The sequence below is a fragment of the Streptomyces sennicomposti genome, assembly GCF_019890635.1.
GTDB classification, from domain to species: domain Bacteria; phylum Actinomycetota; class Actinomycetes; order Streptomycetales; family Streptomycetaceae; genus Streptomyces; species Streptomyces sennicomposti.
The window spans coordinates 1-57,671 of record NZ_JAIOAB010000026.1 but is presented as its reverse complement, the minus strand read 5'-3'; the positions used below and the strand labels follow the sequence as shown (position 1 = coordinate 57,671).

Below are 57,671 nucleotides of genomic sequence, written 5' to 3'. Positions count from 1 at the left end.
GGCGGTCGGCAGGACCCCGGCCGGTTCGGCCGCCGCCCCGGCCGCCGGCTCGCCCGCCTCCGCCGCGGTGACGGGGCAGCGCGCCGCCGACCCGGTGAGCGACGCGCTGGCCGCCCTGGACAAGGCCATCGACGACCTCGTGCAGGCGGTCACCAACGGCGTCGGCGACGTCCAGGCGGTCGTCACCGACCTGCTGACCCAGGTGGCGGGCCTCGTCACCGGCCTGCTGACCGCCGTCGACGCCCCGGCCGACTCCGCCTCGGCGGCCCCGGCCGATTCCTCGGCGACGCCGTCGCCCACCGCCACCTCGTCCGCCTCGGCCTCCTCGTCGGAGCCCGTGACCTCGGCCGTGACGCTGCCCGCGATCTCGCTGCCGTCGTCGCTCCTGTCGCCGGCCTCGTGAGCGGCATACACGGACGCATAGCGCCGTACGGCGCGGTTCCCTCCGGCCGTGGCGCCGGCCTCCGGGTCGGCGCCACGGCCTTCGCCGTACGCGGCGGTCCCTCGCGGGTCTCCTCAGGGATGCCCCCAGGGGTGTCACCGGGGGGAGGTCTCTTCAGCGTCCCCGGCAACCGGTCATCCATAGATCTCATATGAGGACTCGCAATCTTCGGCGCCTCCGGTTTCCGGCCCGGCCCGGGCTCGTTAGGCAGGGCGAAAGACTCCCCCTCCGGCGACCTGCGTTGCCGAAGAAAGGAACACGATGAAGTCCCTGAAGGCTGCCGCCATCGTTGCCGGGTCCCTGATCGCCGCCAGTGTCGGCGGGCCCGCGTTCGCCGCCGACGTGGCGTCCGCGGGCTTCAGCGGCCACCTGAACTCCAAGCTTCCCGTCGAGGTGGCCCCGCTGGACCACCAGTCGGACGTGATCCACACCGGGACCAGCGGCTCGCTCGTCGAGACGGCCCGCGAGGCCGCCAACTCGCTGAACGACGCCCGCCCGCTGCACCACACCACCAAGGACGCGACGACCGCCCTCCAGGACGCCAAGCCGATGCACGGCGACCTGGCGCTGTAGCGAAACCGGCGGCACGCCGAACGTCGCACGTCGTCGGAAGGGACGGCCCCCGGCATGGCCCGGGAGCCGTCCCTTCCGTATGAGCACCGCACGATGAGCACCGCACCGGACGAGGAGTCAGGCATGGCTGCCGGAAACGGCGGAACACGGATCGGCACCCGGCGGGAGACGGCCCGCACCCTGCTCGTCTGCGCACTCGCCGCCCTGGTCCCGGCGGCGGCGCTCGCCGGCTCCGCCGTGGCCGGACCCGGCCCCGACGGAGGGCTGCACGACATGGCCCCGGGCCCGCCGGGCGACACGGTGAACCCGGGGAACCCGAAAGATCCGGTGAGCCGGGTGGAGCCGCCCCGGGCGAACCTGGAGGACGAGCACGGCGTACGCGCGTGAGGACGCCGCCGTGCGGACCGCCCCCGCACACACCAGAGTCCGTGTAGCGCCCGACAACGGCCGCACAGGGAGAACGCCCGGCCGGGGATATCCCCGGCCGGGCGTTCGGACCTGCCGACCGACCGTCCGTCACCGCACGTCGGTCGTCACAGCCGTACGGCTCGCGGCTAGTTGTTCGTGCAGACGTTGCCGATGGCCGGGTTGAGGGCGCCGACCACGTTGACGGTGTTGCCGCACACGTTGACGGGCACGTGAACCGGGACCTGGACCACGTTGCCGGACGCGACGCCGGGCGAGTGCGCCGCAGCGCCCTCCGCGCCCGAGTTCGCCGCGGCGAGACCGGCCCCGCCGAGCACCACGGCGCCCGTGCCGAGGGCGATGGTGGCGGCCTTCGCGATGCGAGACATCACTTTCTCCTTGTTGATTCGGGGAGTGCGGCAGCAGGACGCGCGACCGCACTGCCCCTTCAACGCCGCAACCGCGAACCGGTCACGGCAAACCTCCCCAGATCACCCCTTTTGAAGGGGAAGGGTTACTTCGCCGGGTGGATGACGGTTCCTGTCCGGGGCGTCGAAGGCTGTCGGAGGCGCCGCCGAAGACCGGCGGAGACCGGCGAAGACCGCCGAAGGCCCCCGTGGACGTCCGACACGCCGGCGCACTCCGCGTGCGACAGCGTCATGAAGCGGATTTTTCGGGAAAGTTGCGCGTATGGGCGTTTCGACTGTCAAAACCTACGAAAACTGCTCTACGCTGACGACCGTCAGTGATCAGCCCATCACGGGCTGTAGTGACATGAAAAAGGAGAGGTAATGCGCAAGTTCCAGAAGGCCGCTGTCGTCGTGGCCATGCTCGGCAGCGTCGGCTTCATCGGTGCCGGTGCGGCCCAGGCCCACGGCGGCGACGACGGTCTGAAGGTGGACAGCAAGCAGAGCCAGACCTGCACCGGCCAGGTTGACACCCAGCAGGGCCTCGTCAACATCCAGGACCTGGGCATCGCCGCCAACGTCCTCGGCGTCGGCAACCCGGTCGGCAAGGCCACCTCGGTCACCTGCCCCTCCACCCTCAGCTTCGGCTGACGATCACTCACCACGTGATCTAGGCAGCAGGCCTCGGGGCTCGGACCCCTGGTCCGGGCCCCGAGCCGGGCCGGCATGTCGGCCGGTCCTGTCGTTCGGAGCGACTCAGCCGCCCCCGGCGGCTGGTCGACCGTATAAGGAAACAAGGTAGATGCTCATTACGAAGAAGCTCGCGGCGACCGCGGCGGCCGGAATCCTGGGCGGCTTCGCCCTGTTCGGGTTCGGCGCCGGCCAGGCCTTCGCCCACGAAGACGTCTCCAACGACGGCGGCGTCTCCGGCAGGTGCGTCGACGACGGCAACAACGCCATTCGCTGTGTGCAGTCGCAGCACTGCTCGGGTGGCGGCCACGTCGACTGCAGCAGCACCATCATCATCAAGCGCAAGAGCTCCTGACGTCCGGCCGGGGCGGCCGAGGCGCCCTTGTTCACGTCGGCATCCGTCGCTCAGGCCTGTCCGCGCAGCGAGAACGGCCGGGACCCCCAGGGTCCCGGCCGTCGCTGTGTGCGCGGACGCGCAGGGCCCTTCCGGAGGTCCGCGTCCAGGCAGTCGGCGGGAGTCACTCCACGTCGACGCCGTATCCGCGGACGAGGGCCTCCAGGCCGTGGTCGTAGCCCTGGCCGACGGCACGGAAGCGCCAGCGCGGGCCCCGGCGGTAGATCTCGGCGAGGAGCAGGGTGCGTTCGCTGGTGGCGGCATCCAGCGTGGCCTGCGCCGCGGCCGGAGCGTCCACGCCCGGCGCGAGGCTGAGGTGGACGGCCCCGACGTCCCCGAAGGTGGCGGCGCCGTCGACGGCGGCGGCGATCGCGATCCTGCGGGCGGCCGGAGGCAGCGCCGCGAGATCGACGGCGACGGACTGCTCGGTCGGGCCGTCGCACAGGAGGCGGGTGGCCCCGTCGGGGCTCTCCGGCGCGCCGTAGAAGACGAAGTCCCCGTCGCAGGAGACCTGTTCGTCCTCGTCCAGGACGAAGGCGACGACGTCGATCTCGCAGTTCGTCTGCTGCGCCCATGAGGCGCTCACGTGCCAGCGGCCCGCGGTGGGAAGGTCGATGACTCCGCCGCGCGGCAGGATGTCGGCCGTCGAGCCGTCCCGCGCGGGGGCGTCGGCCGGCTCGGCGGAGGGGTCGCCGAGCCAGCCGGGTGCGTGGACCGGCAGTTCCAGCGAGGTGACGCGGTTCATGCGGCGGTCGAGTTCCCCTCCCGGGAGGAGGACGACGTCGGTGACGCTCGCCGAGAGGTTGATCGCGGCGGCGCCACCCAGCTCGACGACCCTGCTCCGGGCGGCGGACGCCTCCTCGTGGGTGCCGCCCAGGACCAGGACCCGCCGACGGCCGAACGGCCTGGCGGGCCGCCTGGACGCCGGTCGCTCGGGGTCCGGTTGCCTGGGCTCCGGTCCCTCGGGGGCCGGTCGCTCGGGGTCCGGTCGTCTGGGCGTTGACTGCCCGGGTTCGGGCCGCTCGGGGTCCGGTCGTCTGGGCGCCGACTGCTCGGGTTCCGGTCGTCTGGGCTCCGGCACGGTCGCGACGGCCGCGGTCGCGGCGGGGGAGGGCGTCGGCGCGTCCGGGGCCGTCGCCTCCGGGATCTTCTTCGACGGCTGCTGCTCGTGCGGTGTACCGGGACGCACCTCGCTCAGCAGTCCGAGGAAGGTGCGCTCGTCGAGGATCGGGACGCCTTCGGCGATCGCGCGCCGTGCCTTCGCCGAGCCCGAGGCCGCGTCGTTGGTGACGAGGGCGCTGGTGTGCCGGCTGACCGACGACATGATGTTGAGACCGGCGGCGACGGCCCGGGCCACCAGCTCGGCCCGGGAGGTCGCGGTCTCGCCCGTGACGGCGATCTTCATGCCCTGGACGAGCGGACCGCCGGGCGCCGGACGGCCCGGGTTCCGGTAGGCGCACGGGGACTTCGGCGGCTTCGGCGCGAACCGCGGGTCCTGCCGGGGCGGACAGGGCACCAGCGGCAGCGGGACGTCCAGCCGTGCGGCTTCGGAGAGGGAGGACCGGAAGATCCCGGCGAGGACGCGCGTGTCGTCCAGCGCGTCATGGGCACGGGTCTGCGGCACGCCGTAGTGAGCGGCCAGCGACGCCAGGCTGAGATCGGCGGCGGGCGGCTCCACGCGCCGGTTCAGGGCCAGGGTGCACAGGCGCTGGTTCACGGGGAGGTAGAGCCGGGCACGGGCGAACTCATGGGCCAGGAAGTCGTAGTCGAACTGCGCGTTGTGCGCCACCATGACGCGGTCCTGGAGGAGTGCGCCGATCCGCCCGGCGACCTGTTCGAAGGCCGGGGCGCCCCTCAGCCGCTCGGCGGTCAGGCCGTGGATGTGCACGGGGCCGGGATCGCAGCCCGGGTTCACCAGAGTGGAGTACTCGCCGGTCTGGGTCCCGTCCGGCCCGAAGGTCAGCACCGCGATGGACAGGATCCGGTCACGCCGGGCGATCAGGCCGGACGTCTCGACGTCGACCAGAGCCCAGTCGTACGCGTAGTCGGGCAGATGTGACACGTCGAGCGCGGCGGCGAGAGGCATGACAGCAAGGATGATCCGGACACGATCACTCCTACAACCCGAATGCGGGTTTTCCGCCGCTGTCCTGCCGGAAGGCCGCCCTGCCTTCGGACAGCCCCCTGAACAGCGAAAAGACCCTCCCGGAGGAGCGCTTGGCGCCGTGCACACCAGCAGCCGGACACGAAGCGGCCTCACCGGCGTTCCCACAGGTGAGGCCATGTTTGCGCCCCCGGCAGGACTCGAACCTGCGGCCAAGCGCTTAGAAGGCGCCTGCTCTATCCACTGAGCTACGGGGGCCTGGTGTGATCGTCGCGGTCGTGGTGCCCGGTGTGGCTGATCCGTGACGTCGCCGGGGACAAGGATAGGGCTCCCGGGTCCATGTCCCTGCTGCTTCGCCTCCGTGGCTCGGTGTGGAGGTTCGGTGAAGCGCTCCCGATAATCGCAGGCAGGTACGAATCGTGCATCGCTTTTCACGCCTCGCGCACCGGGTGTTGTGCACTCGTTATGCCTGGCCTGTGCCCGCGTCCCAGTGATCCCTTCCGCCCCATCTGTTCTGTCGGCGCGCGAGCATGCTCATATGCTTCAGAATTCCCTCAAAATTGGGCATTCTTCACATGTGGTGACCTTGGACGTACGGCCTCAGCTGCTCGACGCACTCTCCGCCCTGCGCGACCGTGTCGCCGCCGCGCGCTTCCCGCTCCCGGTCCCGGGGGCGCCACGCGCGCGTGCCAACCGCGACGAACTGCTCGCCCAGCTCGACGACTACCTGGTGCCGCGGCTGCGCGACCCGGAGGCGCCGCTGCTGGCCGTCATCGGGGGTTCCACCGGCGCAGGGAAGTCCACCCTCGTCAACTCCCTCGTCGGACGGCGCGTCAGCGAGGCCGGCGTGTTGCGCCCGACCACCCGCAACCCGGTCCTGGTGTGCCACCCGGAGGACCAGCACTGGTTCAGCGGCATGCGGGTGCTGCCCGGCCTCACCCGCGTCTGGGAGCCCCAGCAGGACCCCGCCGACGACCTGCCCGCGCCCGACGACGCCCCGCGCGTGCTGCGCATCGAGACCGTCGACACGCTGCCCCCCGGCCTCGCCCTGCTGGACGCCCCCGACGTCGACTCGCTGGTCGCCGACAACCGCGTCCTGGCCGCCGAGCTGCTGTGCGCCGCCGACATCTGGGTGATGGTCACCACCGCCGCCCGGTACGCCGACGCCGTCCCCTGGCATCTGCTGCGCACCGCCAAGGACTACGACGCCACGCTCGTGACGGTGCTGGACCGGGTGCCGCACCAGGTCGTCTCCGAGGTCTCCCGGCAGTACGGGGCGCTGCTCGCCAAGGCCGGGCTCGGCGACGTCCCGCGCTTCACGGTGCCCGAACTGCCCGAGTCCGCCTGGGGCGGCGGACTGCTGCCCGCCACCGCCGTGGCCCCGCTGCGGGCCTGGCTCGCCCACCAGGCGCAGGATCCCGCCGCCCGGCAGCACACCACGGCCCGCACCGCTCACGGCCTGCTGGACTCGCTCAAGGCGCGCATGCCCGAACTGGCCAGCGCCGCCGCCGCGCAGTACTCGGCCGCGCTGCGGCTCACCTCGGCCGTCGACAGCGCCTACGACGGCGAGTACGCGCGCGTGCGGGGCCGCCTCCAGGCGGGCGCCGTGCTCGCCGGGGACGCCCTGAAACGCTGGCGGGCCTTCCCCCTGGACTGCACCGCCGGGGAACTGCTCGACGCGCTCGTGGAGAGCCTCGGCGCGCTGCTGCTGTGCGCCGTCACCGCAGCCGACGAGCGCGTCGACGACGCCTGGCGGCGCGAGCCGGCAGCCGCCGCCCCGGGACTGGCCGACCGCGCCCCCTCGGTGGAGAGTTCCGAGCACCGCATCGGGCTCGCCGTCCGGCGCTGGCGGCGCGAGCTGGAGGAGTACGCCGAGGACGAGGTCCGCGAACTGGACCGCAGCGTCGCGCCGGACCCCGAGGTCGTCGCCGCGCTGGCCGCCACCGGGCTGCTGGGCGGCCGCCGGGGACGGTCCGCCGGCGAGGGGCTCGCCGAGCGGATCGGCGCCCACGGCGCGCTGCGGCTGCGCGACCGCGCCGGGCGGCTGCTCGCCGACTACCTGGACCGGGTGATGCACGTGGAGCGGGAGCGCCGGCTGGCCCCGCTCGACGCCCTGGAAGTCCAGCCGGAGCCCCAGGCCGAACTGATCGCCGCGCTGTCCGTACTGCTGAAGGAGAGGTGACCGGTGACCGCCGTCACTGATCAGGACCAAACGGAACACACCGCCGGGACGGGACCCTCCGCCCGCGCGGAGGGCGCGGGGGCCGTGGAGGAGCAAGGCCGGGAAGGGCAGAGCCGGGAAGGGCAGAGCCGGGAAGGGCAGAGCCGGGAACGGCAGGACCGGGAGAGGCAGGACCGGGAGAGGCAGGACCGGGAGAGGCAGGACCGGGAGAGGCAGGTGCGGCCGGGGAGCGGTGACGAGGCCGGGCGCGTCTCGCCGTCGGCGGCGGACGGCGTCTCCTCCGGGCGCGAACCGGTCCCGTCGCGTACGAGGCCGGTTCCGGCCGGTGCGGAGACGGGGCGGGGCGGCGCGGAGTCGCAGCGGGGCGGCGTGGAGTCGGAGCGTGCGCCGTCCGGTGCGGGACGGGTGCGGCCCGGCTCGGAGTTCACCCGTACGGGGTCCGGGTACGCCCGGGTCGCGCGGGCGGGGGCCGAGCGCGTCGCGACGGGCTCCGAGCGGGGAACGGCCGGGTCCGATCAGGCTTCGGCGGGCTCCGCGCGGGGTCCGGCGGGCTCCGCGCGGGGGCAGGGCGGTACGGAGCGTGTCCGGGGGGCCGGGGGAGACGCCCAGGGTGGTACGGCCCGCGGCCAGGGCGGCGCGCGGCGGGGGAGCGCGGAACAGGGCGGCCGGACGGTGGAGTTCCTGCCCTCCGCCGGGGCCGGGGGGTACGGGGCAGTTGCGAGGTCGGCCGGCTCGGGCGGCTCGGGTGGATCGGCGAGTACGGGCGGGTCCGCCGGCTCGGGGTCCAGCGGCTCGGGAGGCGTCGGCGGAGCGGACGGCGCTCGGGGTGCCCGGGGCGTCCGGGGTACCGGCGTGTCCGGGAGCCCCGGCGTGTCGCGGAGTCCGGGCGTCGGGGCGGGGAGTCCGGGCGGCCCGGGGATCGGCGGGGCGGGCCGTGCCCGTGGGGCCGCCGTGGCCGCGCAGGACGCCGCCGGGGCCGGCGACCGGAGGGACGGGACCGGTTCCGGCCGCGTCTCCGCCCGCTACGAGGACCGCCACGCGCGCGTACGGGACGACGAGCAGCACGCCCGCGTACGGGACGACGACCAGCACGCGCGCGTACGCGACGACGGCCCCCGCGCACGCGTACGCGACGGCTCCGGACCCGCACCCGCGCGGGACGGCGACCAGCACGCCCGCGCCTACGACGCCTACGACGACGGACGCCACCCCGCCCGCGCACGCGACGACGAGCAGCAGGCCCGCGTCCGGCAGGACGAGCAGCAGCCGCGCGCACGGCAGCACGAGCAGTACGCGCGCGTGCGGGACGAGGACCGCCACGCGCGCGCGGGCGACGGTGACGACGGCGGGGACGCGCGTGCGCACGACGACGACGCCCACGGCCGTACGGAGGCGGACGGGGTCTGGGACGACGGGCTGATCGCCCGGCGCGTCACCGAGTCCGGCGCCGCCGACCTCGTACCGGCGGAGCCCCGCGTCACCAGGTCGATGCCCGCGCCGCCCCTCGCGTACGACGGCCCGCTGCGCTCGCGCCTGGACGCGTTGCGCGAACTGGTCGGCCTCTCCCGCACCCGGCTGGACAACCGCACCCTCGCCGAGGCGGGCCGCGTGCTGGACGAGGCGGCGGCGCGGCGCCGGCTGTCCGGGCAGCACACCGTCATCGCCATCGCGGGCGCGACCGGCAGCGGCAAGTCGCAGCTGTTCAACGCCCTGGCCGGGGTGGCCATCTCGGAGACCGGCGTACGCCGTCCGACCACCGCGGCGCCCATCGCCTGCAGTTGGAGCGACGGCGCGGCCAGTCTGATCGACCGGCTCGGCATCCCGGGCCGGCTGCGCAGGCGGCCACTCCAGGGACCGGACGCGGACCCGCAGTTGCGGGGCCTGGTCCTGGTGGACCTGCCCGACCACGACTCGGCCGCCGTGCAGCACCGCGAGCACGTGGACCGCATCCTCGGGCTGGTGGACGCGGTGATCTGGGTCGTCGACCCGGAGAAGTACGCCGACGCCGTCCTCCACGAGCGGTACCTGCGCCCGCTGTCGGGCCACGCCGAGGTCATGTTCGTCGTCCTCAACCAGGTGGACCGGCTGCCCGGCGAGGCCGCCGACCAGGTCCTGGACGATCTGCGGCGTCTGCTGGACGAGGACGGCATCGCCCTCGGGGAGCACGGCGAGCCGGGCGCGACCGTGCTCGCGCTGTCCGCGCTCACCGGCGACGGCGTGCCCGAACTGCGCGAGGCGCTCGGGCAGTTCGTGTCCGAGCGCGGGGCCGCGGGCCGGCGGATCTCGGCCGACGTGGACGCGGCGGCGGACCGGCTGCGTCCCGTCTACGCCACCCGGCGGCGGGTCGGCCTGAGCGAGGAGGCGCGCGAGGAGTTCGCGGCGCGGCTCGCGGACGCAGTGGGCGCGATCGCGGCGGGCGAGGCGGCTGAACGCGCCTGGCTGCGCAACGCGGGCCGGGCCTGCGGGACGCCGTGGCTGCGGCTGTGGCGGTGGTACCAGGACCGGCGCGAACCTCCCACGGGCCGTATCCCGGTGCGGACGCAGCCGGACGAGGAGGCGACCGCGCGGCAGCGCGTCGAACAGGCGGTGCGCACGGTGGCCGAGCGGGCGTCGGCGGGACTGCCGGCGCCGTGGGCCCAGGCGATCCGCGAGGCCGCGGTGCGCGGGGCGCAGGGGCTGCCCGAGGCGCTGGACGAACTGGCGGCGCGGGCCGGACTGCCCCCGGGCCGCCCGCCGCGTCCCGGCTGGTGGCCGGCCGCGGTCCTGGCCCAGGCCTCGATGACGATCCTCCAGGTCGTCGGCGGTCTGTGGCTGGTCGGCCAGATCGCCGGGGTGATGGCCCCGAACCTGTGGGTGCCGGTGCTGCTGATGATCGCGGGCATCGTCGGCGGTCCGATCGTGGAGTGGAGCTGCCGTATCGCGGCCCGCGGGCCCGCGCGGCGGTACGGCCAGGAGGCCGAGCGCCGATTGCGGGAGGCGGCCGCCGGGTGCGGCCGGGCCAGGGTGCTGGACCCGGTGGCGGCGGAGCTGCTGCGGTACCGGGAGGTGCGGGAGCAGTACGCCCGGGTCACGGGGGCGGGTTCGGGAGGACGGTGAGGGCCTGATCCACCCTTCCGGGTGACGGAGTTTTCCACAGGCAGGCGGTGGTCCACAGGGCTCAGCGGGCCCGGCCCGGCGGCGGCAGTCTGGTGCCGCGGCGATCGCGACGGACGCGGTCGGCGCGGCGGACGCAGCCGTACGGGACGGGCCCGTACGCGTGCCCGCCCGGACCGGACGGCCGGGCGAGGGAGGGGCTTGAGGATGAACGAGACGATGATCTGCGCGGTGGGCAACGTGGCGACCCGGCCGATGTACCGGGACCCGGAGACCGGCGCGTCGGCGCGGTTCCGGCTGGCGGTCACCGCGCGCTACTGGGACCGGGAGAAGAACGCCTGGAAGGACGGCCACACCAACTTCTTCACGGTGTGGGCCAACCGCCAGCTCGCCGCGAACACCGTGGCCTCGCTGAGCGTGGGGGACCCGGTGGTGGTGCAGGGCCGGCTGAAGGTGCGCTCGGAGGGCCGCGAGGGCAACTCCCGCACCTGGGCGGACATCGACGCCGTGGCCATCGGCCACGACCTGTCGCGCGGGACGGCGGCCTTCCGCCGCACCGTCCGGCAGGAGCCGGGTACGGCGCCGCCCGCGGGTCCGCCCGCACAGGAACCGGACGACGCCGCGTCCGCGCGGCCCGAACCGCGATGGGAGACGCCGGCCGCGGAGCCGGCCCCCGAACAGGAGCGTGAGCCCGTGGCTGTGACGTGACGACAGCGGTCAGTCAGGACGAGATAACGATTCCGACGCGGATCAGCCGTCTGACGATCTGACAGCAAACCGTGGTGCGGGAGATCTTTAGGATGCCGACGTGGCTTCCTGAGCTCGAAGATTCTGCTGGTGGGACCGGCCCCCACGTCAACGGGTCCTGCTCGAAGGGGAATTCTGTGTGTGCTTCGTACTCTGCGCCGTCCGTGCGCGGGAGCGGGACGGCCCGTCTGGCCGCCGCGGTCCTGACGTCCGGACTCGTCGCCGCCGGTGTGCTGGCCGGCGCCGGCCCGGCCGCCGCCGACGCGCAGGCGCAGAGTCAGAGCGGCGCCACCGCGACCATGGGCGGCCTCAAGACGTACGGCGCCGCGGTCGTCCATGACGAGAGCGGCGACCACCAGGTGTCCGCGGGGCTGTTCGAGATGTCCGTGGACGGCGGCGGCACGCTGCAGACGTACTGCGTCGACCTGCTCACCCCCACGCAGCGGGACGCCCGGTACCAGGAGACGCCCTGGAGCGGCACGTCGCTCGGCGCCAACACGCACGCCGGGAAGATCCGCTGGATCCTCCAGCACTCCTACCCGCAGGTGAACGACCTGGCGGCGCTGGCGGCCAAGGCGGGCGTCAGGAACCTGACCGAGCAGGACGCGGCGGCCGGCACCCAGGTGGCCATCTGGCGCTACTCCGACGGCGCGCACGTCGACGCCGTCGACCCGGAGGCCGAGAAGCTCGCGGACTACCTCCAGGGCAGCGCCCGCGAGGCGGCCGAGCCGAAGGCGTCGCTGGCGCTGGACCCGCCCGCCGTCTCCGGCCGGCCCGGCGAGCGGCTCGGCCCGGTGACGGTGCGCACCGACGCCGCCGGTGTGACGGTGATACCGCCGGCCGACGCGGCCGCCGGGGTGCGGATCGTCGACAAGAACGGCAAGCCGGTCACGTCCGCGAAGAACGGCAGCCGGCTCTACTTCGACCTGCCCAAGAACAAGGGCGACGACGCCTCCCACGCGTCGGGCGGCGCGGACGGCACGGCCGAACTGACCGTCCAGGCCTCCACGACGGTACCGGTGGGCCGCGCCTTCACCTCCGACAGCCGCAGCCAGACGCAGATCCTGGCCGGCTCCAGCGAGTCCACGGTCTCCGCGACCGCCGACGCCACCTGGGCCGGGAAGGGCCCGATACCGGCACTGTCCGCGGCCAAGAACTGCGCCAAGGACGGCCTGGACATCCGGACCGTCAACAAGGGCGACGCGCCGTTCACGTTCGCGCTGATGGGCGCCGACTACGCCGTCCCCGCCGGCGCGACGAAGACGGTCACGGTCCCGCTCCAGGAGGACCAGGCCTACGACTTCACGATCACGGGCCCGGGCGGCTACGCGCAGCGCTTCACCGGCGTCCTGGACTGCCGCACCCAGAGCAGCGAGACCGGCACGAAGACCCAGCTCATGAGCGCCCCCACCCCCGCCACGGCGGGCGGCGCCACCCCCGGCACCGACCTCGCCGAAACCGGCGGCACGGACAGCACCCCCCTGATAGCCGCCACCGGCCTCAGCCTCCTGGTCCTGGGCGCGACGGTCCTGAGCATCATCCGCAAGAAGAAGACGCAGCCCTGACTGGCCTCACCCGCCCCGAGTGCGGTCACCCCCTGCACTCCGGCGGCCTCGCCCTCACGACACGGGCGACCGACGACCGACGAGCCGGCCGCACCCTGTGGGGCTGCGCCGACCGCCACATCTGGTGGCACTGGACCGAACGCCCGGCCGAGCCGCTGGAGCGGTGCGCGGCGCCGGGCTTGTTCCGCTGACACCGGCGCCGGGCGCGGAGGACCGCCACCTCGGCCTGCCGACACGAGGGACGCTCGCTCAGATATCGGCCCCTGCTCCCGGCCAGACAGCCTCTCCGGCCAGCACTCGCAGCTCCTCGGACCGTTCCGGGTCCATGACCAGCAGATCCGCGGCCAGTTGCTTGACCACGGGAAGAGCACCCGTGAGCTGCGGAGCCAGCTCTCGGGCCGTCAGCAGAGCGGACACGGCCTCGGTCACCTGCCGACGCTGGGCGTACGCCCTGGCGAGGTCGATCCGGAAACGGGCTTGCCGCTCCGCGGAGAGCCCCGAGACCTCGACGCCCTGAGCAGCTCGGAGGGCGATCCCGGCGTCTCCGAGATCTACCGCTACGGACACCTCGTGCAGGGAGACGTTGGCCGGGCCGAACTCGGTGTTGTAGTCGTTGCGTCCGGCACCGACGTGTTCGGCCAGTTCACGGGCCTGGCGAAGGTATGCGTACGCATCCTCGGCCAGATTGAGCCGTGCGGCGGCGACGGCTCGTTGCAGAGTCAACGCACCGCGTAGAGCAGCAGCTTCGACCCGCCCGGATCCCTGCATGGGCTCAAGCGCATCGGCCGCGCTCCCGGAGACGATGGCCGCCTGCTCGAAGTGCCGGGCGCCGAGGAAGAGAACCGACAGCCGGAACTCACAGGCCGCCATCAGCAACGGATCGCCGGCCCGGTCGGCGGCAGCGACGGCGCGGTCGACAGCGACCCAGGCGACATCGGACTCTCCCATGTTGGCGAGTGCGGCACCGCACGCCTGGTACATGACGGCGAGCAACCGGAAAGACTCGGCCCGATCCGTCTCCACGGTTGACCGTGCGGCGGACTCCAGACGAGGAACCAGCCCTTCCGACAAGTCGGCGAGACCCGAGAAATCACCCTGGTGGGTGAGGGACCAGGCCCGCTCGACCTCCGCGCGAAGGGCCGGTACTTCGGCCGGGGAGTCTTCTTGGGCGAGGAACGCCTTGAGTGAATGCGCAGAGCTGAGGACGAGGCGCAGGCGTTGAGCCACGGCGGGAGCGCCGTCGGTCACCACAGCCATGATGGGCGCCTCCGCCGCCAACTCGCTCACCGGAACGCCCAGTACGTCAGCGATCTTCTCCAGCACGGTCATCCGGTCGATGCGGCGCACGCCGCGCTCCACCTGTGACAGCCATGCCTCGGAACGGTCCAGCAGGGCGGCGAACTCCTTCTGAGACAGCCCCCGGCGCTTGCGATGGAGAGCGATCTTCCGCCCGAGTGACCGCTGATAGTCACTGCTCAACTTGCACTCCCTTGCCCGACACGAAGTCCAGGCGATCGACCTCTGTGGCGGAAAGGTACTGCTCCCGCTCGGCGAGGAAGAGACGCACGTAGTCCTTCGACTCGTGCTCCTCGAAGGCGTCTTCGTCCCGGTAGAGCTCGTAGAACACGCGCTCCAAGGGGCGACCGTCAACGCGGTGTACGGCGTAGATCACCGTTCCGGGTTCATGCGCACGAATGTGCTCACCAGTGCGCGCCACGAGGTCGTCGAACGCCGCCGCCGCAGCGGCGTCCTTGCAGGTGAAACGCACCATCAGTCCGAACATGCGCGGTCCTTCCTCCGTCGGTGACCCAAGTCGGCATCGCCCTCAGGCTGACGCTATGCGCCATGGAGCTCGTATGAAAAGTACGGATCCGCTCCCCTGGTATCCGTACTCTGAGTACGGTGCCAGTACAAATCCTACGGGTCATTCTCTCGACGTCGGCCCGTAGATCGAGTTGCCCCGTGCAAAGAGGCAGGTCATCGCTCATGGAGGACGCCATGCCGACCCATCGACGCAGCTTTCCCGGCGATCCCCGAGAACTCCGTGCCGCGCGCACGTGGACGCGCATGGTGCTGGACGGCCACCCCCGCGCTGAAGACGCAGCGCTGATCGTCACTGAACTCGGCACCAACGCTGTGATGCACACGGCCAGTGGCGGTTCCGGCGGCAGCTTCGGCGTGGCGCTCACCGTTTCCGAGCCGGCAGTGACTGTCGCCGTGACCGACTCCGGAAGCTGTGTGACCACTCCCGAGGTCCAGTGCCCGGCCTCCGACTCCACTCACGGCCGCGGCCTCGCCATGGTCACGGCTCTCGCCGACAGCGTCACGGTCCAGGGCGGCGCCGAGGGGCGCACCGTCACCGCAGAACTACTCACCCAGGTACGCCCTGGGTCTCCGACCCCGTGCTCTGCGCGCCCCGGAGACCGCCGGCCGTGACCAAGACACTCCGACGCGGCTACTGGTGCGAGTGCTGGACCGAACCTGTGAGGAGTGGAACGAAGAGCCCGACGCTCGTGGCATCCTTCGACGCCTACTCGGCAGCCGAGGCCGACCGATGGGTCGCGGTGGCGCTCCGCACCATCTCACCGGCCCTCGACGTGGACGCCTCCGACGAGGCATGGACGTGGCTCTACGACAACCGCATCGACACTCGCCGAGCCTTACTGCGCCGAGAACCCTGCACAGTGACGATCACCCACGCCACCACCCGGATCACGTGGACAATCCGTCCGGTTCTCTTCGTGCCACTCGCACATCGCTCCACCCATGCCGTCCTCATGCAGGCAAGGGGCGTGCGGCTGTGGGAGTCGTCGCGCCCGTGGGGCCCTCAGTAGCGGTGGCCGGGCCAGTGCGGGTCTGTCCAGCGGTCCTCGTCGGTGAGTCCGAGCAGGCGTATGCGGTGGCGCAGGTCCGCCGGTGCGCCCGACGCGCGGAGCCGGGGCGCGGCGTGGTCGAGGAGCCAGGCGACCAGTTCGGCGCGTATCTCCTCCTCGTCGTGCTCGTACCAGTGGACGGTCCACGGCAGGCTTTCGCCCAGGAGGTCGTACTCCCATTCCGCGACCGTCTCGGCGAGACGCCGGTCGCTGAGGTGCCCGGTCCGCCTCTCCCAGTCGGCGAGCCACGGGCCGACCGTCCCGGACGCCTCGGCACACATCACGAAGACCTGGTGCGCCGGAACGGCCGCGTCGGGATCGGTGAGGCTCTGCGCCCACCACGCGTGCAGGAACTCGCGTACCGGACCGGCGTGTTCCGCGGGCCACTGCTGCCAGCGGCCCCGGGCGAGGCAGTATCCGGCCTCCTCCAGGCCGAACAGGGGTTCCGCGAGGTCGGCGACCAGGGCTCTGGCGAACTGCGGCAGGATGCGGCGCAGTACGGCCGCGTGATCGGTCCAGTCGACGGCCTGCCAGGTCCGGCGCAGCAGGTCCGGTTCCAGTTCCACGTCCGGCGTCTTGAGAAGGGCGAGGTCGTCCGGGCTGCCCCAGTGGCATACGCAGTTGTCCTCGTCCGGATGTGCCGTCATGCCCCGGAAAGTGACGGAGAGATCGGTCAGAGCGGCACTGAGACGGCGGTCTGCGGGATGGTCGGTGAGCGGCATGAGGCACCGGGCCTTCGAGGACTCCGTACGGGCTTGCGCCGTCCGAAGATCGTCACCTTACCCGGCGGCTCGGTGCGCCGTGACCGCCTCGAGCCACTCGGTGAGTACGCGGAAGTCGGCGTCTTCCAGGCCTACGGCCGGGTCCACGCGGTGGAGCAGCGACGGGCCGGGGTGGGCGGCGTCGACCCACAGGCGGTCCATGGCGGTGATCTCGTCGTCGACCCAGATGAACGGGCGGCCGTCGGCCCACTCGACGAGGCATCGGGTCTTCCAGTGCAGGCCGTGCGGGCCCTCGTCGGCGGGGGAGGCCGGCCACTCCACCACGGGCAGCCTCGGCAGTCCGATGCGCGGGGAGACGACCTCGTTCGCCTCCTCCGTCCAGGTCGTCGCCCACACCAGATCGCAGCCCAGGGCCGTGAGGCGTGCGCCGAGCCCGGGATCGAGCCGCGTCAGCAGCGGATTCCCGTGACCGGGGGACGGAGGGGAAGGCGCGGTCACGGTCTGCGGGTGATCGGACGGCGGCGATCCGAACGGGATGAGCGGGCCGTCCACGTCGAGGAAGAGGAGGGGGCGCCCCGGCACGCTGGTCACGGAGGGCACGATAGTCCGGCGGGGCGGGGTGAGCGGCAGGGGCGGTCGGGTGGCCGGTGGCGTTCGGGAAACCGCAGGTCAGGGTTCCCGGGCCCGACGCGTTTCCGCCCAGGGGTGGCCGTACGGCAAGATGGGGTGTATCTGCCCACTGCCAGATTTCAAGTTGCCGGACGGTTTCTCTTGGCTGAGTTCATTTACACCATGCGCAAGGCGCGCAAAGCGCACGGCGACAAGGTGATCCTCGACGACGTCACCCTGAACTTCCTGCCGGGTGCCAAGATCGGCGTCGTCGGTCCGAACGGTGCCGGCAAGTCGACCGTGCTCAAGATCATGGCGGGGCTCGAGCAGCCCTCCAACGGCGACGCGTTCCTCTCGCCCGGCTACACCGTCGGCATCCTCCTCCAGGAGCCCCCGCTCAACGAGGAGAAGACGGTCCTGGAGAACGTCCAGGAGGGCGTCGCCGAGATCAAGGGCAAGCTCGACCGGTTCAACGAGATCGCCGAGCAGATGGCGACCGACTACTCGGACGCGCTGCTGGAGGAGATGGGCAAGCTCCAGGAGGAGCTGGACCACGCCAACGCCTGGGACCTCGACGCCCAGCTGGAGCAGGCCATGGACGCCCTGGGCTGCCCGCCCGGCGACTGGCCCGTCACCACCCTCTCCGGCGGTGAGCGCCGCCGCGTCGCGCTGTGCAAGCTGCTGCTGGAGCAGCCCGACCTGCTGCTCCTGGACGAGCCCACCAACCACCTCGACGCCGAGTCGGTGAACTGGCTGGAGCAGCACCTCGCCAAGTACGAGGGCACCGTCGTGGCCGTCACCCACGACCGGTACTTCCTGGACAACGTCGCCGGCTGGATCTGCGAGGTCGACCGCGGCCGCCTGCACGGCTACGAGGGCAACTACTCCAAGTACCTGGAGACCAAGGCCGCCCGCCTCAAGGTCGAGGGCCAGAAGGACGCCAAGCGCCAGAAGCGGCTCAAGGAAGAGCTGGACTGGGTGCGGTCCAACGCCAAGGGCCGCCAGGCCAAGTCCAAGGCCCGTCTCGCCCGGTACGAGGAGATGGCCGCCGAGGCCGACAAGATGCGGAAGCTGGACTTCGAGGAGATCCAGATCCCGCCGGGCCCGCGCCTGGGCAACGTCGTCGTCGAGGTCAAGGACCTGCACAAGAGCTTCGGCGAGAAGGTCCTCGTCGACGGCCTGTCCTTCACCCTCCCGCGCAACGGCATCGTCGGCGTCATCGGCCCCAACGGCGCCGGCAAGACCACCCTGTTCAAGATGATCCAGGGCCTGGAGACCCCGGACAGCGGCGAGATCAAGGTCGGCGAGACCGTCAAGATCTCCTACGTCGACCAGGGCCGCTCCAACATCGACCCCAAGAAGACGCTGTGGGAGGTCGTCTCCGACGGCCTCGACTACATCAACGTCGGCCAGGTCGAGATGCCCAGCCGCGCCTACGTCTCCGCCTTCGGCTTCAAGGGCCCCGACCAGCAGAAGCCGGCCGGCATCCTCTCCGGCGGCGAGCGCAACCGCCTCAACCTCGCGCTCACCCTCAAGCAGGGCGGCAACCTGCTGCTCCTCGACGAGCCCACCAACGACCTCGACGTCGAGACCCTCAGCAGCCTGGAGAACGCGCTGCTGGAGTTCCCCGGCTGCGCCGTCGTCGTCTCCCACGACCGGTGGTTCCTCGACCGGGTGGCGACGCACATCCTCGCCTACGAGGGCGACTCGAAGTGGTTCTGGTTCGAGGGCAACTTCGAGTCGTACGAGAAGAACAAGATCGAGCGGCTCGGTCCGGACGCCGCCCGTCCGCACCGCGCCACCTACAAGAAGCTGACCCGGGGCTGATCGAAGCAGATGCGCCACATCTACCGCTGCCCGCTGCGCTGGGCGGACATGGACGCGTACGGCCACGTCAACAACGTGGTGTTCCTCCGCTATCTGGAGGAGGCCCGTATCGACTTCCTGTTCCGCCCGGACAAGGAGTTCAAGCAGGGGTCCGTGGTGGCGCGTCACGAGATCGACTACAAGCGTCAGCTGGTCCACCGGCACGCCCCGGTGGACATCGAGCTGTGGGTGACGGAGATCAAGGCGGCCTCCTTCACCCTCGGCTACGAGGTCAAGGACGGTGACACGGTCTACGTACGGGCCTCCACCGTCATCGTCCCCTTCGACTTCGAGGCGCAGCGTCCGCGCCGGATCACCGCGGAGGAGCGCGAGTTCCTCCAGGAGTACCGGGACGACGAGGACGAGGAGGAGGCCGTCGCCGCATGACGGTCCTCCACCTCGCCGACGACACGGAAGCGGCGGACCTCGCCGCCTTCCTCTCCCGGCTGCTCCACTACGACCGGGCCGCCGCCGTACGCCTCCAGGCGGCGGGCACGGCGCTCGCCGTGTTCGGGCGGCCGGCGTCGTTCGAGGTGCTGGCCGTGCGGGCGGTCCGCCTCGCCAAGCCCTTCGAGGACGGTCTCGACGTCACCCTCGACGTGACCGTCTCGGCCGGTGACCTGCTGGAGTCCGTGGACGAGGCGGCCGCCACGGCCGCCGTCCCGGCCGCGGTGACCGGGCCGCCCTGGACCGGCGTCCTGCCCCCGCGCGGCGGCTGGCGCGCCGAGCCGGGACTGCCCCCGGCCGGCGCGCTGCGCTCGGTGCTGTCCGCCGCCGTCGCCGAGTTCCGCTCCCGCACCGAGGAACTGCCGCCCGAGCGGCACACCCGCGCCGAGCTGGACGCCATCGGGCGGGAGATCTGGTCCCGCACGGTCGGCCGCACCCGGCTGCCGGTACGGGCCGTGCACGCCGCGCAGTCCCTCGGCTTCCTGCGCTCCCGGCCCCCGGCGGCCGGCCCCGCGGCGGGCGACGAGGAGGGGCTCGCGCTGTTCTCCTCCGGCGCCTGGCTGCGGCTGCGCACACCGTACGGCTCCATCGCCGTACGCCGCTCCGGCCTCGGCACCCTGGACGTCAGCGTCCGCTGAGGCCGCGGGGCCGTCGCCCCGTCGTGCCGCTGGATGTCAGGGTCCGCTGTGCCGCTGGATGTCAGGGGCCGCCGAAGCCACCGGCTCCTGGGCCTCTGGGCCGCTGGTTCGCCGATCCCGGCTCGCCAGTCCCCGGCCCAGGGCCTCGGTCGCACCAATCCGCCGGTTCGCCGACCCCGGGTTCGTCGGTCCGCTGAGGCCGCCGGTCAGGTGTGTTCGCTGTCGTCCGGGCGGACCGCGATGTGGTCCGGTTCCAGTTCCAGGGCGACCCGGTCGCGCATGCCGAGGGCGCGGGTGTACTCGGCGGGCAGCTGGAGGCGGCCGGCGCGGTCCAGCATCGCGTACTCGCGGCTCACCACCAGCTCGTCGCCCGTCGCCTCGTCCACCTCGCTGCGGCGCAGCACCTCCGTGGAGGTGCGGCCGTCGCGGATCGCGACCGTGCGGCGGACCTCGGTGGCCACCGCCTGGTCGTGGGTGACGATCACGATCGTCGTGCCCAGGCGCTCGTTCGCGGTGCGGAAGGCGGCGAAGATCTGCTCGCCGGTGTGGGAGTCCAGCTCACCGGTCGGCTCGTCGGCGAGCAGCACGGCCGGGTTGTTGGCGAGGGCCACCGCGATCGCCACCCGCTGCTGCTGGCCGCCGGACATCTCGTGCGGGCGCCGGTCGCGGCAGTCGGCGACCTCCAGCAGCTCCAGCAGCTCCAGCGCGCGTTCCGCCTTCGCGCGGCGGGTGCGGGCGCGGCCGCCGGCCAGTTGCATGGGCAGGGCGACGTTCTGCGCGGAGGTCAGATACGGCAAGAGGTTGCGGGAGGTCTGCTGCCAGACGAAGCCGACCACCTCGCGGCGGTAGCGCAGGCGGTCCTTCGCGGTCATGGCGAGCAGATCGTGGTCGGCTACCCGGGCCGCGCCCGCCGTGGGCGTGTCCAGGCCGGCGAGGATGTTCATCAGGGTGGACTTGCCGCTGCCGGAGGCGCCGACCAGCGCCAGCAGCTCGCCCCGGCGCACCAGCAGGTCGAGGCCCTGGAGGGCCTGCACCTCCACGCCGTCGGCGGTGAAGATGCGGACCAGGCGGTCGCAGCTGATCAGCGCGTCATGGCCGTAGGCGGGCTGGGTGCGGTCCGCGGTGGCCCGCCGGGCCAGGTCGGCGAGAGTGGGGTTCGTCGTCATCGGGCGGCTCCTGCGGTTCCTACGGCTCCTGCGGTTCCTGCCGTCCCTACGGCTGCGGTTCCTGCGGTCCCGGCACGGCGGCCGGAGCGGATACGGCGGTCAGGGGCGCCGGGGCGGATACGGCGGTCCTGGCAGCCAGGGCGGGTACGGCAGTGATGGATGCCAGGGCACGTGGGGCGGCGGCGCTCATGGATGCCAGGGCGCGTACAGCGGCGGTCGTGGCTCCCGAGTCGGTGGCGGCCCCGTAGCTCACGCGGGCCCCCCGCCCGAAGCGTGCCCGCCCTCATCGCGCGTCCCCCGCCCGCAGCTCCCGTACCGAACCCCTGCGGCCCGTCCACCAGGCCTGGGCGACGGCGACGCCCACCGCCAGGAGCAGGACCGCGGTCGCGGGCAGTGCCAGGGAGAGCGGGTCGGTGCGCAGGGCGGCCCCGCCCGCGGAGGCGGCCGAGGCGGGCAGCGCCACGGCGGTCAGGTCGATGCCGGGGGAGAGCAGCCGGATGGTCGCCCACCCGGTCAGCGCGCCGCCCGCCGCGGCCAGCAGCGCCTGCGGCAGGGACTCCAGGACGAGCAGGCGGCGGCCCTGGGCGCGGGTGAGGCCCATGGTGCGCAGCCGGGCCAGCAGCGCGGCCCGCTCGGGGGCGGCCCGCAGCAGGGCGAGGAGCAGGGCGAGGACGGCGTAGCCGACGCCGGCCGCCACCGCCGCGAGGTAGACGCGTTCGGCGCCGGACTGGAGGGGCGAGTCGACGTACCGGGCCCGTTCGGCGGACCGCAGCCGCACGGACGCCGAGGCGCCGGCCGCCCGGCGCAGGGCCGCCGCGTCCAGGTGGTCGCCGGTCACCAGCAGCGTGGTCGTGCTCGCCTTCCCGCCGTTCAGCCCGGCCCGGTCCACGACCAGGAAGTCGGTGCCGGGCACGGCGGGCGTCCGGTCGCGGACGGCGACGATCCGCACGGTGACCGTCGGGCCGTCGGCCGGCTGGACCGTGAAGGGCGCGGTGCCGCGTGCGGCGGCGACGGACGGGGAGGCCAGCGCGGGCAGCGGGGCGGCGTGGTCGGCCGGCTGCCGCAGTCGTCCCGCGGGGAAGGCGCCGAGCCCGGTGCGGGCGGCCAGCGCCGCGTAGTCGGCGGGGGCGACGCCCGCCAGCGTCACCGGGGTGAGGCTCGAGCCGGCCTTGGCCCGGTAGTCGACGCCCGCCTCGGTCACCGTCCGCACCCCGGGCGTCCGGCGGAGCTGCCCGGCCAGGGCGGCGGGCAGCTCGCCCGCGCCCTGGACGCGGGCGTCGGCGCCCACGGCGCTCAGGGCCGTGCGGTCGCGGGCCTCGGCCACGCCGGTCAGCACGGACCCGCCGAAGGCGGCCGTGGTCAGCGCGGTCAGCAGTGCGAGCAGCGGCAGCACCGCCGAGACGGAGGTACGGCCCGCGCGGGCCAGCGACAGATGGCCCACCGCTCCGCGCAGCCGGGCCGCCGGGCGCATCAGCCAGCGCAGCGGCAGCGGGTACAGCCGCACCAGCAGCAGTGCCGCGATCACCCCGATCAGCACCGGCGCGAGGGACACCAGCTGATCGCCGGAGGCACCCGGCGAGTCCGTGGCGCCCGTCGTCCCCGAAGTCCCCGAGCCGTCGGCGACGCCGCGCCGCCGCAGGGCCTCCACCGCGCCCGCGGCGATCACCAGCAGCGTCAGCTCGGCGACCGTACGGCGCCTGGAGGGCCGTACCGAGGCGGCGTCCTCGCGCGGGGCGTGCAGCCGGACCGTGCGGTGGGCGAGGACGGCGCGCAGGGGCAGCGCGGCGCAGGCCACCGCCGTGACCGCAGCCGCGGCCACCACCGGCCGCAGGACGCGGCCGCCGGGCACGGCGAGCAGGGCTGCGCCGAGGCCGAGCGCCCCGGCGGGCACGGCGACGACCGCCGTCTCCGCCAGCAGCCGTCCGGCCAGCCCGCGCAGGGAGGCGCCGCGGGCGCGCAGCAGGGCGAGTTCGGCGCGGCGGCGGTCGGCGGCGAGGCCGCCGGCCATCAGCAGCACGACGACGGCGACGGTCGCGCCGCCGACCGCGGCGACCGACACCAGCGGGCCGACGCCCGAGCGCAGCCGGTCGTAGGAGCCGAGGACGTCGTCGAGGCCGGTGCTCGCCTGCGTCGCCGGATCGGTGACGGCGCGGGCCCGGCCGAGCGCGGGACCCGACTCCAGGGAGGCGACGGCGGACGTCAGCGGCTTCAGGTCGTGGGCGTGCAGGGCGCGGGCGTCGGGCGCCAGCTGCCAGTACCGCACCGGCCAGACGTCGGTGCCGAGCAGGGCCGGGGCCGCCTCGGGCGCGAGCAGCAGCGCGCCGAGCCAGTACTTGGGCGGGTCGGGGTCGGGCGAGGGCACCTGGATCAGGGCCGGGGTGCGCAGCAGCGGCGTGGCGGACCAGTAGGCGCCGGCGGGGTCGCGCGGGGCGAGCAGTCCGGTGACGCGGACGGTGAGCGCGGGGCCGGACTCGGCGGTGGGCACGTGGACGACCGAGCCCACCCGGATGTGCAGGCTCCTGGCGGTCGCCTCGGAGACGGCGGCCTCCACCGTGCCGGTGCGGGCCGTGACCGCGCCGTCGGCCTTCGGGAGCCGGCCGGCGCGCACCGTGGAGTGCTCGGCGAGCCCGCTCTGCGCGTAGAGGGACACCTTCGCGGGCAGCCCACTGGGCCGGGGGATCCAGGGGTCGAAGACGGCGAGGCTGCCGCCGGACCTCACGCCGTACGCGGACTGGCCCCGGTCCACGGTCAGCGGGCCGGGGACGGCGTCGAGGATCTGCGTGTACTGGCGGCCCAGCGCGGGGGGCCGCAGCGCCTGTTCCTGTTCCCGCGCCGGGAGCTGGATGTCGGGGGTGGGGGCCTCCACGGAGACGCTGCTGCGGCCCTGGCCGGCCTGCGCGACGGCCCGGCGCAGCCCCGCGTCCTCGTAGCGGTCCAGGGCGCGCGGCAGCGCGGCGGCCAGACAGGCGGTCAGCGCGACCAGGACGGCCAGGGCGGTCGCGGCGCCCGGCGCGGTGCGCAGCCGGACGCGGACCCAGGAGGCGACGACGGCGTGCACTCACTCACCTCCGCGGTCTCGAAGGGACACCGCCGGGTCGGCCCGGCGCACGGTCAGCACCGCCGTGACGAGCAGCGGCCCGGCGGCGACCCCGGCCAGCAGCAGCGCCACCGGGGCGAGCGGCAGGTCCACCAGCACCTCCGGCACCGGTTTGGCGGCCTGCCCGGTCAGCACGATCAGCGGGATCACCGCCCGGGCCAGCACGCTGCCGAGGGCGACGCCGGCCGCCAGCGCCACGGCCACCAGCACGCCCTGCTCGGCGGCGAGCATCCGGGCCAACTGGCGGCGCGGGGCGCCGAGCGCGCGCAGGACGGCGAACTCGGCGTCCCGCTCGCGCAGCGCCCCGGCGGCGTTCACCGCGAAGCCGAGGGCGGCCAGCAGGGCGGCGACCACGGCGGCGGCGGTGAACGCGGCGTTCGGTCCGGCGCCGAACGGGTCGTCGCGCAGTTGTTCGGCGATCTCGTCGCGCACCAGCACCTGCCCGGCGTCGACGTCGGGCAGCGCGCGCAGCGCCGCGGCCACGTCGCCCGCCCGGTGCGCGTCGGTGTCCAGCCACCACTCGGTGGGGGCGACGCCGACGCCGTAACGGGTCTGGAGGAACCGGTTCGCGGCGCGCAGGTCCAGCAGCAGCGCGCCGCCGTCGTGCGCGGCGTCCACCGAGTCGCCCGGGGCCGCGCCCTGCGCGGTGGTCGGCAGGGCGCGTACGGAGGCGACGATCCGCACCGGCACGTTCTGGCCGGCGAACACCGCGTCCACGCGCTGTCCCGGCCGGGCGCCGGCGGCGGTCAGGAAGGCGTCGGTGGCCACGGCGGCGACCTCCGGCTGCGCGGGCTGGACGGCCCGCACCCGCACGTTCACCGAGTCGGTCGCGCCTGTCGGGCCGGTCTGCTCGTGCGGCGTGTAGCCGGTGCCGTAGGCCACGGTCAGCGGGGCGGCCGAGGTCGCCTCGGGGCGGGTCGGGACGGCGCGGGCGTCGGCGGCGCCGGCCGAGTCGCCGCCCGCCGAGGCCGCCGTCCAGCGAGCCGGCAGCGTCAGCCGCCGTACCGTGCCGCCGGTGGCGGTCTCGACGGCGGACACGGTCAGCAGGTGCCGCGCGGGCCGGTCGACGGGCTGGGAGAGGTCCAGGTCGAGGCCGGTGACGGTGAGCTGCCGCGAGCCGGCGGGCAGGTCCGCGCCGAGGGCGTGCGGGCGGCCGTCGGCGGCCAGCGAACCGACGGGCAGGCGGTACGGCACCCCGTCCGCGTCCTCGACGGTGACGGCGACCTCGGCCGGGCCGCTCGCCGCGCCCGAGGAGCGCAGGGCCGCCGTCAGCCGCAGCCGGGCGGCGCCGGCGGGGACCTTCGCCCCCGCCGCCGCGCCCTTCGGCGTGAGCTTCGTCAGCAGCGGGCGGACCGGCTCGGCGGCCAGGTCGCCGCGCAGCAGCACCGAACCGGCGGCGTGCGCGGTGTCCAGCGCGAGGATGGTGGCGCTGCGGCCGCCGGACAGGGCGAGCGTGGTGCGGGCGGCGGGCGCGGCAGACCGTACGTGGTCCAGGGCCGCGTACCGGTCGGTGCGGCCGAGTTCGCCGTCCCCGGCGGCCAGCACCCGTACCGGCGCGCCCGCCAGGAAGTCGGCCTGGTCGTCCTGCGAACGGTGCTGGGAGGCGCCCTGCCCGATCGCCAGCATGCCGAGCGCGACGGCGAGCACCAGCAGCAGCACCGCGCCCGCGCCGCGGTTCGGGCGGCGGCTGAGCTGCCAGCCCGCCAGCGCGGTGGCCAGCCCCCGGCCGCCGGCGGCGCGGCGCTCGGCCAGCCGGGCCGCCGGGGGCAGCAGGCGCAGGGTGAGCACGGTGCCGGCCAGCAGGATCAGCGCGGGCGCGGTGACCAGCAGCGGATCGATGCCGAGCGTCCCGGACTTGTCGCCGCCGACCGCGCCGGACGGCTGCCGCTCCAATTGCCAGTACGCCACGGCGGCCACCGCCAGCAGGCCCACGTCCGCGCCCGCCCGCAGCGGCGCGGGCAGGGCGCGCGCCCGGCGGACGACCGTGAACGACGAGGTCAGCGCGGGCAGGGTCACCGCCAGCGCGCAGCCCAGCGCCACGGCGGCCGCCACCGGCCACACCCCCGGGCCTCCGGTCGCCGGCACGTCCGGGTGCAGCCCGATCCGGGCCAGGGCGCCCTGCCCGGCCAGCAGCCGCGTCAGCGGTCCGGCCAGCAGCGGCGCGCACAGCACGGCGGGCACGGCGAGCAGCAGCGCCTCGGCGGCGGCGAGGCCCGCGATCCGGGCGCGGGAGCCGCCGCGCGCCCGCAGCAGCCGGGTCTCGGCGGCGCGTTCGCTGCTCAGCAGCCGGGCCACCAGCAGCAGCGCGTACCCGGCGAGCAGGGTCAGCTGGAGCGCGGCGACCAGCAGCGTGGAGCGGGCCACCAGCAGGGAGCGCTCGATCCGGTCGAGGGTGGCGGGCAGCGCGGTCGTCACCTCGGGGGCGCCGTCCGCCGCGGTGGTCTTGCGCAGGCCGGCGGCGGCGTCGCCGACCGCGTCGCGCAGCGCGCCGATCCGGCCGGTGGTCAGCGTGGCGAAGTCCGCCGAGACCTGCCAGCCGGTCGGTCCCGCGCTCACCCGGTCACCGGCCAGGACGCCGGGGCCGGCCAGCAGCGGGCCGTACATCGTGAACCCGGCCTTGCGGACGCCGCGCCCGCCCAGGTCGTCCAGCCGCCAGTACGGCGCGTCGGCGTGGGCGGGCCGGTACAGGCCGGTGATCCGTACGGTGACCTTCGGGCCGCCGAGGCGGTCGGCGAGGGTGAGCCGGGCGCCGGGCTTCAGACCGAGGCGCCGGGCGGCGGCCTCGGGGAGCGCGGCCTCCAGATCGCCGCCGGAAGTCGCCGCGGGCAGCCGTCCGGTGACCAGCCGGACCTGGCCGGGGTCGAGGGCGGCGAAGTAGGTGAGGTCCGGGTCGCCGGAGCGTTCGGCGGCGGGCTGCAGCGAGCGGGGGAGGGCGTAGGGGCCGGAACGGGCCAGGGAGCGCACGGTGGCCGGCAGTCCGGCGAAGGCCTCGCGGGCCTCGGCGCGCACGGCGGCGTCGACGGCCGGGCGGCCGTCCGGGGACACCTCGCTCCGCACCACCAGGGTCGCGTCGGCGGCGGTACGGGGGTCGCGCAGCGAGTGCCGCAGCGCGGCGTCGCCGATCGCGCCGGAGTACGCGGCGAACGTCGCCAGCACCGCCGTGGTCAGCAGGACGGTGAGCAGCGCGGCGGCCAGGAGCAGCCGGTGCGCGCGTGCGCGTGACAGGACGAACCCCGTGAACCCCGCCACCCGGCTCCCCCCGTGTCGTCCGGACCTCCGGGTGATGTTGTCAGAGTGAACGGCCGCCTAGAAAGCGCTTCTTTACCGAACTTGACCGGATCGTGACCGAAATCCGGCGCGAGGTGACCGGAATGCGGGACTCAGCTCTCGGCCACGCGGGGCTGCGGCTCAGTCCGGGGTGTTGATCATCGAGGCCGCCGCGTACGTCAGGTAGTTCCACAGCGTCCGCTCCTGCTCCTCGGGCAGGGCCAGCTCGTCGACGGCCGTGCGCATGTGGCGCAGCCAGGCGTCGTGCGCCGCGCGGTCCACCTTGAACGGCACGTGCCGCATCCGCAGCCGGGGATGGCCGCGCTCCTGGCTGTACGTCGTCGGGCCGCCCCAGTACTGGATCAGGAACAGCCTCAGCCGCTCCTCGGCCGGACCGAGGTCCTCCTCCGGGTACATGGCGCGCAGCTCGGGATCGCCGGCGACCCCCTCGTAGAAGCGGTGGACGAGCCGGCGGAACGTCTCCTCCCCGCCGACCTGCTCGTAGAACGTCTGCTCCGGAAGCGTGCCGCGCCGCATCTCGGTCACGTCTGGTTGCCTCACAATGTCGTGCCGGTCCGCCCCGGGGCCGCTCGGCCGGGGGTCCCGGGGCCGTCCCCCGGGGATTGCAGTACCCGTCCATGGTCTCAGACGGCGGGCGGAGGACTTCCGGCCTACGACCCGCCCACGGCCGCCCGGCGCGTGGCCCGTGGCCGTTTCGGTGCTCGCCTCGCGGCCGATCGCGCCGCACAGTGGAGCCATGGGCGCGCATGCCGACGGCGAGGACGACCGGAACGACCGGGGCGACCGGGGCGACTGGGACGACCAGAACGACGGGACGGGCACGGGCGGCGGCGCAGGCCCGGGCGGCCCGGACCTGGCCGCTCTCGCCGGGCGGGCGCGGGCCGCGCTGGTGCGGGAGATCGACGCGAGCGGGGCGTGGGCGGCCGACCCCGTGTGGCGGGAGGCGTTCGCGGCGGTGCCGCGGCACCTCTTCGTGCCGTACTACTACGTCGCTGTCGCCGGCGGCTACGAACGGCGCTGGGGCGAGAGCCCGGACCCCGTGGCGCGCGAACGCTGGCTGCGCGGCGCCTACCAGGACGCCCCGCTGGCCACCCGGCTGCGCGACGGGGAACTGGTCTCCTCCAGCAGCCAGCCCTCGCTGATGGCCCGCATGCTGGCCGAGCTGCGGGTGACGGACGGCGACCGGGTCCTGGAGATCGGCGCCGGCACCGGCTACAACGCCGCCCTGCTGGCCCGCCGCCTCGGCGACGACGACCTCGTCACCAGCGTCGATCTGGAGCCCGAGATCACCGAGACGGCGCGCACGCACCTCGCGGCGGCCGGATACCGTCCCGTCGTCGTCACCGGCGACGGCGCGCGGGGCGTCCCGGAACGCGCCCCCTTCGACCGGATCATCGCCACCTGCGAGCTGCCCGCCGTCCCGCGCGCCTGGCTCGCCCAGAGCGTCCCGGGCGCCCGCGTCCTGCTGCCGATCGCCACCGGCCTGGCCGTCCTGACCGTACGGGACGCCGCCCACGCGGAGGGCCGGTTCCTGGACACCCCCGCCTACTTCGTCCCGCTGCGCGGCGGCGGCGAGGCCGAGGCGCCGCCGCCGAGCCTGGCCGGGCTGCCCGCGCACGCCCGCGAGGACGAGCTGTTCCGCTTCCTGCTCGCCCTGACCCGCGGCCGGACGGACCCGCGCGAGGCGTACGGCCTGTGGCGGCGGGCGGGACGCCCCGAGCGCGAGCGCTACGGCATCACCGTGCGCGGCGAGCGCGCGTGGGCGTGGCTGGACGACCCGGAGGGGCCGAACGCCTGGCCCCTGCCGGACTGACGGCCCCTGCCGGACTGACGGACACCTGACTGACGGACCCCTGCCCGACTGACGGCCCTCTCCCGGACCGGGGACGCCTCCCGGGCCGACCGGCCGACCGCGGGTGTGTCCTGACCTGCGGACACGCAGCCGGACACGGCCGCCGAGGTGTCGGCGGCCGTGTCCGCGGTCGTGCTCAGCCGCGCCGGATCGTGATCGTCGTCCACGCGCCGACGTGCACCCGGTCGCCGTCCTGGAGCGGCACCGGCACGAAGGGCTGGATGGGCTCCTCGGAGCCGTTGACCGTCGTGCCGTTGGTCGAGTTCTGGTCGACCACCGCCCAGGTGCCGTCGGGCTGCTGGACCAGCACCGCGTGCTGGTGCGAGACGCCCGGGTCCTCCGGCGGCACCGACAGGTCGATGTCGGGGGTGTCGCCGGTGGAGTGCCGGCGGCGGCCGATGGTGACCTGGTTGCCGCTGAGCGTGCGCTGCTGCTCGGGCGAGTACGCGGGCAGGTTCAGCCCCGCGGCCTCGGGACCCGAGCGGTGCATCATCGCCATGAAGTACTCGCGGTCGGGGCCGATCGTCGCCGTCCACGTCGCCGGCTGCTGGGGCTGCTGCCCGAACGCCGGGCCGGCCGGGGCCTGCGTACCGCCGGGCTGCGGGTAGCCGTAGCCGCCCTGACCGCCGGGGCCGCCCTGACCGCCGTGGCCCGTGGACGACGGCGGGGAGAGCACCCAGTCGTCGTCACCGCCGCCGAAGGACGGACCGCCCTGCTGCGGCCGGTTGGTGTCCTGCCCGAACGGGGGCGCGGAGGGCGGACCGGGCTGGTGGAACGCCTGGGGCGCACCGGGGCCGCCCTGGCCGTTCGGGCCACCGGGACCGCCCTGGCCGCCGGGCCCGCCGAAGCCGCCGGGACCACCCGGACCGCTCGGACCACCGGGCCCGCCCTGGCCGCCGGGGCCGCCGAAACCGCCGGGGTTGTTCGGACCGCCGGGACCGCCCTGGCCGCCGAAGCCGCCGGGGTTGTTCGGTCCGCCCTGGCCGCCGGGGCCGCCGAAGCCGCCGGGACCGCCCTGTCCGCCGGGGCCGTTCGGGCCGCCGTGCGGCGGGGGGCCGGGCGGGGGCGGGACCGGGCGCGACGGGTCGCCGAAGCCCGAGGGGCCGGGGGGCGGACCGCCGAAGGGGCCGGGGCCGCCGGGACCGCCGCCGGGGCGGCCCTGTGGGTCGCCGAACGGCGGGATCGGCTCGGCGGGCCGGTTGACCTGCGACGGCCGGGAGCCCTGGTAGTCGAAGGGGTCGCCGCCGCCGAAGGACTGGCCCGGCGCCTGCGGGAACCGCGGACCCGGACCGGAAGGACCACCGGGCCCGCCCGGGCCGCCGGGACCGCCCGGACCACCGGGGCCGGCGCCCGGACCGCCCGGGCCGGGGCCCTGCGGGCGCGGTGCGGCCGGGGTGTACGAGGTGGCCGTGTTCGTCAGGAAGTTCCAGCGGCACTCCTCGCAGAACGGCGCACCGCCCTCGCGGGGCGTGCGGCACTGCGGGCACAGCTCGGGCTGGGCGCCGCCGGGCGCCCCCGGGTGCGTACGGCCGCCGGGCTGGCCGGGACCGCCGAACCCGCCGGGACCGCCGGGCTGACCGGGGCCACCGGGCCCACCGGGTCCGCCCGGACCGGGCGCGGGCGGGAAGCCGTAGCCGCCGACGGGGGGCGGCGGGGGCGGGGGCGGTACGGCACCGGCCATGCGGTGACCGCAGACCTCGCACCAGTCGTCGGAACCCGACTGGTGTCCGTTCGGGCAGGTCGGCATGTCGGCGCTTCCCCCTCTCCTGTTCCGGCCGCTGCGACCGGATTTCTCCCACCCCGAGGGGCCGGGCTCGCTGTCTGACGCGGTCGCCCGCGTCACTTCCTATGTCACTTCTTTACACGAACAGTCTTTGTGGACCGGGTCTCGAGCGTCATCTCGTCGGCCTCCGCGACCTTCGCCTTCAGTCGCACAGTACCTGTCGCCGCGTCGACCACGTCCACCACCTTCGCAAGCAGTTTCGCAGTATCGGCGTTCCCCGAGGCACTCGCGAGCTGCACCGCACGACCCAGTTTGGCCGTCGCTCCGTCGAGATCTCCCGCTTTGCGCAGATCGATGCCCTGCTGGATGACCTGGGCCAGTTCGGCCTGGCCGGTGTAGTGGGCGACCTGCGGACTGATCGCGGTGGAGGCCACCACGTCGTCGGTCCACACGGCCCGTACGAGCCCCTGCGCCCCGAGGTTGTGCACCGAACCGTCCGGTTGCGGCACCACCAGCGACACCCGGGCGGCCAGCATCTCCCGGCCCACGTTCGCGGCGGGGACCTCGACGCACAGGTGGTAGTCGCGGGACTCGTCGCCCCAGGAACCGGTGGGATAGTCCCCGGCGCGCGGCCCCGCCTCGGTGCGGCGGTCGGTCAACTCCTCGACCGTCGGGGCGACTTGCTTGACGAACTTGATGGCGGTGCCGACCGGCGTCCACACCCGCAGGGCGACGTCGGCGACCTCCTTGCCCATCGCCGTCTCCATCATGTGCGTGAAGTCGGCGGCCAGCGCGGCCGGGTCGGCGACGATGTCCGCGGTGCCGAGCAGCGCCGAGGCGATCCCTGTGACTTCTTTCACTTCCCAGTCGGTGCCCACGCCCCGCGCGTCACAGGTGAACCGGCCGGCGCACTCCGTCAGCGCCCGCTGCAGTTCCTCGGGCGACTCGTGCTCGTTGCGGCCGTCGGTGAGCAGGATGCCGTGCCGGATGGCGACGTCCGCCGACGACAGCAGCCGGTCGGCCAGCCGCAGCCAGGTGCCGATGGCCGTGCCGCCGCCCGCGCTCAGCCGGCGCAGCGCCTGCTTGGCCTGGTCGCGGGTGGCGGCGTCGGCGACCGCGACCCGGCCGCCGCCCGGATAGACCTCCGTGGCCACGTGCGTGCCGCCGATCACCGCGAAGCGCACGCCGTCGCGCAGGGTGTCGATCGCGGCGGCCGTCGCCTCGCGGGCGTTGCGCATCTTGGCGGGCGGGTAGTCCATCGAGCCCGAGCAGTCGACCATGACCGCCACCGCCGCGGACGGCGCCTGCCCGGGCGCGTACAGGTGCGGCGCGCCGACCGCGCCGCCGATGGTGCCGCCGCCGGTCGCCGTCACCGTGACGATGGCGTTGACCTCGCGGCCGCCCTCCGGCAGGAACTCGTTCTGGTACACGTCCATCGAGAACCGCGGCGCGCTGGATTTCGCGAAATTGGCCATGGCTTCCCAGATCCCCCTCCGGACACCCCGCCGGGAGCGGGGCTGACGACTGTGAACGGACCGGTCCCCTCCGGCCGTCGGAGCTTTCCCCGTGATGAGGGCGGCCCCCCGGCCGGACTCCCGTCACCGGCCGGGGCCGTGTCCCTCAGGCCGATCCTGCCCCCTGCGAGGGGAGCGGGAACGGCACGAGCGCCACTGTTACGTTGTCGTGGCCCCCGCCGTCCAGGGCGTGGCCGACCAGCACCCTGGCACTGTGCAGCGGACGCGTCCCGGCGTCCAGGGGCAGCACCTGGGCCATCTCCTCCGCCGACTCGGCGTAGTTCCACAGCCCGTCCGTGCAGACCACCACCACGCCGGGCCGGTCCGGCTTGAACGAGGCGGTGTGCGGCTCCAGTTCGTAGGCGTCCGCGCCGAGCCAGCCGGTGATCGCGTGGGCGCGCTCGTCGGCGTACGCCTCCGCCTCGCTCATCAGGCCCGCCGCGACCATCTGCGCGGCCCACGAGTCGTCCTCGGTGAGCCGGGCGGCCGGGGCGGCGCGGTCCACCGGCACCCAGTAGGCGCGGCTGTCGCCGACCCAGCCGACGACCAGCAGCTCGCCGGTGACCACCGCGCCGACCAGGGTGCAGGCCGGCGCGTTCTGGTGCGGGGAGTGCTCGCGGGCGCCCGCGGGTTCCCCGGCCAGCGCGTCGACGGCCTGCGCGGCGGCGACGATCGCCTCGTGCATGGCCTGCTGCGGGTGCGTGCCCCGGGGCAGGGCGGCCAGCAGGAACTCGCTCGCCGTGCGGGACGCGGCGAGCGACGCCTCGTCGGGGCGGGTCGCGGAGGACACGCCGTCACAGACGATGGCGACCGAGGCGGCCGTGCCGTCGGGCAGCGCGGTGCGGCCGAGGCCGAACGCGTCCTCGTTGCGGTGGTGGCGCAGACCCCGGTCGCTGATCGCGGCCACCGGGCCCGATTCCTGCTCCATGTGGTCGCGTTCGCGCGGCTGGGCGTGCCCGCAGTTCTCGCAGTAGCCGTCGCTGTCGACGCGGCCGGCGCGGCACGCCACGCACACCGCGGCGGCCGGGCCGGCGTTCACGTCGGCGTCGGGGGCGGCGGTCTGCGGGGTCTGCCGCGGGTCGGGCGCCTGGGCCGGGTCGGGAGCCTGCAACGGGTACTCCTCGGGCTCCGCCGGCCGGTCGAACCGCACCCCCGCGCCCGGCGGGACCGGGTGCGGGTCGGCGGGCCCCGGCTGGGCGTACGGCGCTTCGGGCCGCGGCTGGGCGTGCGGGGGCGACGGCGGCTCGGCGGGCGGCTGCTGCCGGCCGCGCTGCCAGGCGTCGCCCGGCGTGCCGGGTCCCGCACCGGCGACCGGCGCACCGCCCTCGGCGGGCGCGGCCGGGCGCGGCACCGCGCCGTGACCCATCGTCAGGGTCGGCGTGTCGTGCGACGGCGCGGCGACCGTGGACAGGTCGTATCCGCAGGCGCCGCAGAACCGGTCGTCCGACTCCAGCGGCTCCGCGCAGCTGGGGCAGTTCGACAGGGCGGCCTGCTGGGGCATCTGCGACATCAACTACACCCACGTCCGGGGGCGGTAACGGTTGGCACGTTCCACCAGGTCGATCCTCTCCTTGCCGCCGGGCGCCAGCCGGGCCAGCGCGCGGTACGAGCGCTCCAGTCCGAAGCGGAGTCCCCGCTCGTCCAGCTCGCTGCCGAGCAGCACCCGCCGGGTGGCCGCCTCGGCGGCCCCTCCCCCGGAGAGTATCCAGTCCAGCGCGCAGCCGAGGACCTCCGCCGACAACAGCTCGCGCCGCGCCGGGTCCAGACCGTACGCACGCAGCGCCTCCACCTGTCCGGCGGCGGCCGTCAGATCCTCGACGAACGGCGTGTCGGAGGCGAGCGCCGTACGGTGTCTGAGCCGCGCCCGTACGGCCGCGACGCGCGCCGCCGTGTAGTGGATGGACGCCTCCGGCACCGACTCCAGGGTGCGTACCGCGCCGCGCCGGTCGCCGCCGGCCAGCCGCACCCGGGCCAGCCCGAAGGCGGCGCTGACGTAGCTCGGGTCGGTCTTCCACACCAGGCGGTAGTACTCGGCGGCGTTGTCGAGCTGCCCGAGGACCTCCGCGCACAGGCCGAGCGCCAGCTTGGGCGCGATCTCGCCCGGGAAGGCGTCGTAGAGCGCGTCGAAGGAGAGGGCCGCCCCCTCGTGGTCGCCGGTGACCAAGGAGACCACGCCCCGGTACCAGACCACCCGCCAGTCGTCGGGGTGCCGCTCCTCCAGCGCGCGCAGCACCTCCAGCGCGGTGCCCGGCTCGCCGGTCTCCAGCCGGGCGCGGATCTGGCGCAGCCGGGTCTCGGTGGACTGCGCGGGCGCGGCGGCCAGCGCGTTGATCAGCTCGCCCGGCGCGGACGCCAGCAGGCCCGCGAGGAAACCGGCGTTGGGGTCGGTGGGGTCGACGTGCCGCACGGGCAGGGCGAGCGCGGCGGCGGCCACGTCGACCCGCTTGACGGGCACGGACCCCCCCGGGCCGCCGGGCGCCACTGCGCCGCCGGGCGCTCCCGGAGCCGCCGGAGCCGCCGGACCGCCCGGGGCGCCGACGGCGGCTGGACCGGCCGGGACGCTCGGACCGCCCGGACCGCCCGGACCGCCCGCACCGCCCGCACCGCCCGGGACGGCCGGAGCGGCCGGGGTGCCCGGAGCGGCCGGGGTGGCCGCAACTCCCGGGCCCGAGGCGCCCGGCAGCGGCGCCGGCACCGGCGCGCCTGCTCGCGCCGCGGCCCTTCGCCCCCGTGCCGCGCGCGTCCCCAACCGGGACACGTCGCCCTCCAGCGGGGGGAACAACTCCGTGTCGGTCACCCGGAGTTCGGGGCCGAACAGGGTGGACAGGGCGGGCCGGGCCTGACCGGTCTGGAGGGACACGACCTCCCGCAGCACGCCCGTCAGCTGCTCGGCCATCTCCTGCGCGGAGGCGAACCTGCGGGCCGGGTCCGGGTCGGTGGCCCGCACCAGCAGGCGGTAGAACGACTCGTAGCGCCGGAACACCTCGATGGTGTCCGGGTCCGGCAGGCAGTCGACGTAGACGTTCGTGTAGCCCTGGAAGTCGAACGTGAGGACGGCGAGCGTCCGGCCCACCGTGTACAGGTCGCTGGCCACCGACGGGCCGGCCTCGGCGACCTCCGGCGCCTGGTAGCCGACGGTGCCGTAGATCGCCGACTCGTCGTCGTCCATGCGGCGCACCGCGCCCATGTCGATCAGCTTGAGCTGGTCCTCGGTCTGGATCGCGTTGTCGACCTTGAAGTCGCAGTACAGCAGGTTGCGGCTGTGCAGATGGCCGAGCGCCTCCAGGGCCTCGATGCCGTACGCGCAGGCCTGCTCCACCGGCAGCGGATCGCGCCGACCGTCCTGCGTGCGACGGGAGTTGGCGATCTCCTTGAGCGACTTGCCGCCGACGTACTCCATGACGATGTAGCCGTCGAGGGAGCCGGTGCGCTGGTCCAGGTGCTCCACGAAGTTGTAGATCCGCACGATGTTGGCGTGCTCGATCTCCGCGAGGAAGCGCCGCTCGGAGATCGCCGCGGCCATCGCGTCCTGGTCGCCGGTGTCCAGCAGGCCCTTGAGCACCACCCACCGGTCGGACACCGCCCGGTCCACGGCCAGGTAGATCCAGCCGAGCCCGCCGTGCGCGAGACAGCCCACCACCTCGTACTGCCCGTGCACGATGTCCCCGGCGCGCAGCTTGGGCACGAACGAGTACGGGTGGCCGCACTTGGTGCAGAAGCCCTCCGTGCGGCCCGGCCGCTCGCCGCGCGCCCGGCCGACCGGCGCCCCGCAGTCCGAGCGGGAGCAGAACCGCTTGCGCTCGGGCACCTCCGGATCGTCCAGCACCATCGAGTGCGGGTCGGGGCGCGGCACCTGCGGCACCCGCACCAGGCCCGCGCCGAGCCGGCCGCGCGCCGAGGAGCCCGCCGTGGAGCCGGAGCTGCGCACCGACACCGAACGCCCCGTGGAGCGGCCCGACAGCGAGCGCGAGAGCCGCCCCGACACCGAGCGGCGCGAGCGCGACGACTGCGACGAGGTGCGCGAACTGCCCGTGCGCGCGCTGGAACTGCCCGTCGAACCGGCCGCCTCGCCGCCGCCGGTGACCCCGGTGGGCGGCGAGGTCACCATCCCGCTCGCCGACACCACCGGCGCCAGACCGCACGTGTCGCAGTACAGTTCGCCGCCGCCGACGTCCTCGTACGCGCCCTCGCAGTCCGGCCGCTGGCACGTCTGCCCCGCCTGACTCATGACTCACCCCCGCCGTCACCGTCCTGGGGACCGCCCTGACGCGGCACCCGTGCGGCGCCGAGCAGTTCGGCCACCGCCTGCTGGTAGCGCAGCACCGCCTGCTCGGCCACCCGCAGATCGCACGGCGCGCTCCACAGCATGCGCCGCGCCGCGTCGTACCGCTCGACCAGCAGCGGGTCCTCCGCCAGGCCGTGCCGGGCCACCTTCGCCTTGTACGCGTCCAGCCGGCCGCGCAGCTCGGCGCGGACCGCCAGCGGCGCGGTGACCGCCGTCAGCGACTCGCGTGCGCGCAGCAGTTCGTCCTCCGCCTTCTGCTCCAGCGACTCCAGCAGCGGCGACAGGCGGTGCCACTGGGCCTGCCTGCGGTACTCGGCGGCCGCCGCCAGCTGCTCCTGGAGCGCGGTCGGCGGGCCGCTGACCACCGGCACCTCGGTGGCGGCGATCTTCGCCAGCACCTCGCCGCGCGCGGTGCGCGCCTCGGCCAGCGTGCGGTCGGCGCGCGAGAGCAGGTCGCGCAGCTTGATCAGCCGCTGCTCGGCGTCCTGGCGCACCCCGAGCACCGCGTCGATCTCCCGGCGCACCTCCTCCAGCGCGCGCGCCTCCCGGTCGTAGACCGTGGTGTCGGGGCGGCCGCCGCCGGGCGCCGAACTGCCCTGCGCCGGGATCCAGTAGGCGAGCGGGTCGGAGACCACCTCCTCGCGCAGCCGGGTCAGGGTGCGGGTGATGCGCTCCAGGTCGTCGCCGGCCGGGTGCTCGCCGGGGCGGACGCCCACCGAGTGCGCCAGGCGCCGGGTGCGCTGGAGTTCCGCGGCGAGTAAATCGATCCGGGCGGGCAGCGCCGACCACACCGCGTCGGCGGCGACCACCATGTCCAGACCGGCCGCGTACAGCTCGTTCATCCGGTCCACCAGGGCGGCCAGCGTGAAGGTGTGGGTGAGCCGGGCGGCGCCCTCGGCGTGCGGCGCGCCCGCGGCGGCGTCGGCGACCGTCACCGACTCGCCGCGCAGCAGCTCGGTCAGCTCCACCAGGTCCTCGCGGCTGGACCAGCGGCGGCGGGCGCGGATCTCACGGGCGGTGCGCAGCGCGGCCGTGTACGCGTCGAAGTAGGTCCACAGCAGCGTTATCGACGCCTCCGTGGCCGCCCAGCGCTCCCGGGTGACGCCGGTCAGCTCGGCGCCCTCCAGCAGTCTGCGGCCCGCGTGGTCCTGCAGGGCCAGGAGCGAGGTCTCGATCGCCTCGTGCTCCGCGCCGAGCCGCGCCAGCGCACGGTCCACCTCGTCCCGGTCGAGCACCGGCCCGGCGGGGTCCGTGCCGCCCATCGATCACCTCTCGCTGCTCTTCGTGTTCCGTCGGTCAGGCGCCGGCCGCGGGCCGTGTCACCGGTACGCGGGCCGTGTCACCGGTAGGCGGGGGCCGGCGGGGTCGCCGACTCGGATCTCCCGCCCAGCGTCGGGGACAGCCACTTGTCGTACGACGCCTTCCAGCCCCCGTCCTTGCGGTACTGGTCGAGTATTCGGTTGACCTGGCGGACCAGGTCGTCGGCGCCCAACTTCATCGCGACGCCGTAGTACTCCTTGGTGAAGGTGCCGCCCTTGAGCTGCACCGTCGGGTCCTGCGCGGCCTGGCTGGCGGCGAGCGCGCCGTCGGTCACCACCGCGTCCACCTCGCCCAGTTGCAGCCGCACCAGGCAGTCCAGCTGGTTGGGGACGGTGGTGCCGATGTCGGTGGAGGCGGGCAGCGTGCCGTTCTTCCGGTCGGCGGACAGATGGTCGTAGGCGGTGGAGCCGGTCGCCGAGCAGACCCGCTTGCCCGCCAGCGACTTGTCGTAGCCGGTGATCGCCGAGGTGCGCGGGGCGAGGACCTGCTGGCCGGTGAGGAAGTAGGGCGCGGAGAACGCCACCTGGTCCAGCCGGTCGCAGGTGATGGTCATGGTGCGCACCACCATGTCCACCCGGCCGCTGCGGATCGCGTTGACGCGCTCGTTGGTGGGGATGGCCCGGAACTGCACCTTGTCGCCGTCGCCGAGGATGTCCTTCGCGATGCGGTGCGCGAGGTCGATGTCGAAGCCCTCCAGCGCGCCGGAGGCGTTGTTCGGGTTGCGGTAGCCCCAGCGGTAGCTGTTCTGGTCGACGCCGACCGAGAGGTAGCCGCGCTGCCTGATGGCGGCCACGGTGGGGCCGTCGGCGGCGGACGGGGCCAGGCTGCGGTTCTGCGCGTCGGCGTCCGTGCAGTCGCCGGCCCTGGCCTGCACGCCCTTCGCCGTCCCGGGGCCGCCCGCGGCGGGGGCGGCGCCGTGCGACTGGGTGCGCGGGAGCAGCAGGACGAACGCCAGCGCCAGTGCGCACACGGCCGCCATCGCCCCGACGCCGCCCCAGCCCCGCAGGCCGGCCCGCAGTCGTCGAACTCGCATGCTCACGCCTCCTTCCACCCTTGCCCTGTCCCCTCTCACCGGTACTCCGACAGCCTGCGGCCGATGCCGAGCAGGGCGCCGGCCGCGCCGAGCACCGCGAGGGCGGCGGCGCCCGCGGGCAGCCCGGTCATGGCGCTGCGCCCGTCCTCGGCGGCCTGCCGGAACTCGCCCGTCTCGTGGGTGAGCGCCTTGGCCAGCGAGGCGTCGACGTTGTCGAAGCACTCGGCGGTGGCCTGGTCCTCGGCGCCGGTGCCGATGACCCGGTCGCGGGCCTTCTGGTAGTCGCCGGAGTCGTCGGCCTGGCGGGCCTCGGTGTGCCGGGCGATCCAGACCTTCATCGAGTCGTTCGCCACCCGCACCGGGTCGCGGCCCGCCGCATCGTCGGCGAGGGCGCCCGCCTGGTCGAGGGTCTTGCCGAGGGCGCGGATCTCCTGGTCGTAGGCCCAGTCGTAGGCGTCCATGACGGTGCCGTCGGGCAGCGTCTTGGTCTCCGCGCCGCGGCTGACCAGGGTGAGGTTCTCGTCGCTGCGCGCCTTCAGGGAGGCGATCCGGGCGTCGTGCAGCACGTTCAGCGAGCGCACGCCGTGCTCGTAGGAGCCGTCGAGGCCCGCGCGGGCGACGCTGTGGCCGACCACCAGCCACAGCAGGACGACGGCGCAGGCGGCGGTGGCGGCGGTCAGGCCGTGGTTCAGCACGCGGTTGGTGCGCCGGTACTCGCGCCGCTGCGCCCAGGCGAGGGCGGCCAGGGCGAGGACGCCGAGGGCGATCGCCGCCCACGGGTAGGGCGTCGCGTCCGCGTAGTCGGAGCGCAGCCGCTGGTTCTCCTTCTGGTACAGGTCCTCGGCGGCCGGCAGCATCTGGTTCTGCATCGTGGTGTTGGCGGTGCGCAGGTAGGCGCCGCCGACGGGGAAGCCCTGGCGGTTGTTGGCGCGGGCGGTCTCCACCAGGCCCTTGTAGCGCGGCAGCAGTTCGTTGAGCTTGGCGATGGTGGCCGCGGAGGGGGAGTCGGGGGCGGAGTTGGCGGCGGCGGTGACGAGTTTGGCGGCGGCCGTGCGCACGTCCGCCTCGTAGCGCTCGCGGGTGGCGGTCGTCTCCTGGAGCCCGGCCAGATAGCCGCCGGCCGCCATGGTGTTGGCGTCGGCGAGGGAGCGGTAGATGTCGGCGGCGTCGGAGCTGAGCGGCTGGCTGCTGTGCAGGACGTCGTCGGCGGCGCCCGCCCGGTCCGTGGTCTGCCAGGCGGTGACGGCGCCGAACGCGATGACGAGGAGGGCCAGTACGGCGCCGATGGCGCGCAGCCGGCCCGGTTCGGTGACGGCGGCGGCGCGCAGCCGGTCGATGCCCTCGGCGAACGCGGTGCGGCGCGGGGACGCCGGGACAGGGGCGGGTGCGGGGGCGGCCGGGTGCGGCGCTCCGGCCGGCGGGCCGGGCTGCGGCGGCACGGCCGGGATCGTGGGCAGGGCGCGGCCCGGCGCCGCCGCGCCGCCGTTCGGCGAGTGTGTCACTGCTGACCTCCCCCGTGGTCATCCGTCGCCGCAAGTATCCCTGTCGGCACCGACATCCGCACCGGCTTCACTCGATCTTGATTCGATCGCAGCGCGGCCGCCGCGCGGTGACCGGTGCGGTGGGTGCGGGCTCGTGTGCCGCACGATCCCCTGCCCATGTATACGCCGGGGGGAACGGTTCGGTTCCACCGCGGACCCGAAGGCCTTCCCGGAACGGGTCGTCGGCCTTGCCGGACGGCCGGACCGACAAGCGTCCCGGACGACTTCGCCGTGCCCCGGGGAGTCGTCGCCGACGGCGCCCGGCCGGGGAGGGCGTCAGGGACGTCCGCTCGTGGGCGCGCGCGGACCGCGCCGAGCCGGCCGGTCCGCCGCACGACGCCGTGGCGGCCTGGCCGGCCTCGTCCTGGCCGCCCTCGTCCGGCCGCCCTCGTCCGGCCGTTCGAGCGGGTGAACCACCGCCGGCGGAAGGGCCCGGTCGCGGCCCCGCTCGCCGTGCGCGGGGCCGTCAACCCTCGTAGTACGCCCGCACCCGCTCCTGGACCTCCGGGGCGGCGCCCACGTGGTCCAGGCCCAGCAGGGCCGCGCCGAGCACCGGCGGCGCCGTCACCACGCGGGGCGCCGCGTTCGGCGCGCGCTCGGCGAGCAGGCGGCGGACGCCGTCGTCCAGCTGCGGATGGCGGGCGGCCAGGACGCTGCCGCCGAGCAGCACCGGCGTCTTGTCGGCCAGCAGGTCCAGCCGGGTCAGCGCGACCGCCGCCATGGCCACCACCTCCTCGGCCAGCCGGTCCACGATCGAGCGGGCGACGGTGTCGCCCTCGGCCGCCGTGCGGAACAGCACGGGCGTCAGCTCGTGCCGGCGGCGCAGCTCCACGTGCTCCAGGTGCAGCGCCTCGATCAGCGCGTACATGGAGTCGAGGCCGAAGTGGCCGGGCAGGGTGCGGGCCAGCGCCGTCGGCTCGCCGCGGCCGTCCTCGGCGCGCGCGGCGTGCCACAGCGCCTCCTCCGCCAGGGCCCAGCCGCCGCCCCAGTCGCCGGAGATCCGGCCGATCGCCGGGAAGCGCGCGGTGCGGCCGTCGGGGCGCATACCGACGCAGTTGATGCCGGCCCCGCACACCACCGCCACCCCGCGCGGCTCGGCCACCCCGGCCCGCAGGATCGCGAACGTGTCGTTGCGGACCTCCACCCGCGCGCCCCACGCGCGCGCGTGCAGCGCGGCCGCCAACCGCTCCTCCTCCACCGGGAGATCGGCGTTGGCCAGACACGCCGAGACATGCGCGACGGAGGTGACCCCGGCCGCCGCGTACGCCCGGCCGACCGCGTCCGCCAGGACGTCCACCGCCGTCTCGACGCCCACGGTCGGGGGCCGGAAGCCGCCGCCGCGGGCCGTGGCCAGGACGGCGCCGTCGGCCGCCACGACCGCGACGTCGGTCTTGCTGTTGCCCGCGTCGATGGCGAGGACGCTTGCGGTCAGGCCCACGCGAGGTGCTCCCGGTTGTGTGCGATCAGCTGGTCGGTGAGGGTCTCGGCGTAGGCGTACTGGCCGATCAGGGGGTGGGCGAGCAGCGCCTCGAAGACCCGCTCCCGGCCGCCGCGCAGCGCCGCGTCCAGGGCGAGTTCCTCGTACGCCGTCACGTTCGCCACCAGTCCCGCGTACAGCGGGTCCAGCGGGGCGACGGGCAGCGGGACCGCGCCGTTCGCGCCGACCGCCGCCTGCACCTCGATCACCGCGTCGTCCGGCAGGAAGGGCAGCGTGCCCCGGTTGAGCGTGTTGACGACCTGGTACGGGCTGCCGGCGCCGCCGAGCAGGGCCGCGGCGAGGTCCACGGCGGCCTCCGAGTAGAAGGCGCCGCCGCGCTGGGCGAGCAGCGCCGGCTTCTCCGCCAGCTCCGGGTCGCCGTACATCGTCAGCAGCTCCCGCTCCATGGCGGCGACCCGCGCGGCCCGCGACGGCCCCTCGCGCAGCTCCTCCACCACCTGGTCGTGGGCGTAGTAGTAGCGCAGGTAGTAGGAGGGGACGACGCCGAGGCGGTCCAGGAGGGGGCGGGGCAGGTGCAGGTCCCCGGCGATCCGCTCGCCGTGCTCGGCCAGCAGCCGCGGCAGCACGTCCTCGCCCTCGGGGCCGCCCAGGCGCACCCCGGTCTCCCAGGTGAGGTGGTTGAGGCCCACGTGGTCGAGGTGGACCTCGTGCGGGGCCACGTCCAGCAGGGCGGCGAACTTGCGCTGGAAGCCGATCGCCACGTTGCACAGGCCCACCGCGCGGTGCCCGGCCTGGAGGAGGGCGCGGGTGACGATGCCGACCGGGTTGGTGAAGTCGATGATCCAGGCGTCCGGGTTGGCGCGGCGCACCCGTTCGGCGATGTCCAGGACGACGGGCACGGTGCGCAGCGCCTTGGCGAGGCCGCCCGCTCCGGTGGTCTCCTGGCCGACGCAGCCGCACTCCAGCGGCCAGGTCTCGTCCTGCTGCCGGGCCGCCTGGCCGCCGACGCGCAGCTGGAGCAGCACGGCGTCGGCGCCGGCCACGCCCGCGTCCAGGTCGGCGGTGGTGGTGATCCGGCCGGGGTGGCCCTGCTTGGCGAAGATCCGCCGGGCCAGGCCGCCGACCAGCTCCAGCCGGTCGGCCGCCGGGTCCACCAGGACCAGTTCCTCGACGGGGAGGGTGTCCCTGAGGCGGGCGAAGCCGTCGATGAGTTCGGGCGTGTAGGTCGAACCGCCGCCGACCACGGTGAGTTTCACTGTCGTCTAACCCTTTACTCCGGTGAGCGTGACGCCCTCGACGAACGCCTTCTGGGCGAAGAAGAACACGAGGATCACGGGGGCCATGACCAGCACGGTGGCGGCCATGGTGAGGTTCCAGTCGGTGTGGTGGGCGCCCTTGAAGGACTCCAGGCCGTAGGACAGGGTCCAGGCGCCGGGGTTCTCCGAGGCGTAGATCTGCGGGCCGAAGTAGTCGTTCCAGGCGGCGAAGAACTGGAACAGGGCGATGGCCGCGATGCCCGGCTTCGCCATCGGCAGGACGACCCGGACGAGGGTGCGCAGTTCGCCGCAGCCGTCCACGCGCGCCGCGTCCAGGTACTCGTTCGGGATGGTCGTCAGGAACTGCCGCAGCAGGAAGATGGAGAACGCGTCGCCGAACGCCATCGGGACGATCAGCGGCCACAGCGTGCCGGACAGGTCGAGCTGCTTGGCCCAGAACAGGTACATCGGGATGACGACCACCTGCGGGGGCAGCATCATCATCGAGATCACCAGCATCAGCGACAGATTCCGGCCCCGGAAGCGGAACTTGGCCAGCGCGTACGCCACCGGGACCGAGGAGAGCACGGTGAGCACGGTGCCGAGTCCGGCGTAGAGCAGGGTGTTGCGCCACCAGGTGAGGAAGCCCGGGGTGTCGAACACCTTGCGGTAGTTGTCCCACTGCCAGGTGTGCGGGATCAGGTCGCGGCTGAGCGCCTGGCTGTCGCTCATCAGCGAGGTCAGCAGCACGAACACGAACGGCAGCACGAAGAACAGGGCGGCGGCCACGCCGAGCGCGTGCACCGCGATCCACTCCAGGGCGGCCCTGCGGCGGGCGGTGCGCTCGGCGGGCGGCACGGGCGCCTCGATCGCGGCGGGCGGCCGGAGCACTTGGGTCATCGTCAGTCACCTGCCTGGATGAGACCGCCCCGGCGCCGCATCAGGAACGCGGTGAACGCCATCGACAGGGCGAACAGGACCAGCGCGACCACACAGGCCGAGCCGTAGTCGAAGCGCTGGAAGCCGAGGTTGTACACGAGCTGGGGGAGGGTGAGGGTGGACTTGTCGGGATAGCCGGGCTCGAACTGGGCGCCGGCGCCCTGGATCACCCCGGAGGCGACCTTCCCGGCGACCAGCGGCTGGGTGTAGCACTGCATCACCTGGATCACCCCGGTGACCACCGCGAACATCACGATCGGCGAGATGTTGGGCAGCGTGACGTACCGGAAGCGCTGCCAGGGCGAGGCGCCGTCCAGTTCGGCGGCCTCGTACTGCTCGGCGGGCACGTCCAGCAGCGCGGCCATGAAGATGACCATCAGATCGCCGATGCCCCACAGGAAGAGCAGGGTGAGGGCCGGCTTGGACCAGGAGGGGTCGTTGAACCAGCCGGGCGCCGGGATGCCGGTCTTCTCCAGCAGCGAGTTCACCGGCCCGGTGCCCGGGTTGAGCAGGAAGGCGAAGGCCATGGTCGCCGCGACCGGCGGGGCGAGGTAGGGCAGGTAGAACAGGGTGCGGAAGACGCCCGTACCGGTCTTGATCCTGGTGATCAGCAGGCCCACGCCCAGCCCGAAGACCACCCGCAGGGTGACCGTGACCAGCACCAGCCACAGCGTGTTGCGCAGCGCCGGCCAGAACAGCGGGTAGTGCTCGAACACGTACCGCCAGTTCTTCCCGCCGCTCCAGGTCGGCGGGTTGAAGCCGTCGTAGTGCATGAACGAGAAGTAGACGGTGGAGATCAGCGGATACGCGAAGAAGACCGCGAAGCCGATCAGCCAGGGCGACATGAAGGCGAGGGTCTTCAGCGCCGCGCGACGGCGTTTGGACGCCAGGGTGACGGTGGTCATCGTGCGCTACTCCGCCTGCGCGATGTCCGTGTCGATCTGCGCGGCCGTCTTCTTCAGACCGGCCTTCAGGTCCTTCTCCTTGCCGCTCTCGTAGTCGTAGCCGAACTGCTGGATCGTCACCAGGTACTGGCCGCCGTTGACGGAGGCCGGCGTGGTGGTCGAGTGGGCGTTCGCCGCGATGTCGAGGAACGTCTTGAACCGCGGGTCGTACGTCAGCTTCGGCGACTTCAGCGCGGCCAGCGTGGAGGGCACGTTGTGGATGTCGTTGGCGAAGCCGACCACCGCGTCGGTGTCCGTGGTGATGTACCGGACGAACTCCCAGGCCGCGTTCTGCTTGCGGCTGGTGGCGGCGATGCCGGTGATGGTGCCGGTCAGGTAGCCCTTGCCGTACTGGCCGACCTGGTCGTCCGGGACGGGCAGCGGGGCGACGCCGATCTCGAAGTCCGGCCCCGCCTCCTCGGCCATCCCGAGCCGCCACTCGCCGTCCAGCTGCATGGCCACCTGGCCGGTGTGGAAGGGGTGCTTGGCGCCCCACTCGTCGCCGAGCGTCGCCCGGAACCGCTCCAGCTTCCGGAAGCCGCCGAGGTCGTCCACCAGCTTCTTCTGCATCGTGAACGCCTGCTCGAAAGCGGGGTCCCCGGCGACGTTCGACTTGCCGTCCGCGTCGAAGTAGGCCGGGGAGAACTGCGCGAGGTAGTGCTCGGTCGTGGTCTCCCAGCCGTGGTAGTCCGGCATGAACCCGAGCCGCTTGAATCCGTCCCCGTCCGGGATCGTCAGCTTCTTGGCGTCGGCCTCCAGCTCGGACCAGGTCTTCGGCGGCTGCTCGATCCCCGCCTTCTCGAACGCCGTCTTGTTGTAGTACAGCCCGTACGCGTCGCCCAGCAGCGGCGCGGCGCAGCGCTTGCCGTCGAACTGGGTGTACTCGTTCATCGCCTTCGGGAACGTCCGCTGCGGATCGACGCCCGACTTCTCGAAGAACGGGTTCAGGTCGACCAGCGCGCCCGAGGAGCAGAACTTGCCCACGTTGTTGGTGGTGAAGGAGGAGATCACGTCCGGGGCCTTGTCGCCGCCGGCGCGCAGCGCCTGGTTGATCTTGTCGTCGGTCATGTTGCCGACGACGTCGACGTGGATGTTGGGGTGCGCCTTCTCGAAGCCGGCGATCAGCGCCTTGACGGCCGCGACCTCGTTCGGCGCGCTCCAGGCGTGCCAGAAGGTGATCGTCGTCTCCTTGGAGGCGTCGTCGGTCGCGCCGGCGTTCGACTGGCCGGTGCAGGAGGCGGTGGCGAGCAGCGCCATGGTGGCGCAGGCCGCGGCGAGGGCCGCTCTGTGCGGCTTCCGGGACACTTCGGGCATGGCTGGATCTCCACTGGGCGGGCGGACGGGCGGGACGTGCGGGGGGCTCGGACGGGGGCGGCCGGTTCAGCGGGAGGTGTCGAAGACCTCGTCGCGGGTGGCCGCGAGCGCGCTCTCCAGCGCGCCCCGCAGCACGGGGTGGTCGCGGACCTCGCCGACCACCAGCCGGGGCCGGGAGGCGGCCAGCTCCTCCAGCTCGGCCTGGACCAGGGCGCGCAGCACCTCGCCGCCGGCGGTGAGCGAGGCGCCGCTGAGCACCACCAGCTCGGGGTCGAGGACGGAGACCAGGGAGGCCAGACCGGTGGCCAGCCGGGTCGCGTACGCCGTCAGCAGGGCGCGGTGCGGGCCGCTCGCGTGGTCGGCGGCGCGCGCGAGGAGTTCCGCGGCGGCCCGCGGGTACGGCCCCGTCGGCACGTCCTCGACGCCCAGCTCGCGGGCGAGGTCCGCGAGCGCCTGGGAGCCGGCCAGCTCCTGGAAGCCGCCGCTGTTCGCGCGGGTCACCTGGCGCACCAGCGGCGCGCCGGGCACCGGCAGGAAGCCGACCTCGCCCGCGCCGCCGGTCCAGCCGCGGTGCAGCCGGCCGCCGAGGACCAGGGCGGCGCCCAGGCCCTCCTGGTTCCACAGCAGCACGAAGTCGCGGTGGCCGCGGGCCGCGCCGAGGCGCTGCTCGGCCACGGCGGCGAGGTTGACGTCGTTCTCGTACTCCACCGGCATCGGCAGCGCGGCGGCCAGCTCGTCGAGGATCGTGGGGGAGTGCCAGCCGGGCAGGTGGGAGGCGTAGCGCAGCCGGCCGGTGTTGGGGTCGAAGGCGCCGGGGGTGCCGATGACCAGGCGGCGCACGTCGTCGCGGGCCAGCCCGGCGGCCTGGACCGCGCCGTCCAGCGCGTCGGCGACCTGGCGTACGACGGGCAGCGCGGGGCGGCGGCCCGGGGTGGGCAGCTCGTACGCGCCGACCGTGCGGCCGGTGACGTCGGCGACGGCGGCGCGGATGCGGCGCGGGGTGACGTCGAGGCCGGCGGCGTACGCGGCGGCCGGGTTGACCGCGTACAGCTGGGCGTTCGGGCCCGGGCGGCCCTCGCTGGTGCCGGTGGCCAGGACCAGCCCAGCGGCTTCCAGCCGGGCCAGCAGCTGGGAGGCGGTCGGCTTGGACAGCCCGGTGAGCTTGCCGATCCGGGTGCGCGAGAGCGGGCCGTGCTCCAGCAGCAGGTCCAGGGCGGCGCGGTCGTTCATGGCGCGCAGCACCCTGGGGGTGCCCGGCGTGCCGGCGCCGCCCGGTGGCGTACCGGTGGTTCCTGCCATCGCGCACCTGCCCCCTGGGACCCCTGCTTCGGGTCACTGTTAGGAAAGTTTCCTGTTCGAGTGGCAGGAACCTAAGCCCGCCGTAGAGGGGGCGTCAAGACGGAACGCCCCCGGGGCGACGGAGTCGTTGCCCACGGGGGCGCGGAAGGGGCGTGCGGGCGGACACGCGCGCCCGCCCGGTGCCGCCCAGGACTACTTGGGCGCCGGGCGCTGCGGGACTATCGGGGCGGCGGCCTCCGCCTGCGGGGAGGCGGTGTTGGAGAACACGGACGGGGCCGCGACCGTCGCCATCGGGTCCGGGGCCTCCTCCTCCGTCGCCGGGGCCGTCGCACCGCCCACGATGCGGATGTCGGCCGCGTCGAAGGCCCGCTTGATCCGCCAGCGCAGCTCGCGCTCGACCGCCGTCGACCTGCCCGGCATCGTCCTCGCCGACACCCGGACCACCATCGAGTCGATCAGCACGCTGTCCAGGCCCAGCACCTCGATCGGGCTCCACAGGAACTCGTTCCAGGGCTCTTCCTTGCTCATCTTCTCGGCGACCTCGGTCAGCGTCGCCCTCAGCTTGTCCAGGTCCTCGCTCGCCCTGACGGTCACGTCGACGCCGGCCGTGGCCCAGCCCTGGGAGAGGTTGCCGATCCGCTTGACCTCGCCGTTGCGGACGTACCAGATCTCGCCGTTGTCGCCGCGCAGCTTGGTCACCCGCAGTCCGACCTCGATCACCTCGCCGGAGGCCACGCCCGCGTCGATCGTGTCGCCGACGCCGTACTGGTCCTCCAGGATCATGAAGACGCCGGAGAGGAAGTCCGTCACCAGGTTGCGGGCGCCGAAACCGACCGCCACGCCTGCCACACCGGCCGACGCCAGCAGCGGGGCGAGGTTGATCTGGAAGGTGGAGAGCACCATGAGCGCGGCGGTGCCCATGATCAGGAAGCTCGCCACCGAGCGCAGCACCGAGCCGATCGCCGCGGAGCGCTGCCGGCGCCGCTCGGCGTTGACCAGCAGCCCGCCCAGCGACGTGCCGGCGTTGCCCGCCTGCGCGGTGCGGTTCATCCGCTCGATGAGCTGGGTGATCGCCCGCCGGACCACCACCCGCAGCACGGCCGCTGTCACCAGGATCAGCACCACCCGCAGGCCGATCGCCAGCCAGGTGGACCAGTTCTGCTCCACCCAGCTCGCCGCCTGGTTCGCGCTCTCCTGCGCGTCCTGGAGCGAGGGCACCGTCACGGCCGGCGACCCCGACGGGGACGGTGACGGCGCGACGGCCAGCAGGTCGGCGGGCAGGGACACGGCGGGTACCTCCAGGTGCGTCCGTCGTCCGGTGGGCGGGTCAGGTGTCGGCGGGATCACGAAAGGGTCACCGGACGGACAGAACCACCACACTAACGGGGCACGGCGCCGGGGCACCGCCCGAGCGCGGGGGCGCCGGATGCACAGGGGGCGCGCACCCGCCTCTGAGCAGGCGGTGTGAACGGATCGTGTTCCGGGGGATCAATGAGGTGTGGTCGAAAACACTCCCAGCCCGTTACCGGGACATGGTGGCGCGTTCACCAGGCCTGAGGGGAGACTGACTGCAGATCGTCCCGGCGCGAGCCACGCGCCGCCGGCGTACAAGGAGGCCCCCGTGCCGCATGTCCTGGTCCTCAACGCGTCGTACGAGCCCCTCGGCGTCGTACCGCTCCGCCGCGCGCTCGTCCTCGTGCTCGAGAACAAGGCAGTCTGCCTCGAGGAGTCCGGCGCCCATCTGCACAGCGCGACCGTCACCGTCCCCGCCCCCAGCGTGGTCCGGCTCAAGCGTTTCGTGCGGGTCCCCTACCGGGGGCCCGTTCCTCTCACCCGGCGGGCGCTGTTCGCGCGCGACGGAGGCCGCTGCGCGTACTGCGGCGGCATCGCCACCAGCGTCGACCACGTCATCCCGCGCTCCCGCGGCGGCCAGCACGTCTGGGACAACGTCGTGGCGTCCTGCCGCCGCTGCAACCACGTCAAGGCCGACCGCCACCTCGTCGAACTCGGCTGGCGGCTGCGCCACAAGCCCGCCCCGCCGTCCGGCCTGGCCTGGCGCATCATCGGCACCGGCCACCGCGACCCGCGCTGGCTGCCCTACCTCCAGCCGTACGGCGCGGACGACGCGCTGGCTCGGATCGACGGGATCTCGGCTTAGGGGGCGGTGAGGCCGGGGGGCGGTTTGGCGCGCCCTCGTGGTGGGGTGGAGCGGGGACGAATGGTCAGTTCGGGCCACGGGAAGGCGTGAACCGGAGGTTCCACGCCCCTGGAGTGGCCGGAATCCGCCACTCATGCCCCGCCCCCCCGTCACGCCTACGCGTACCGCAGCTCCCCCGGCCGTACCGATCGGCGTAGGAGCGGCAGGGACGCCGCCGACGCCAGCAGGCACACCGCGTACACCCCCACCGGAACCAGCAGCGCCCCGTACGGCACCGGCCAGCCCTGGGCCCCGCGCAGCGCGATGCTGCCGTAGGCGACGCCGATCGCCGTGCCGCCCGTGCCCGCCAGGAGCAGGGGCGGGGCGAGGGGGAGGGCCGTCTCCAGGAGCAGGGCGCGGGCGAGGACCGTGCGCGGGACCCCGGCGGCGACCTGTGCGGCCAGGCCCCGGCGGCGGGTGACCAGCGACTCGGCGGTGCCGGTGGCCAGCGCGGCGACGGCGATCAGCAGGGCCAGCGCGATCGCGGCCGCCGTCAGGTCGAGGCCCACCGTGTAGAACGACAGATCCGTGCCGAGCCGGCCGTCGCGGTGCATCGCGTACAGGTCGGCCAGCAGGACGTGGCGTACGCCCAGGTAGCCGGTGCCCACGACCGTCACCAGCATCACCGCCGCGTGGCTGCGGGCCGCCGCCCACGGGTCCGCGCGCAGCCGTTCCGCCGCGATCAGCACGGCCGGCGAGCCGGTGCGGCGTGCCAGGAGGCGGCCGGTCAGCCCGGACAGGGCGCCCACCAGCCAGACCGAGCCCGCGCCCACGGCCACCACCGCGCCGAGGACGAGCGCGGTGCGCGGGCCGCGCCAGGCGCGCTCGACCGTCACCGACGTGCCGACCGCCGCCGTCGCCGCCGCCGCGGCCACCAGCGTCAGCCCGGCCAGGAACAGCAGTCCCGGTCCGCGTCCCCGCCGTGCCGGGCGGACGCGCCGGACCCGGCCGAGCGGCGAGGCCGCCACCCGGCGCAGCGCCGCCACCGCCGCCGCCGAGCCGAGCACCGGCACCCCCAGCGCGACCAGGGCCGTCCCGGTCCAGGCCAGGGCCGTGGGGCGGGACCAGAAGGACAGCAGGACCGGCAGCGCGGCCGCCGTCGCGAGCAGCGAGCCGAGCAGGCACGCCGGTCCGGTCTCCAGGGCGGCGATCCGCCGCACCCGGCCCGGCTCCGCCCCCGCCAGCCGGAGCGCGGCGAGCCGGCGGTCGCGGTGGACGGCGCCGATCCGGGCGCACTGGCCGAGGAAGCCGAGCACCGGGATCTGCAGGAGGAGCAGGGTGAGGATCACGCCGTGCCGTTCGCCCGGGTGGTCGAGCAGCCCGTACGCGAGGGGGATGCCGTACTGGTTCTCGCCGAGCGCCGCCAGGGCGACGGCCGCGAGGCCGAGGCCCGTCGCACAGAGCGCGCCGGCCGCGGTGAGCGCGATGCGCCACCACTCCTGCCGGTCGGAGCCGCGCACCAGCAGCCAGGCCAGCCGCAGATCGGTCCTCACGCCCCCACCTCCAGTCCCGCCGTCGCGCCGTCGCGCAGCCGCACCTCGCGGTCGGCGTACGCCGCCACCTGCGCGTCATGCGTCACCACCAGGACGGAGGTCCCGGACGTGCGGGCGGCGCGCACCAGGGCGGCCATCACCTGCTCGCCCGCCAGCGAGTCCAGCGCACCGGTCGGCTCGTCCGCGAAGACCACCCGCGGCCCGGTCGCCAGGGCCCGCGCCAGCGCCACCCGCTGCGCCTGGCCGCCGCTCAGCTCCCCGGGTCGCAGGCGGCCCTGCTCCGACGCCCCGAACCGGGCGAGCCACTCCGCCGCCGACTCCTGGGCCGCCCCCCGCGCGGTCCCGGCCAGCATCAGCGGAAGGGCCACGTTGTCCAGGGCCGTCAGCTCCGGGATCAACTGGCCGAACTGGAACACCACGCCGAACTCGGTGCGCCGCAGCTCGCTCAGCCGCCGCTCCGGCAGCCGGTCGACGCGCTCCCCGCCGTACGTCACCGAGCCCTCGTCGGGCCGGACGATGCCGGCCAGGCAGTGCAGCAGCGTCGACTTGCCGCTGCCGCTCGGGCCGGTCACGGCGACGATCTCGCCCGCGGCCAGCTCCAGGTGCGCCCCGCGCAGCGCCGGGGTCCGGCCGTGCGTCTTGACGAGGTCCCGTGCCGCCAGCAGGGGCGCCGGATGGTTGGTCATGCTCGGTGGACCTCCGCGGTCTGAGCGGTCAGGGTGGTCAGCCGGGCCTGCGTGGTGGTCATCCAGCGCAGGTCGGCGTCGAGGTGGTGGACGGCGTAGTCCGCCGCGAGCACGGCCGCCGTCGGGGCGTCCGGGTCGGTCTTGAGCGCGGTCAGCTCGCGCATCCGCGCCAGGTGCGCGGCCCGTTGCGCCAGCAGGTGGGCGGCCGGGTCGCCGCCGGTGAGGATCGCGACGACGACCTTGGCGAAGATCTCGTTCGTCACGAACGGCGCGGGCGGCGTGACCTGCCCGGACCAGTCGGTCACCGCACGGGAGCCGGCCTCGGTGAGCCGGTACAGGGTGCGCTCCGGTCCGCCGTCGGCGTCGGTGCCGGCGACCTCCGCGAGCCCGTCCCGGACCAGGCGCTGCAGGGTCGTGTAGACCTGCCCGTAGGCCAGCGGGCGGGCCTGCGGGAAGTGGTCGTCGTGCCGTCGCTTGAGGTCGTAGCCGTGGCTCGGACCTCCGGCGAGCAGACCCAGCAGGATGTGACGGGTGCTCATGGCGATCAGTATGTACCGCGTATATGTACTGAGTGAATAGCTTCCGGGCGCGGGAAGGGGAGGGGTTGCCTCCGGTCGGGGATAGGTGGGGGCTTGGGCGGTTTGCCCCGGGTGCGGGGGCGGGGAGTGTGACCAGGAGCACGTACTTGGCATTGGGGCGTCTGCCGTCGCGCGCACGGGGTAGGGCTGCGGTGATCCCTGGACGCCGTACCCGACGCCGCACTCGACTAGGAGACCTCGTGACCGCCCCCGCACACCTTCTGCTCACCGCCCTGACCGACCCGGACCTCACCGCCGCGGCCCTGCCCAAACCCTCGGCGGAGCCGGACCCCGACCGCCTCGGTCCGCCCGCCGCCCCCCACCTGGACGTCTACGCCACCCAGGGCGCCGAGGCCCCGCTGACCAGCGAGCCGCCGCTGCCCGACGCCGAACCGCTCACCAGCGAGCCGCCGCTCGCCGAGACCGCCCCGCTGACCAGCGAGTCCGCCCCGCTGACCGACGGGTCCGCCGCCGAGTCGGACCCGAGCGGCGCGGAGGTGTAGATGAGCGAGCCCCGGCCGCCCGAACCGCTCGGCGACGATCTGGCCCGCCTCGCCGAGCTGCACGGCGTCGCCCCCTCCTACAGTCCCGCGCCGGGCCGTACGGTGGCCGCCTCCGCCGGCGCGGTCGTCGCGGCCCTGGCCGCCCTGGACGTCGACGCGAGCACCCCCGACGCCGTCCGCGCCGCCCTGACCGCCCGCGAGGAGGAACTGGCCCGGCGGCTGCTGCCGCCCACCGTGGTCCACTGGACCGACGCCGGCCTCCCCGAGGCGCTCACCGCGCTGCCGCCCGGCACCCGGCTCACCGTCGAGACCGAGCAGGGCGAGACCCGTACCGGCGCCGACGGCCTCCCGCCGGGCGTCCACCGGCTCACCGCGACCGCACCCGACGGCCGCACCGGCCGGGCGCACCTGATCGTCGCCCCGCCCCGGCTGCCCACCCCGCCGCGGCGCGCCTACGGGCTGCTCGTCCAGCTCTACTCCCTGCTCTCCCGCCGCTCCTGGGGCATGGGCGACCTCGGCGACCTCGGCGAGCTGAGCGCCTGGGCCGGACGGACGCTCGGCGCAGGGTTCGTGCAGGTCAACCCGTTGCACGCGGCCGTGCCCGGCGCGCCCACCGACCCGTCCCCCTACCGGCCCTCCTCCCGCCGCTTCCCCGACCCGGTGCACCTGCGCGTCGAGGACGTGCCCGAGTACCCGTACCTCGAGGACCCGGCGGACCGCGCACGGGTGGCCGCGCTGCTGGAGCGGGCCGCCCGGCTGCGCGCCGCCGTCCTCGACGAGGGCGCCCTCATCGACCGGGACGCGGTGTGGGACCTCAAGCGCGAGGCGCTGGAAGCGGTGTGCCGCGTCCCGCTCGGCCCCGGCCGCCGCGCCGCCTACGCCGCCTTCCTCGCCCGCGAGGGACGGGCGCTGACCGACCACGCCACCTGGTACGCGCTGGCCGAGAGGCACGGCCCGGACCACAGCCGCTGGCCCGAGGGGCTGCGGGACCCGCGCTCCGCCGAGACCGCCCGCGCCCGCACCGAACTCGCCGACCGCGTCGACTTCCACTGCCGCCTGGCCTGGCTCACCGACGAACAGCTCACCGCCGCGCAGCGCGCCGCCCGGGAGGCCGGGATGCCCGTCGGGCTCGTGCACGACCTCGCCGTCGGCGTGCATCCCGACGGCGCGGACGCGTGGGCGCAGCAGGACCACTTCGCCGCCGGCATGTCGGTCGGCGCCCCGCCGGACGCCTTCAACGCGCGCGGCCAGGACTGGGGCCTGCCGCCGTGGCGCCCCGACCGGCTGGCCGCCTCCGGCTACGCCCCCTTCCGCCAGCTGCTGCGCGCCCTGTTCCGGTACGCGGGCGCCCTGCGCATCGACCACGTCATGGGCCTGTTCCGGCTGTGGTGGGTGCCCCAGGGCCGGCCGCCCACCGAGGGCGCCTACGTCCGCTACGACGCCGAGGCCATGCTCGCCACCCTGGTGCTGGAGGCCGCGCGGGCCGGGTCGACCGTGATCGGCGAGGACCTCGGCACCGTCGAGCCGGGGGTGCGCGAGGCCCTGGTCCGGCGCGGCGTGTTCGGCACGTCGGTGCTGTGGTTCGAACGGGACTGGGCGGGCGACGGCCTCCCGCTGCCCCCCGACCGCTGGCGCGCCGACTGCCTGGCCACCGCCACCACCCACGACCTGCCGTCCACCGCCGCCCGGCTGACCGGCGAGCACGTCGAACTGCGCCACCGCCTCGGCCTGCTCACCCGCCCGCTGGAGGAGGAGCGCGCCGAGGCCGCCGAGGACGTGCGCACCTGGCTGCGGGTCCTCGGCGACCTGGGGCTGCTGCGCGACCCCGACGGCCCCTCCGGGCAGGGGCGGAGCCGCGAGGAGGAGGAGATCCGGGCCGTCCACCGGTTCCTGCTGCGCACCCCGGCCCGGATGGTCGGCCTCTGGCTGCCGGACGCCGTCGGCGACCGCCGCCCGCAGAACCTGCCCGGCACCTGGGATCAGTACCCCAACTGGCGCCTGCCGATCGCCGACGCCGAGGGCCGCCCGGTCACCCTGGAGGACCTGGCCGCCTCCCCGCGGCTGCGCGCCCTCACCGACGCGCTGCGCGCGGGGGTGACACCGGAGGCGTAGCACGCCGTGCGGGCCGGGCGGCTCCCGGCGGCTCCCGGTGGGGCGTCAGGGGCACCCCGGACGCGCGGTCCGTTCCGGCGTTCGCTACTTTGGCACTGTGGACAAGAAGAACGCCCTGCGCGCCGGCACCCTGGCGGCCGGTACGACGCTGATGATGCTGCTCATGTCGTCCCCCGCGCTCGCGGTGACCCGCGACGACGGTGACGACCCCGGCTCGGGCCTCGGCGTCGGCGAGACGCTGGGCTACTTCGTCGGTATCCCGATCGTCCTGTTCCTGGTCATCGCCGGCCTGGTCATGGTCCTGGACCGGTCCCAGAAGCAGGACACCAGCCGGAACATCGACGTCCGGCCCAAGGCCGACGTCAAGGCCTGACGGGCACGAGCCCGGGGACGGGGACGAAGGCGGGGCCCGGCGCCGTCACGGCCGACGGCCGCCGCCCGCCCCCGTAGGTCCACGCGCCCGCCGCGACACGCTTCGACCGAGGGCGCCGGTCCGCTCCCGTACGCATGCTGTACGGGCGCGGACCGGCGCCCTCGGCGTGTTCCGGACAGGCGGGCGCGCGGGGCGGCGGGGCGTATTGACCGGGCGGACGCCGGACACGAGGGTGGGAACGGCGACGTCCGGCAGTCGGCACCCAGGAGGCCTCCCATGCCCGGCACCACCGCACACGGTTCCCCCGCTCCCGTGATCGTCGTCGGGGCCGGCCCCACCGGGCTGCTGCTGGCCGGCGACCTCGCCGCCGCGGGCGTCCCGGTCACCCTGGTCGAGAAGCGGCCGCACCGGATCAGCAACCTCTCCCGCGCCTTCGCCCTGCACGCCCGCTCCCTCGAACAGTTCGACGCCCGCGGCCTCGCCGACGAACTGGAGGCGGTCGGCCGCCCGTTGCGGCGGCTGGCCTTCTTCGGCAGGCTCGGTCTCGACCTTGGCGACCTGCCCTCCCGCTTCGCCCACGTCCTGATCCTGCCGCAGTACGAGGTGGAGGAGGCGCTGGAGCGGCGCGCGGTGAAGGCCGGCGTGGACTTCCGTTACGAGACCGAGGCGACCGGGCTGACCCAGGACGGCGAGGGCGTGACGGTCGAGGCGCGCGGCCCCGACGGACGCCCCCTCACGCTCCGGGCCTCCTACGTCGTCGGCACGGACGGGATGCGCAGCGGCGTCCGCGAGGCGATCGGGCTGCCCTTCCCCGGGCACTCGGTGATCCGGTCCGTCGTGCTCGCGGACGTACGGCTCACGGACCCGCCCGAGACCGTGCTCACCGCCAACGCCGTCGGCGACGCCTTCGCCTTCCTCGCGCCCTTCGGCGACGGCTACCACCGGGTCATCGGCTGGCGCCGGGGCCGGGACCTGCCCGACCACGAGCCCGTCACGCTGGAGGAGGTCCGGGAGACCACCCGGCTCGCCCTCGGCCGCGACTTCGGCATGCACGACGCCCGCTGGCTGTCCCGCTTCCACAGCGACGAACGCCAGGCGCCCGCCTACCGCGTCGGCCGGGTCTTCCTCGCCGGCGACGCCGCCCACGTGCACAGCCCGGCCGGCGGCCAGGGCATGAACACCGGGCTCCAGGACGCGGCCAACCTCGGCTGGAAGCTCGCCCACGTGCTCCACGGGCACGCCCCCGACGCGCTGCTCGACACCTACCAGGCCGAACGCCACCCGATCGGGAAATCCGTGCTGCGCAGCAGCGGCGGCCTGCTGCGCCTCGCCATGGCCCGGCGCGCCCCGGCCGTGGCGCTGCGCGGCGCGTTCGTCACCGCCCTCGGCCGCCTGCGCCCCCTGCGCCGCCGGGTGGCCGGCCAGGTCAGCGGCATCGACTACCGCTACGCCGCCCCCCGGGGCGCCCACCGGCTCGTCGGCGCCCGGGTGCCCGACCTCGCCCTCGCGGGCGGCGGACGCCTGTACGAGGCGCTGCGCGGCGGCCGGTTCGTCCTCGTCGCGCCCTACGCGCACGAGGTCGGCCCCGACCGGGCCGGGCGGCTGACCGCCGAGCGCTGGGCGAGCGATCGCCGCACCGCCCTGCTGGTCCGCCCCGACGGCTACGCCGCCTGGGCCGCGGACACGGCGGACTCCGGCGAGATCGAGGCGGCGCTCGCCGCGCACGTGGGCTGACCTTTCAGCCGTGCTGAAAGGAAGCGTCGAAAAGTCGTGATGGACCTGACGGGTCGCGCGCTGCGACGGTGAAGGGGACGCCCCCTCACCGCCGCAGCGAAAGGACCCCCGTGGCCGCCGTCCTGAAGAGGACCACCACACCCGCCCCGACCCCCACACCCCCCCCCCCCCCCCCCCCCCCCCCCCCCCCCCCCCCCCCCCCCCCCCCCCCCCCCCCCCCCCCCCCCCC

General features: G+C 74.6%; 48 protein-coding genes and 1 tRNA gene (1 of these 49 running past the window's edge). 21 read left to right on the top strand and 28 right to left on the bottom strand.

Translation table 11 applies throughout. The features are described 5' to 3' along the window. The 3 genes from K7787_RS16790 to K7787_RS16780 form a co-directional block, all read left to right on the top strand. Positions 1-403, top strand: the 3' portion of a protein-coding gene (locus K7787_RS16790; protein ID WP_223001899.1) for a hypothetical protein. The gene continues 302 nt to the left of window position 1, outside the view; only the last 403 of its 705 coding nucleotides appear in the window; the start codon falls outside the window, past its left edge; it ends in the stop codon at positions 401-403. Between the two features lie 300 nt (positions 404-703). Beyond that, positions 704-1,015, top strand: coding sequence for a hypothetical protein (locus tag K7787_RS16785; RefSeq protein ID WP_009188672.1), 312 nt, complete (start codon positions 704-706; stop codon positions 1,013-1,015). Positions 1,016-1,138: 123 nt separating this feature from the next. Next, positions 1,139-1,402 (top strand): hypothetical protein, encoded by a 264-nt coding sequence (locus K7787_RS16780; RefSeq protein WP_233359759.1) that lies wholly within the window; start codon positions 1,139-1,141, stop codon positions 1,400-1,402. 167 nt (positions 1,403-1,569) lie between these two features. On the opposite strand, the gene K7787_RS16775 is transcribed toward K7787_RS16780, so the two are convergent. After that, on the bottom strand, positions 1,570-1,809 hold the full coding sequence (locus tag K7787_RS16775; protein WP_019980461.1) for a chaplin: 240 nt from the start codon (positions 1,807-1,809) through the stop codon (positions 1,570-1,572). A 402-nt stretch (positions 1,810-2,211) separates the two neighbouring features. Here K7787_RS16775 and K7787_RS16770 point away from each other — a divergent pair, with 402 nt between their 5' ends. After that, positions 2,212-2,478, top strand: a complete 267-nt coding sequence (locus tag K7787_RS16770; protein WP_009188669.1) for a hypothetical protein — start codon at positions 2,212-2,214, stop codon at positions 2,476-2,478. A 151-nt stretch (positions 2,479-2,629) separates the two neighbouring features. After that, positions 2,630-2,872: a hypothetical protein gene (locus K7787_RS16765; RefSeq protein WP_009188668.1), complete on the top strand. Its 243-nt coding sequence runs from the start codon at positions 2,630-2,632 to the stop codon at positions 2,870-2,872. 163 nt (positions 2,873-3,035) lie between these two features. Here the strand turns inward: K7787_RS16765 and K7787_RS16760 are convergent, their stop codons facing one another. Continuing rightward, positions 3,036-4,997 (bottom strand): TerD family protein, encoded by a 1,962-nt coding sequence (locus K7787_RS16760; protein ID WP_223001898.1) that lies wholly within the window; start codon positions 4,995-4,997, stop codon positions 3,036-3,038. Between the two features lie 203 nt (positions 4,998-5,200). Next, positions 5,201-5,273: transfer RNA gene (locus K7787_RS16755), tRNA-Arg, on the bottom strand. Between the two features lie 319 nt (positions 5,274-5,592). Between K7787_RS16755 and K7787_RS16750 the strand changes: the two genes are divergently transcribed. From K7787_RS16750 to K7787_RS16735, 4 genes are all read left to right on the top strand, one after another. Then, a complete protein-coding gene (locus K7787_RS16750; protein WP_223001897.1) occupies positions 5,593-7,197 on the top strand; it encodes a dynamin family protein in 1,605 nt (534 codons plus the stop codon). A 951-nt stretch (positions 7,198-8,148) separates the two neighbouring features. Further along, positions 8,149-10,293, top strand: a complete 2,145-nt coding sequence (locus tag K7787_RS16745) for a YfjP family GTPase (protein WP_223001896.1) — start codon at positions 8,149-8,151, stop codon at positions 10,291-10,293. Between the two features lie 204 nt (positions 10,294-10,497). After that, positions 10,498-10,998, top strand: coding sequence for a single-stranded DNA-binding protein (locus K7787_RS16740; RefSeq protein WP_223001895.1), 501 nt, complete (start codon positions 10,498-10,500; stop codon positions 10,996-10,998). A 203-nt stretch (positions 10,999-11,201) separates the two neighbouring features. Continuing rightward, positions 11,202-12,602 (top strand): Cys-Gln thioester bond-forming surface protein, encoded by a 1,401-nt coding sequence (locus K7787_RS16735; protein WP_223001894.1) that lies wholly within the window; start codon positions 11,202-11,204, stop codon positions 12,600-12,602. 249 nt (positions 12,603-12,851) lie between these two features. Here K7787_RS16735 and K7787_RS16730 read toward each other — a convergent pair whose 3' ends face one another. Together K7787_RS16730 and K7787_RS16725 are read right to left on the bottom strand one after the other, a co-directional pair. Beyond that, positions 12,852-14,081 carry a helix-turn-helix domain-containing protein gene (locus K7787_RS16730; protein ID WP_223001893.1) on the bottom strand — a complete coding sequence of 410 codons (1,230 nt, stop codon included), beginning with the start codon at positions 14,079-14,081 and terminating at the stop codon, positions 12,852-12,854. Then, positions 14,071-14,385 (bottom strand): putative quinol monooxygenase, encoded by a 315-nt coding sequence (locus tag K7787_RS16725; RefSeq protein ID WP_169439375.1) that lies wholly within the window; start codon positions 14,383-14,385, stop codon positions 14,071-14,073. The genes K7787_RS16730 and K7787_RS16725 overlap by 11 nt, the downstream gene beginning before the upstream one ends. Positions 14,386-14,588: 203 nt before the next feature. Between K7787_RS16725 and K7787_RS16720 the strand changes: the two genes are divergently transcribed. Together K7787_RS16720 and K7787_RS16715 are read left to right on the top strand one after the other, a co-directional pair. Next, positions 14,589-15,038, top strand: coding sequence for an ATP-binding protein (locus tag K7787_RS16720; RefSeq protein WP_223001892.1), 450 nt, complete (start codon positions 14,589-14,591; stop codon positions 15,036-15,038). After that, positions 15,035-15,436: a hypothetical protein gene (locus tag K7787_RS16715; protein ID WP_308036373.1), complete on the top strand. Its 402-nt coding sequence runs from the start codon at positions 15,035-15,037 to the stop codon at positions 15,434-15,436. The genes K7787_RS16720 and K7787_RS16715 overlap by 4 nt, the downstream gene beginning before the upstream one ends. Here K7787_RS16715 and K7787_RS16710 read toward each other — a convergent pair. Together K7787_RS16710 and K7787_RS16705 are read right to left on the bottom strand one after the other, a co-directional pair. After that, positions 15,430-16,197 (bottom strand): hypothetical protein, encoded by a 768-nt coding sequence (locus K7787_RS16710; RefSeq protein WP_223001891.1) that lies wholly within the window; start codon positions 16,195-16,197, stop codon positions 15,430-15,432. The genes K7787_RS16715 and K7787_RS16710 overlap by 7 nt on opposite strands. A 57-nt stretch (positions 16,198-16,254) precedes the next feature. Then, positions 16,255-16,788, bottom strand: a complete 534-nt coding sequence (locus K7787_RS16705) for an HAD domain-containing protein (protein ID WP_223001890.1) — start codon at positions 16,786-16,788, stop codon at positions 16,255-16,257. 180 nt (positions 16,789-16,968) lie between these two features. On the opposite strand from K7787_RS16705, the gene ettA reads away from it, so the two are divergent. Genes ettA through K7787_RS16690 form a run of 3 tightly spaced genes read left to right on the top strand, consistent with a single transcriptional unit; the run spans position 16,969 to position 19,757 of the window. Next, positions 16,969-18,633, top strand: a complete 1,665-nt coding sequence (gene ettA, locus K7787_RS16700; protein ID WP_009188661.1) for an energy-dependent translational throttle protein EttA — start codon at positions 16,969-16,971, stop codon at positions 18,631-18,633. Between the two features lie 9 nt (positions 18,634-18,642). Next, complete coding sequence (locus tag K7787_RS16695; protein WP_009188660.1) at positions 18,643-19,059, top strand: acyl-CoA thioesterase; 417 nt, start codon at positions 18,643-18,645, stop codon at positions 19,057-19,059. After that, positions 19,056-19,757 (top strand): DUF8185 domain-containing protein, encoded by a 702-nt coding sequence (locus K7787_RS16690; protein ID WP_009188659.1) that lies wholly within the window; start codon positions 19,056-19,058, stop codon positions 19,755-19,757. Before K7787_RS16695 ends, K7787_RS16690 begins: the two co-directional genes overlap by 4 nt. A gap of 206 nt (positions 19,758-19,963) precedes the next feature. On the opposite strand, the gene K7787_RS16685 is transcribed toward K7787_RS16690, so the two are convergent. The 4 genes from K7787_RS16685 to K7787_RS16670 form a co-directional block, all read right to left on the bottom strand. Then, positions 19,964-20,923: an ABC transporter ATP-binding protein gene (locus K7787_RS16685; protein ID WP_009188658.1), complete on the bottom strand. Its 960-nt coding sequence runs from the start codon at positions 20,921-20,923 to the stop codon at positions 19,964-19,966. 283 nt (positions 20,924-21,206) lie between these two features. Continuing rightward, positions 21,207-23,981, bottom strand: a complete 2,775-nt coding sequence (locus tag K7787_RS16680; RefSeq protein ID WP_223001889.1) for an FtsX-like permease family protein — start codon at positions 23,979-23,981, stop codon at positions 21,207-21,209. After that, complete coding sequence (locus K7787_RS16675) at positions 23,982-27,269, bottom strand: FtsX-like permease family protein (protein WP_223001888.1); 3,288 nt, start codon at positions 27,267-27,269, stop codon at positions 23,982-23,984. Positions 27,270-27,428: 159 nt separating this feature from the next. After that, a complete protein-coding gene (locus K7787_RS16670) occupies positions 27,429-27,833 on the bottom strand; it encodes a globin (protein WP_164388808.1) in 405 nt (134 codons plus the stop codon). 211 nt (positions 27,834-28,044) lie between these two features. On the opposite strand from K7787_RS16670, the gene K7787_RS16665 reads away from it, so the two are divergent. After that, positions 28,045-29,121 carry a methyltransferase domain-containing protein gene (locus K7787_RS16665; protein WP_247720966.1) on the top strand — a complete coding sequence of 359 codons (1,077 nt, stop codon included), beginning with the start codon at positions 28,045-28,047 and terminating at the stop codon, positions 29,119-29,121. 175 nt (positions 29,122-29,296) lie between these two features. Here K7787_RS16665 and K7787_RS16660 read toward each other — a convergent pair whose 3' ends face one another. The 4 genes from K7787_RS16660 to K7787_RS16645 form a co-directional block, all read right to left on the bottom strand. Beyond that, positions 29,297-30,907 (bottom strand): FHA domain-containing protein, encoded by a 1,611-nt coding sequence (locus K7787_RS16660; RefSeq protein ID WP_223001887.1) that lies wholly within the window; start codon positions 30,905-30,907, stop codon positions 29,297-29,299. 104 nt (positions 30,908-31,011) lie between these two features. Beyond that, positions 31,012-32,358 carry a vWA domain-containing protein gene (locus tag K7787_RS16655; protein ID WP_164388256.1) on the bottom strand — a complete coding sequence of 449 codons (1,347 nt, stop codon included), beginning with the start codon at positions 32,356-32,358 and terminating at the stop codon, positions 31,012-31,014. Between the two features lie 145 nt (positions 32,359-32,503). After that, entirely contained in the window at positions 32,504-33,907 is a 1,404-nt protein-coding gene (locus tag K7787_RS16650) for a PP2C family protein-serine/threonine phosphatase (RefSeq protein ID WP_223001886.1), read from the bottom strand. 3 nt (positions 33,908-33,910) lie between these two features. Then, positions 33,911-36,331: a serine/threonine-protein kinase gene (locus tag K7787_RS16645; RefSeq protein WP_443742882.1), complete on the bottom strand. Its 2,421-nt coding sequence runs from the start codon at positions 36,329-36,331 to the stop codon at positions 33,911-33,913. Here K7787_RS16645 and K7787_RS32505 point away from each other — a divergent pair. Next, the gene (locus K7787_RS32505; protein WP_078512030.1) at positions 36,306-36,620 is read left to right on the top strand and encodes a hypothetical protein; all 315 of its coding nucleotides are present in this window, start codon (positions 36,306-36,308) and stop codon (positions 36,618-36,620) included. The two genes, K7787_RS16645 and K7787_RS32505, sit on opposite strands and share 26 nt — an antisense overlap. A gap of 1 nt (position 36,621) precedes the next feature. Here the strand turns inward: K7787_RS32505 and K7787_RS16640 are convergent, their stop codons facing one another. From K7787_RS16640 to K7787_RS16595, 10 genes are all read right to left on the bottom strand, one after another. After that, positions 36,622-37,944 (bottom strand): hypothetical protein, encoded by a 1,323-nt coding sequence (locus K7787_RS16640; protein ID WP_164392193.1) that lies wholly within the window; start codon positions 37,942-37,944, stop codon positions 36,622-36,624. A gap of 77 nt (positions 37,945-38,021) precedes the next feature. Further along, positions 38,022-39,035, bottom strand: a complete 1,014-nt coding sequence (locus K7787_RS16635) for a glutamate ABC transporter substrate-binding protein (RefSeq protein ID WP_169439365.1) — start codon at positions 39,033-39,035, stop codon at positions 38,022-38,024. 35 nt (positions 39,036-39,070) lie between these two features. Next, positions 39,071-40,537 (bottom strand): GlnX family signal transduction membrane protein, encoded by a 1,467-nt coding sequence (locus K7787_RS16630; RefSeq protein ID WP_223001884.1) that lies wholly within the window; start codon positions 40,535-40,537, stop codon positions 39,071-39,073. Between the two features lie 505 nt (positions 40,538-41,042). Continuing rightward, positions 41,043-42,014, bottom strand: a complete 972-nt coding sequence (locus K7787_RS16625; RefSeq protein WP_223001883.1) for an N-acetylglucosamine kinase — start codon at positions 42,012-42,014, stop codon at positions 41,043-41,045. Continuing rightward, positions 42,005-43,270 carry a 6-phospho-beta-glucosidase gene (locus K7787_RS16620; RefSeq protein ID WP_223001882.1) on the bottom strand — a complete coding sequence of 422 codons (1,266 nt, stop codon included), beginning with the start codon at positions 43,268-43,270 and terminating at the stop codon, positions 42,005-42,007. The genes K7787_RS16625 and K7787_RS16620 overlap by 10 nt, the downstream gene beginning before the upstream one ends. A 6-nt stretch (positions 43,271-43,276) precedes the next feature. Further along, a complete protein-coding gene (locus tag K7787_RS16615) occupies positions 43,277-44,170 on the bottom strand; it encodes a carbohydrate ABC transporter permease (RefSeq protein ID WP_223001881.1) in 894 nt (297 codons plus the stop codon). A gap of 2 nt (positions 44,171-44,172) precedes the next feature. Then, the gene (locus K7787_RS16610) at positions 44,173-45,114 is read right to left on the bottom strand and encodes a carbohydrate ABC transporter permease (RefSeq protein ID WP_223001880.1); all 942 of its coding nucleotides are present in this window, start codon (positions 45,112-45,114) and stop codon (positions 44,173-44,175) included. Positions 45,115-45,120: 6 nt separating this feature from the next. Next, positions 45,121-46,467 carry an ABC transporter substrate-binding protein gene (locus K7787_RS16605; RefSeq protein WP_199294239.1) on the bottom strand — a complete coding sequence of 449 codons (1,347 nt, stop codon included), beginning with the start codon at positions 46,465-46,467 and terminating at the stop codon, positions 45,121-45,123. A 66-nt stretch (positions 46,468-46,533) separates the two neighbouring features. After that, positions 46,534-47,766 (bottom strand): ROK family transcriptional regulator, encoded by a 1,233-nt coding sequence (locus K7787_RS16600; RefSeq protein WP_223001879.1) that lies wholly within the window; start codon positions 47,764-47,766, stop codon positions 46,534-46,536. A 192-nt stretch (positions 47,767-47,958) separates the two neighbouring features. After that, on the bottom strand, positions 47,959-49,053 hold the full coding sequence (locus tag K7787_RS16595; protein ID WP_223001878.1) for a mechanosensitive ion channel family protein: 1,095 nt from the start codon (positions 49,051-49,053) through the stop codon (positions 47,959-47,961). Between the two features lie 334 nt (positions 49,054-49,387). Between K7787_RS16595 and K7787_RS16590 the strand changes: the two genes are divergently transcribed. Beyond that, positions 49,388-49,924, top strand: coding sequence for an HNH endonuclease (locus tag K7787_RS16590; protein WP_009188639.1), 537 nt, complete (start codon positions 49,388-49,390; stop codon positions 49,922-49,924). Positions 49,925-50,079: 155 nt separating this feature from the next. Here the strand turns inward: K7787_RS16590 and K7787_RS16585 are convergent, their stop codons facing one another. From K7787_RS16585 to K7787_RS16575, 3 genes are read right to left on the bottom strand one after another with little or no spacing between them, the layout of a single operon-like run. Further along, complete coding sequence (locus K7787_RS16585) at positions 50,080-51,456, bottom strand: ABC transporter permease (protein ID WP_223001877.1); 1,377 nt, start codon at positions 51,454-51,456, stop codon at positions 50,080-50,082. Continuing rightward, on the bottom strand, positions 51,453-52,142 hold the full coding sequence (locus K7787_RS16580; RefSeq protein ID WP_223001876.1) for an ABC transporter ATP-binding protein: 690 nt from the start codon (positions 52,140-52,142) through the stop codon (positions 51,453-51,455). Before K7787_RS16580 ends, K7787_RS16585 begins: the two co-directional genes overlap by 4 nt. Then, on the bottom strand, positions 52,139-52,681 hold the full coding sequence (locus tag K7787_RS16575; RefSeq protein WP_223001875.1) for a PadR family transcriptional regulator: 543 nt from the start codon (positions 52,679-52,681) through the stop codon (positions 52,139-52,141). Before K7787_RS16575 ends, K7787_RS16580 begins: the two co-directional genes overlap by 4 nt. Positions 52,682-52,920: 239 nt before the next feature. On the opposite strand from K7787_RS16575, the gene K7787_RS16570 reads away from it, so the two are divergent. From K7787_RS16570 to K7787_RS16555, 4 genes are all read left to right on the top strand, one after another. Beyond that, the gene (locus K7787_RS16570; RefSeq protein WP_199294260.1) at positions 52,921-53,223 is read left to right on the top strand and encodes a hypothetical protein; all 303 of its coding nucleotides are present in this window, start codon (positions 52,921-52,923) and stop codon (positions 53,221-53,223) included. Then, the gene (gene malQ / locus K7787_RS16565) at positions 53,224-55,335 is read left to right on the top strand and encodes a 4-alpha-glucanotransferase (RefSeq protein WP_223001874.1); all 2,112 of its coding nucleotides are present in this window, start codon (positions 53,224-53,226) and stop codon (positions 55,333-55,335) included. A 97-nt stretch (positions 55,336-55,432) separates the two neighbouring features. Then, on the top strand, positions 55,433-55,708 hold the full coding sequence (locus K7787_RS16560) for a hypothetical protein (protein WP_019983768.1): 276 nt from the start codon (positions 55,433-55,435) through the stop codon (positions 55,706-55,708). A gap of 276 nt (positions 55,709-55,984) precedes the next feature. Continuing rightward, a complete protein-coding gene (locus K7787_RS16555) occupies positions 55,985-57,442 on the top strand; it encodes an FAD-dependent monooxygenase (RefSeq protein WP_223001873.1) in 1,458 nt (485 codons plus the stop codon). The last annotated feature ends 229 nt before the right edge of the window (positions 57,443-57,671 follow it).

Bases quoted from the DNA above. Each gene is read 5' to 3' on its own strand.
- K7787_RS16695 (WP_009188660.1), top strand. From the start codon at position 18,643: ATGCGCCACATCTACCGCTGCCCGCTGCGCTGGGCGGACATGGACGCG.
- K7787_RS16720 (WP_223001892.1), top strand. From the start codon at position 14,589: ATGGAGGACGCCATGCCGACCCATCGACGCAGCTTTCCCGGCGATCCC.
- K7787_RS16665 (WP_247720966.1), top strand. From the start codon at position 28,045: ATGGGCGCGCATGCCGACGGCGAGGACGACCGGAACGACCGGGGCGAC.
- K7787_RS16740 (WP_223001895.1), top strand. From the start codon at position 10,498: ATGAACGAGACGATGATCTGCGCGGTGGGCAACGTGGCGACCCGGCCG.
- K7787_RS16770 (WP_009188669.1), top strand. From the start codon at position 2,212: ATGCGCAAGTTCCAGAAGGCCGCTGTCGTCGTGGCCATGCTCGGCAGC.
- K7787_RS16580 (WP_223001876.1), bottom strand. From the start codon at position 52,142: ATGACCAACCATCCGGCGCCCCTGCTGGCGGCACGGGACCTCGTCAAG.
- K7787_RS16725 (WP_169439375.1), bottom strand. From the start codon at position 14,385: ATGTTCGGACTGATGGTGCGTTTCACCTGCAAGGACGCCGCTGCGGCG.
- K7787_RS16710 (WP_223001891.1), bottom strand. From the start codon at position 16,197: ATGCCGCTCACCGACCATCCCGCAGACCGCCGTCTCAGTGCCGCTCTG.
- K7787_RS16765 (WP_009188668.1), top strand. From the start codon at position 2,630: ATGCTCATTACGAAGAAGCTCGCGGCGACCGCGGCGGCCGGAATCCTG.
- K7787_RS16635 (WP_169439365.1), bottom strand. From the start codon at position 39,035: ATGCGAGTTCGACGACTGCGGGCCGGCCTGCGGGGCTGGGGCGGCGTC.
- K7787_RS16610 (WP_223001880.1), bottom strand. From the start codon at position 45,114: ATGACCACCGTCACCCTGGCGTCCAAACGCCGTCGCGCGGCGCTGAAG.
- K7787_RS16605 (WP_199294239.1), bottom strand. From the start codon at position 46,467: ATGCCCGAAGTGTCCCGGAAGCCGCACAGAGCGGCCCTCGCCGCGGCC.
- K7787_RS16760 (WP_223001898.1), bottom strand. From the start codon at position 4,997: ATGCCTCTCGCCGCCGCGCTCGACGTGTCACATCTGCCCGACTACGCG.
- K7787_RS16685 (WP_009188658.1), bottom strand. From the start codon at position 20,923: ATGACGACGAACCCCACTCTCGCCGACCTGGCCCGGCGGGCCACCGCG.
- K7787_RS16650 (WP_223001886.1), bottom strand. From the start codon at position 33,907: ATGTCGCAGATGCCCCAGCAGGCCGCCCTGTCGAACTGCCCCAGCTGC.
- malQ (WP_223001874.1), top strand. From the start codon at position 53,224: ATGAGCGAGCCCCGGCCGCCCGAACCGCTCGGCGACGATCTGGCCCGC.
- K7787_RS16555 (WP_223001873.1), top strand. From the start codon at position 55,985: ATGCCCGGCACCACCGCACACGGTTCCCCCGCTCCCGTGATCGTCGTC.
- K7787_RS16640 (WP_164392193.1), bottom strand. From the start codon at position 37,944: ATGGGCGGCACGGACCCCGCCGGGCCGGTGCTCGACCGGGACGAGGTG.
- K7787_RS16690 (WP_009188659.1), top strand. From the start codon at position 19,056: ATGACGGTCCTCCACCTCGCCGACGACACGGAAGCGGCGGACCTCGCC.
- K7787_RS16785 (WP_009188672.1), top strand. From the start codon at position 704: ATGAAGTCCCTGAAGGCTGCCGCCATCGTTGCCGGGTCCCTGATCGCC.
- K7787_RS16615 (WP_223001881.1), bottom strand. From the start codon at position 44,170: ATGACCCAAGTGCTCCGGCCGCCCGCCGCGATCGAGGCGCCCGTGCCG.
- K7787_RS16600 (WP_223001879.1), bottom strand. From the start codon at position 47,766: ATGGCAGGAACCACCGGTACGCCACCGGGCGGCGCCGGCACGCCGGGC.
- K7787_RS16575 (WP_223001875.1), bottom strand. From the start codon at position 52,681: ATGAGCACCCGTCACATCCTGCTGGGTCTGCTCGCCGGAGGTCCGAGC.
- K7787_RS16775 (WP_019980461.1), bottom strand. From the start codon at position 1,809: ATGTCTCGCATCGCGAAGGCCGCCACCATCGCCCTCGGCACGGGCGCC.
- K7787_RS16660 (WP_223001887.1), bottom strand. From the start codon at position 30,907: ATGCCGACCTGCCCGAACGGACACCAGTCGGGTTCCGACGACTGGTGC.
- K7787_RS16780 (WP_233359759.1), top strand. From the start codon at position 1,139: ATGGCTGCCGGAAACGGCGGAACACGGATCGGCACCCGGCGGGAGACG.
- K7787_RS16655 (WP_164388256.1), bottom strand. From the start codon at position 32,358: ATGGCCAATTTCGCGAAATCCAGCGCGCCGCGGTTCTCGATGGACGTG.